Consider the following 57,671-nt stretch of genomic DNA (forward strand, 5'->3'; position numbering starts at 1 on the left):
CCACTGCCACTGCCACTGCCACTGCCACTGCTACTGCTACTGCTACCACCACCAACTTGCGTTACTGCGGCCCCTCACACCTGTTGCGCGCGCTCCAGCATGGCGTGCAGCAAGACATTGCAACCGGCCTCCAGATGCTCGGCCTTGGCATCTTCGATTTCGTTATGACTGATGCCGTCCTTGCAGGGCACGAAGATCATGCCGGCCGGTGCCAGCCGCGCGGCGTAGATGGCGTCGTGACCGGCACCGGACACCACATCCATGTTGCTGTAGCCAAGCGATGCGGTAGCGCGCCGCACCGCATCGACGCAATCCGGATGAAACGGACACGGCGCATAATGCGAAACCCGTTCGATACTGATCGGCAAACCGCTGGACTTGCGCACCGTTTCGATGAATTGGTACAACTCGTCGTGCATGGTGTTGAGCAGCTCCGCACTGACATTGCGCAAATCGATGCTGAACTTGACCGAACCCGGAATCACATTGCGGCTGTTCGGAAAATTCTGGACGAAGCCAACCGTGCCGCGTCCGTATGGCTGGTAGCGGTTGGCAATGTTTTCGGTTTCTTGCATGATCTTGATGGCGGTCTGCAAGGCATCCTTGCGCAGCGGCATCGGCGTCGGGCCGGCATGCGCTTCCATGCCGGTCACTTCGCAGTCGTACCAGGACAAGCCGAGTACCGCCGGCACCACGCCGATGACTTTGTCGGCATCCTCCAGTACCGGTCCCTGCTCGATGTGCGCTTCGAAGTAAGCGCCGATCGGATGATCGCCCGGCGTTTGTTCGCCCAGATAACCGATGCGCTGCAATTCATCGCGCACGCTTTTTCCCTCGATATCCTTGGCGGCGTAGGCATGTTCCAGCGTGAAGGCGCCGCAAAATACACCCGAACCCATCATCACCGGCACGAAGCGCGAGCCTTCTTCATTGGTCCAGATCGCCACTTCCAGCGCCGCCTTGGTGCGGATGTTGCGGTCATTCAGCGTGCGCACCACTTCCAGCGCCGCCAGCACGCCGTAGTTGCCGTCGAACTTGCCGCCGGTCGGCTGCGTATCGATATGGCTGCCGGACATCACCGGCGCGGCCGAGGCATCGGTGCCGGGGCGTCGCATGAAAATATTGCCGATCTGATCGACCGTGATGTGCATGCCGGCATCGCGTCCCCATGACACCACCAGGTCGCGCCCCTGTTTATCCAGATCGGTCAGCGCCAGACGCTTGACTCCGCCTTTTTGCGTGGCGCCGATCTGCGCCAGCGTCATCAGCGATTGCCACAGGCGGTCGCCGTTCACTGTCAGTGTTTCCATAGCTGCTTCCTCGTTGATTGACATTCAGCATTGCAGTCCCGGCCGCAGCCGGGACGTATTCCAGAACTGCCGCCGGTTTAGCGGAAGGCCGGAATCACTTTCTCACCGTAGGTTTCGATGATTTCGCCTTCATTGCCGTTATCCAGATAAATGTTGTACTGGGTAACGCCGGCCGCCTTCAGTTGCTTGATCTTCTCGATGTGCTGTTCCGGTGTGCCGAGCACGCAGAAGCTCTCAACCACATCCGGGGTAATGAAGTCGAGGAACGGGTTATCGCTCTGACCGTGCTTGGAATAGTCATAGCCGCGTCGTTTTTCGATGTACGACGTCAGGCTCTTGGGCACCAGACCGGAATCCTTGCCGTACTTGTCGACGATGTCGGCCACGTGATTGCCGACCATGGCCGGGAACCACTTGGTGGCTTCAATGCATTCATCCATCGGCCCGAAGAATGCCGGCGCTGCTGCCTGCACCTTGAATTTGGACATATCGCGACCGGCGGCCTTGCCGGCGACCTGGGTCTGATCAGCAAACCACTTGCACAAGCCCGGCTCGGCAATCTGCAAGATCACGCCATCGCCGACTTCGCCGGCCACCTTCAATGCCTGCGGACCGTAAGCGGCAATCCAGACCGGCAACTCATAGCCGTCAGCCCAGGGAAACTTGACCGGATTCGGGCAATTGTCATAGGTCACTTCTTCGCCGCGCACCATGGCTTTGACCTTGGTGGTGAACTCGGCCAGCCGTTCCATCGAGGCCGGCTTGTTGCCCATCACCCGGCGCGAGCTGTCGCCGCGACCGAGGCCGATATCGATGCGGCCATTCGATTGCGCTGCCAGGCTGCCGTACAGCGATGCTGCCAGCGACCAGTCGCGCACATCCGGATTGGTCACGCACGGTGCGAAGCGCATCCTGGTGGTGTGTTCCATGCACATCGCCATGGCCACGAACGATTCGCGCCACAGAATGTGCGAGTCGTAGAACCAGCAATATTCAAAACCGTGGCTTTCCGCCAGGCGCACCAGGGCGCGGGCACGGTCGGGGGATACAACGCCTTTGAAGCAGATACCGAATTGCATGATGTGTCTCCTGTTGTTTAAGGTGGTGCAGGTGATGCGTAAATGATTGATGAAACTTGCGTCAGTGGATAAAAATGGCGCCGGCCGGTTCAGGTGCCGGGGGCCCAGATGCGAATGCCGGCATGGGTAAACGGCACCTTCTTGCTGATGTTGAGACGGATCAGGATCGGCGTGATCGCTTCAATGCAGCGCGCCGCACTGGCCGGGCCGCAGTAATAGGCGGCGACGCCGAGCCGGGTGATCAGTTCGGCCACCTTGTCGGCTGCCTCTTGCTGGTTGCCGCACACCAGGATGTCGCAATTGATGCGCTGTTCCAGATGATTGAGCGTGGCCGCCGAGACGTTGTGCAAGGCGCCGACTACCGCGATGTCTTCCCCGAGCAAGTCTTGCGCTGCTTCGGTGGCCGAACCCTGCGGCGGCATGGCCACCGCTTTCGGATTGTTTGGCGCCAGCGGCACCACCAGATCGACCAGAATCTTGCCGCCCAGATGCGGCTTGAGCGCCTGCAATGCGGCATCGTGGCCGGAATACGGGACGGCCAGCATCACGATTTCATCGGCCGCCTGCACCGCCTCGATGTTTTCGCAGCCATCGATATGCGCTGCACCGACATGGCCGGCCAGCTTCCGGTTCAGCTCCGCTGCAATGTCAACGCCGCGTGCGCGGTCCCGTGAACCCAATGCGACCGGCACTCCTGCCTGCGCAAAACGCAGTGCCAGTCCTTGCCCTTGCGGGCCGGTTCCGCCCAAAATTGCGATCTTCATAAAAACAAATCCTCCTTGACAGGTCGAACAAACTGTTTGGCATTGGCGAGGGCATCTGCTTCCCACGCCAGGCCGCGTACTACAACTACCGGGGTGCCGCTGTCCTTGCCCATGAGCAGGCCGGTGGCGGCGGAAATTTCATCGGCAAAGGCCGGTTCGGAAATGCGCAGGCTGCGGCCATAGGCATCGGCCTGTCCGACCCAACTGACCACGGTCGGTACATTGGCGACGCCGATGGCGATATTCACCAGTCCGCGCCGCCACGGGCGGCCGAAGGTATCGGTGATGATCACGCCAAGCGTGAAACCGGCATCGCGCCGCAGCACTTCGGCGATGCGACGGGCGCTGGCGTCGGCGTTTTCCGGCAGCAACAGCAGGACGCCGTCGGCGCCGACATTGGATTCATCGATGGCGGCATTGGCACACACCCAGCCATCGCGGTGGCGGGTGATCACCAGGCCGTCGGGAGCAAACGCGGCGACCCGGATCACGTCGCTCGACTCATCCAGAATCGCCTGCACCTTGCGCGCATCCTTGCCGCTGGCAGCCGCAATTTCGCGTGCCTTGGGGCCGGCTTCGATATCGCGCAGATGCCGGGTGCGGCCTTCGGCCTTGGAGACGACTTTTTGTGCGATGACCACAATATCGCCCGCTTGCCAGCGCTCGCCGCCGGCCTGCATGGCGTCGACAATCAGCGCCGCCAGATCGTCACCGGCATGCACCTCGGGAATGCCGGGCAACGCGAACATGCGCATTGCGGTTGGGGTGGCCTGTTTCATGGCAATGCTCCGCTGGCATGCCGCTGGCCGGTGGACTGGCCGGCCGCGAGTGCCGCATTGGCAGCCAGCGTCTGCGACAACACCAGCAAATCGGCCGGGGTATCGAGATCATGGCCGATGAACGGCAAATAACAGCGCTGCACCGTCATGCCATGCGCCATCGCGTATTGTTCGTGCTTGCGCGCCGAGTCGATGCCGTACTGAAAGACAATCGCTTGCGGCGGCGACAGCAGCAGCATGTTGGTGCCGCCATCGCGGGCTTCGGCAATCACCATCTGGCAGCGCTGCGCCAGGTGCAGCAAACTGTCGACTTCGGCCCGCAACAACACCGGGATATCGGCCGGCACCACAATCAGCCGCTGATAGTCATGCGCCATGGCCCAGTCGGCAGCCACCGTGGCGGCGGCATTCAGGCCGGCATCGGCCAGCTCGTGCAAGACCCGGGCACCGGCGGCGCGGGCACGCACCGCAATCGCTGCAGACGACGTGACTACCGCGACGTCACACGCCGGGAAATGGCTGTTGAAAAATTGCAGCGTGCGCTGAAACAGATCAAACACGATGCGTTGCCGTTGCGCCGCATCGAGCACCGGCGACAGCCGTGATTTGGCATGCGGCAAATCCTTCATGGGAATCGCGATCAGGGTTTTCATGCGCACTCCTTGTTCAGCAGCGGCGCCGACGTCGGTGCCGCATTGCGCCAGGTCGGCAGCCATTGCAGGAGGCGCTCGGTCAGCGCCAGCGAACGGGCCTGATCTGGAATCATGGTGTCGCAGGCCAGCACTGCCAGCCCTTGCGCGCGCAAGGCATCGGCATCGGCGGCATCGCTGGCGTCGATCACCAGCGCATCAATCACGCCCTGATAGCGTTTGGCGATTCCGGCATTGCCGCCGCTCATCTTGAGATCGCTCAACATGCGCGCCAGCGGACCCTTGATCGCCTTGCCATTGATCAGCGGCGACACTGCCACGCAAGGCGCGCGGGAGGCGGCCAGCGCGCTACGCAACGACGACAGGGCCAGCATCGGTTCAATCGATAACAGCGGATTGGACGGTGCAATCACGATCAGATCGGCAGCGGCTATCGCGCGTTGCACTTCCGGCGTGATCACTGCCGCGGTCGCACCGCGATAGCGCAAACCGCAGACCTGCGGTTCAGCGCGCTGACGCACGAACCATTGCTGAAACGACAGCCAGCCCTGCGCCGTGGCAACCTCGGTCGGCACCGGCGTATCCGTTACCGGCAACAATTGCGCGCCCAGTCCCATGCGCTGCGCGGCCTCGGCCATGATCGCCGTCAGCCGCCGGCCCTGCCCCAGTTGCCATGAACGATAGATGTGCAAAGCGAAATCGGCATCGCCCAGCATCATCCAGTCCGGCGCGCCGAGACCGGCCAGTGTCTGCAATACCTGCGTGGTGTCGCCTTCCACGCCCCAGCCCTGACTGCGGCTGACGCGACCGGACAAGGTGTACAGCAAGGTATCCAGATCCGGACATACCTGCAACCCGTAAAACCGTTCGTCGTCGCCGACATTGGCCACGACTGTCAACGCCCCGGCCGGCAATGCTGCCTGCAGTCCCAGCGCCATGCGCGCACCGCCGACGCCGCCCGCCAGCAGTACCACCCGTTGCGGCATGGCCGTCATGCAAGTTGATGTGGTATCAGCCATGTGCCAGCTCCCCGATTGCAGTGGTGCGGCCATGCGCCATGCTGCGCTGGCTGATGAACCGAATCGGATCATAGGGGCGCGGCTTGAGCGGCGCTTGCGCTTGCGGGTCGTGATCGGCGTAGGTTTCGAGTGGTACGTACAAGGTGCTGCGGCGTACCGGCAGGCGATTGGCATCGCGGATGATCTTGACCATTTCCGCTGCCGTGATTTCTTCGCCATAGCTGGCCCCGGAAGAACGCGAAATCGATTCATCCATCAGGGTGCCGCCCATGTCGTTGACGCCGGACGACAACAGAATCTGTGCCACTTCCGGCCCCAGCTTGACCCACGACACTTGAATGTTGTCGATCCAGCCGGCCAGCATCAGGCGCGCCACGGCATGCATTTTCAGATGTTCGTCGAGCGTGGCACCGGCACGTACCCCGGGAATTTCGCGTTCAACAAACAACGGCGCTTCGCTGTGTACAAAGCCGAGCGGCACGAATTCGGTAATGCCGCCGGTGTCTTTTTGAATCGTGCGCAGCAAGTCGATATGCGCGGCCCAATGGCGCGGGCCGTCGATATGGCCGTACATGATGGTCGAGGTACTGCGCAGGCCGACACCGTGCGCGGCGCGAATGATATCGACCCAGGCCTGGGCCGACAATTTGTCGCGCGTCAGTTGCTGGCGAATCTCGGTATCCAGAATCTCTGCCGCGGTACCGGGAATCGACCCCAAACCAGCCTGCTTCAGTTCGCTGAGAAAATCGGCCGGTGACAGGCGACGCTTCTTCGATCCGTACCAGATTTCAAACGGCGAAAAGGCATGGATGTGCATTTCCGGCACCCGTGCCTTGATGGCCTCGATCAGGTCGCGATAATGGGTGCCCTTGATATCGGGATGCAGTCCGCCCTGCATGCAGATTTCGGTCGCGCCGCGCTGGCTGGCGACTTCAGCGCGATGCGCCACTTCATTCAGACTGATGAGCTGGGCATCGTCGTCTTCACGCTTGCGCGAGAAGCCGCAGAAGCGGCATCCCATATAACAAACGTTGGTGAAATTGATATTGCGCGTGACGACAAAGCTGACCTTGTCGCCGACACGCTGATGGCGCACGAAATCGGCGGTCGCCAGCAAGGCCATCAAATCCGGTCCGGCAGCACTGAACAATATTTCGCCGTCGGCGCGGCTGATTTCCTGTCCGGCCAGATGGCCTTCGAGAATCCGCCGGATCACCGGCGAGGCTTGCAGCAAGGCTTGCGGCAAACCGTGGCGTCCCGGGGCATCCTTGAGACGGACGATCAATTCGCGATCAGAGGTATTCATGCTGTGCACTCCTCATTAATGACAGTAGCAGCCAGGTATTGCTGCGCGGCCAGACCGTCGGCCCGTGCCTGCGCTTGCAATGCGGCATGGGGCGCCGGGTCCAGAAATTCGGGCGCGTTCAGATAGCGCGGATAGGTGGTCAGGCGCTCTTGCAGTTGCAAGCCCTGCCTGGCGGTGCGGCGCGCCACTTCGTTGATCGCCGGCCACGCGCGCTCCGGGTTGATGTGGTCGGCCGTCAGCGGCGAGATGCCGCCCCAGTCATTGATGCCGGCATCGAGATAACGCTCGAAGGCATCGGCCAGATTGGGAGGTGCTTGCAGTGAAATATCGGCCGGCAGCAGAAGTCGCGCCAGGGTCAGCGTGCGCAGCATGTCGTCCATACCCGGCTCTTGCCAGCTCGCCATCAGCGTGCCCGGCTTGGCGCGGAAGTTCTGCACGATCACTTCCTGGATATGGCCGTATTCGCGATGGGTCTCGGCAATCGCCAGCAGACTGTCGACACGCTCGGCCCAGGTTTCGCCGATACCGATCAGGATGCCGGTAGTGGTGGCGATCTTTTCGACACCCGCCATGTGCAAGGTGCGCAGCCGCTGCACCGGCACTTTATCGGGGCAGGCATAGTGCGGCATGCCGCGCCCCACCAGCCGGCGACTGATGTTTTCCAGCATCAGGCCGACACTGCCGGACACCGCCTTGAGCTGGCGTACTTCATTCAGGTTCAGGGTGCCGGCATTGACGTGCGGGATCAGTGTGGTTTCGCGCAATACCCGCTCGCTCATGGCGATCACGTAATCCATGGTGCTGGCGTAACCGAGCCGGTCCAGCATGGCGCGCGCTTCGGGATAGCGCAGCTCCGGCTTCTCGCCGAGCGAAAACAAGGCTTCCTTGCAGCCCAGCCGCTGGCCTTCATGGGCAATCGCCATCACCTGCTCCGGCGTCAGATAACCGGCGCCGGGCGTACCGGGCTGTTTGGCAAAGGTGCAGTAACCACACTGGTCACGGCACAGATTGGTCAACGGGATGAATACCTTGCGCGAATAGGTGACGATATCGCCCCAGGCGCGGCTCCGGATATCGCGGGCTACCGCCATCAGACGCGCCATGCCGGCGGCGTCGGCGTGCTCCATGTCGAGAAAATCGGATCTGAGCAACATACTGGTATCTCCTGTTTTAAGGTAAAAGCTTCCCCGGCCCCTCTGGCGGGGGCTGTCTGCAATCAACTGGGATCAAGCGCCGGCGCTGTGTGTGAACGGCCCGGGCGGGGGCGGGTTCAGCGTGCTGTCATCGCGTCACCTTGACCGGGGCTGCGTTCTCGCGCAGGGTGTTGAGCGCGTCGAACATCGGCGAAAAAGCCGGACGCTCGATATGGCGGCCGGCGCCGCGCACCGCGCGCAAGTCGCCGCGACAAAACACCAGCTTGCCGCCGCTCACGGTATGGCTGGGGATGCCTTTGACGGTGCGGCCTTCGAGTACATTGAAACCACCTTTGGCGAATTGCGTCTTGGCTGAAACGGTGCGGGTGCCCTGCGGGTCCCACACCACCAGATCGGCATCGGCGCCCACCGCCACCGCGCCCTTGCGCGGATACATATTGAAGATCTGCGCGGCGTTGGTTGAGGTAATACGCACGAATTCGGAAGGCGTCAGCTTGCCGCTGTTGACGCCGCCATCCCAGATTGCCGCCATGCGGTCTTCGACGCCGCCGCAACCATTGGGAATTTTGGTGAAGTCATTGCGACCGCCGGCTTTCTGCTCGGCGCAAAAAGTGCAGTGATCGGTCGCGGTGGTATGCAGGTTGCCGCTTTGCAGACCTTGCCACAGTGCCTGCTGATGTTCTTTGGCGCGGAATGGCGGACTCATGACGTGGCCGGCGGCAACGTCGAAATCGGGATGGCGGTAGACGCTTTCATCCACCACCAGATGCCCGGCCAGCACTTCGCCGAACACCCGCTGACCGCGGGCGCGGGCACGCGTGATGATTTCCAGCGATTCGGCACAGGACACGTGCACGATATACAGCGGCGTGTTGAGCACATTGGCAATCGCAATCGCCCGGTTGGCGGCTTCCGCCTCTACCATCGGCGGCCGCGACAACGGATGTGCTTCGGGTCCGGTCATGCCCTGTTGCAGCAAGGCTTGCTGCAATTGGAATACCAGTTCGCCGTTTTCGGCATGCACAGTGGGAATCGCGCCCAGTTCCAGCGCGCGCCGGAAACTCTTCACCAGAATTTCATCATCGGCCATGATGGCGTTCTTGTAGGCCATGAAGTGCTTGAAGCTGTTGACGCCATGTTTTTTCACCAGCGTTTCCATATCGTCATGCACCGACTGATCCCACCAGGTCACCGCAACGTGAAAGGTGTAATCGCCGGCTGACTTTTCTGCCCAGCCGCGCCAGGTCTGATACGCCTCCATCAGCGACTGTTGCGGATTGGGAATCACGAAATCCATGATCGTGGTGGTGCCGCCGGCCAGACCGGCTGCGGTGCCGGTAAAGAAATCATCGGCCGTGACCGTGCCCATGAACGGCAATTGCATATGGGTGTGCGGGTCAATCCCGCCCGGCATCACATACTGGCCGCCGGCATCAATCACTTCTGTCTGGGCCGGCACTTCCAGCCGCTCGCCGACGGCGACGATCTTGCCGCCTTCGCACAAGACATCGGCGCGAAACTCCCGGTCGGCATTGACGACGGTCCCGCCACGAATCACGATACGCATTCTGTTCTCCTCACTGACAAAATCTGTGCGCGACTGCAATGGCAATTGCAGCCGCCCTGCTTGGGCCAAACACGACTCAACGCTGCGGCGTCGACAAACCCGGCAACGCCACTTCCTTTTTGCTGTTCATCATGACGCCATAGACCAGCCCCGAGATCACCACGCCGACAAACCAGGCGTAGGTATAAATGGTCTTGAAACCTTCCCCGACTTCAGGGAATGAAGCAGGAAATGCCGCATTCAAAAAACCTGGAATATTCGGCAGCACGCCGATCACGAAGGCCAGGATCGCGGCCATGTTCCAGCCATTGCCGTAGGAATACTTGCCGTCTTCCTTGTACAGTTGGTCGACATCGAGCCGGGTCTTGCGGATGAAGTAGTAATCAACGATCAGGATGCCGGCGATGGGGCCGAGCAAGGCCGAATAGCCGATCAGCCAGGTAAAGATGTAGCCTTGGGTCGATTCCAGGATTTTCCACGGCATCATCACGATCGCCAGGAAGGCCGTGAAGTAACCACCGGTCTTGTAGGAAATATGCTTGGGACTGAGCGCCGAAAAGTCATAGGCCGGTCCGACCAGATTGGCAGCCAGATTGACGCTGGCGGTATCGATCAGCAAGATGATCAGCGCAATCAGCACGGCGGCGCCGGTCATGCGGCTGGCCAGATCGACCGGATCCCAGATCGCTTGTCCGTACAACACCACCGATGCCGACGTCACGATCACGGCCAGCATCGCCAGCAAACCCATCGGCACCGGCAAACCCACGGTCTGGCCAATGACTTGATCGCGTTGCGATTTGGCGAAGCGGGTGAAGTCGGGAATATTCAGCGCCAGCGTGGCCCAGAACCCGACCATGGCAGTCAGCGATGGCCAGAAATTGTTCCAGAACTGCCCCGCCTTTTTGCCGCCTTCAACGAATTGCGATGGCTGATCCAGCAGCGGGCCAAAACCGCCGGCGGTCTTGTAGACCCACCACAGCAACACGAAACAGATGACGATCTTGAGTGGCGCGGTATAGGTTTCCAGTTTGCGGATCGATTCCATGCCATGCACGATGTACCAGAACTGGATCGCCCAGAAAATCAGAAAGCAAATGAATTGCGCGCCATTGATGCCGAGTCCGGCAATCTTGTCGCCGCCGAGCGGATGGCCGATCAGCACGCCGGTCAGGGTATAGATCATCTGACCGCCGAACCAGGTCTGGATGCCGTACCAGCCACAGGCCACAATCGCCCGCATCAATGCCGGCAAACGGGCGCCGGCGGTGCCGAACGAGGCCCGCGCCAGTACCGCATAGGGAATGCCGTACTTGGTGCCGGCATGACCGATCAGCAGCATCGGCAACAACACGATGGCATTGGCGAGGAACACGGTCATGACCGCCTGGTTGCCCGACATGCCGGCTTCGATCAGGCTGGCGGCCAGGGTATAGGCCGGGATGCACATGACCATGCCAACCCACAGCGATGCGAAGTGATACCAGCGCCAGGTGCGCTGGCTCGCGGTAGTCGGCGCCAGGTCTTCATTCCACAGACCATTGCTGCCGGATAGATTCTGTTTCACGGTTTGTCTCCATTTAATGTTGTCGATAGCAACTTGTTTTTTTATTCGGCACTACGGCTCGCCTGGATCAACTACCCGTCTCAGACACACTGCGCAAATGCCCTGCTCGGTCTTGCCATTCATGGCTTGCGGACGAACCTTGTATCTGTCGGACTGCAAAAATGTCCTCCCTCGTTTTTTTCATCGTGGCAAGTCATGTCGTGATGACTTGCCACGTCGCCGCTCACTTCATTTGCGGGAAAGCGAACTCGACGCCGGCGCTGGCGGTATTCGGCCAGCGTTGCATGACCGCCTTGTGGCGCGTATAGAAGCGCACGCCTTCCGGACCGTAGACATGATGGTCGCCAAACATGCTGCGTTTCCAGCCGCCGAAACTGTTGAACGCCATCGGCACCGGCAACGGCACGTTGACCCCGACCATGCCGACTTGAATCTGGCGCACGAACTCCCGCGCCACGCCGCCGTCACGCGTGAATACCGCGACGCCGTTGCCGTATTCGTGGCGATTGATCAGATCGACCGCGCTGGCAATATCCGGTGCCCGCAATACGCACAGCACCGGACCGAAAATTTCTTCCTTGTAGATCGACATTTCCGGCGTCACGTGATCGAACAAGGTGCCGCCGACGAAGAAACCGTTTTCGCGTCCCTTCACTTTGCAATCGCGGCCATCCACCACCAGCGTTGCGCCTTCCTTGACGCCCTGCCCGATCAGGCTTTCGATGCGTTGCTTGGCGGCAGCGGTGACCACCGGCCCCATCTCGGCATCCTTGTCCATGCCATCCTTGACCTTCAGGGCGCGGGTGCGCTCGGCCAGCGCGGCAATCAGTTTGTCGCCGGCATCGCCGACCGCCACCGCCACCGAAATCGCCATGCAGCGCTCACCGGCGGAACCGTAGGCGGCGCCGATCAAGGCATCCACCGCCTGCTGCATATCGGCATCCGGCATCACCACCATGTGATTCTTGGCGCCGCCCAGTGCCTGCACGCGCTTGCCATTGGCACAGCCACGGGCATAGATGTATTCGGCAATCGGCGTAGAACCGACAAAGCTGATGGCTTGCACCGATGGATTGTCGAGCAAGGCTTCGACGGTTTCCTTGTCGCCTTGCACCACGTTGAATACGCCGTTCGGCAAGCCGGCCTGCTTGAGCAATTCCGCGTGCAACAACGATGGCGACGGATCGCGCTCGGATGGTTTCAAGACAAAGGTATTACCGCACGCCAGCGCAATCGGGAACATCCACATCGGCACCATCACCGGGAAATTGAACGGCGTAATGCCGGCCACCACGCCGAGCGGCTGGCGCATCGACCAGGCATCGATGCCACGGGCGATCTGGTCGGTGAATTCACCCTTGAGCAATTGCGGAATGCCGACCGCATATTCGATCACTTCAATACCGCGCGCCACCTCGCCTTGGGCATCGGAAAATGTCTTGCCGTGCTCGCGGGTGAGCATGGTGGCGAATTCGTCGGCATGTTGCTGCACCAGTTGCAGATAACGGAACAAGACCCGGGCGCGGGTCAGCGGCGGCGTATTCGACCAGGCCGGAAAGGCGGCGGCGGCCGCCGCCACGGCGGCGTTGACTTCCGCCGTGGTGCCCAGCGCCACGCGCGCCACCGGCACACCCAGCGCCGGATTGAACACGTCGGCGTAACGGCCGCTTTGGGTATCGCTGCGTTCGCCATTGATGAAATGGGTAATGATGTCCAGTTTGCTCATTTTTTATCCTGTTGCTGTCATTGACCAGGTCAGTGACGATGTCGTGAAGTCCGCTTGCGGACCAGAGTGGCGCTGCTCTTCAAAGCTGCGCCGGGAAAGGTAATGCCGATTCAATCCAGCGCTTTCAGGATGGTCGCCAGTTTGCCGATCAACTCATCGATGTGTTTCTTTTCCAGCGTCAGCGGTGGCGACAAGGCAATGATGTCGCCGGTGATGCGAATCAGGATGCCGTCGGCAAACGCTTGCTTGAATGCCTTGTAGGCACGGGCGCCGGGCTTGCCGGGAATCGATGCCAGTTCGATGCCGGCGATGATGCCGATGCTGCGGATGTCGAGCACGTGCGGCAAGCCTTTGAGCGAATGCACCGCGTCGGCCCAGTAAGACGCCATGCTGCGCGCATGCTCCAGTACCCCGTCCTGTTCGAAAATATCCAGTGAAGCAAGACCGGCAGCGCACGCCAGCGGATGGCCTGAATAGGTATAGCCGTGGAACAGTTCAATGCCGTCCGGCCCTTGCATGAAGGCATCGTGGATCGCTTGCTTGACGAACACCGCGCCCATCGGCACCACGCCGTTGGTGAGCCCCTTGGCAGTCGTGACCATGTCCGGCTCGACATCAAAATAATCAAATGCAAAGGGCGTAGTGAGGCGACCGAAGCCGGTAATCACTTCATCGAAAATCAACAGAATGCCGTGCTTGGTGCACAGTTCGCGCAAGCGTTTCAGATACCCCTTGGGCGGTACCAGCACACCGGTGGAACCGGCTACCGGTTCGACGATCACGGCGGCAATGGTGGAGGCATCATGCAGCGCGACGATGCGTTCCAGCTCATCGGCCAGATGGGCGCCCCACTCAGGTTGATCGCGAGTGAAGGCGTTGTGCTCCGGATGATGGGTGTGCGGCAAATGATCCACGCCGTTGAGCAGCAAACCGAAATGTTTGCGATTGCCGGCGATGCCGCCCACCGAAATGCCGCCGAAACCGACGCCGTGATAACCGCGTTCCCGGCCGATCAGACGTACCCGCGAGGCATCGCCACGGGCCCGGTGATACGCCAGCGCCATCTTCAATGCGGTGTCCACCGCTTCCGAACCGGAGTTGGTATAGAACACCTGGCTGAAGCGATTGCCGGTGAATTTTTTCAGTCGCTCGGCCAATTCGAATGCCGCCGGATGGCCGATCTGGAACGATGGTGCGTAGTCGAGTTTGGCGACCATTTTCTGTACCGCATCGACAATCTTCGGCTGCGCATGTCCCAGCGGCACACACCACAAACCGGCGGTACCGTCGAGCACGGCATGGCCGGCGTCATCGCGGTAATACATGCCTTCGGCCGATACCAGCATGCGCGGCTGCGCCTTGAAATCGCGGTTGGCGGTGAACGGCATCCAGTAAGAAGCCATGTTGTTCGATTGCATAGAAAGTCTCCGTAAGGTGTGCTGTGGATCACTGCTGCGGGCATTGCATTTTTATTTACCATCAGGGAAAAATATTTACCCTTTGGTAAAAATATGGTGCAATGGTATGCGGCACTGTACCTGCCGAGACATACACAGACACATAAAAAAAATCCAACCGTAGTGGTAGCTGAAACAGAACAGTTCTGTTCGATGCAGCAAAAAGGAGACACGTAATGGGCGAGACAGCCAAGGCAGCAACGATATTGCACTGCACAGATTTACCCCGACCGTGGCCCGATCTGAAGATTGATCGCAGCAAACGAGGTGGGCTGGTGGAACAAATTGTAGCGGCGGTCACCGACATGGTGAGCGAGAAAAAGCTGCGGGTCGGCACCAAAATGCCGTCCGTCAGACAGTTTGCCAAGTGGTATTGCGTCAGCACCTTCACTGTGGTCGAAGCCTATGATCGCCTGATCACGCACGGAGTCTTGTCGTCGCGCCGCAGCTCCGGCTATTTCGTGGCGCGCACCGAATCGCCCAAACCGTTGCCAGCACAGATCGGCAGCCATGCCCTGCCGCTGACGGAAATCGATACCCTCACCCCCGACCTGTACAGTGGCATGTCGGAATCCTTGCCGGTGGGCACCGGCTGGCTGCCGCCCGAATGGTATGGCGAAGCCACCATTCTCGACGCGGTCCGCCAAGCCATGCGCATGCCGTCCAGTCGCTTGCGCGGCTATGGCCATGCACGCGGCTTCCCCGCACTGTGCCAGCATCTTGCCAGTACCCTGAGTGAAGATCTGTTTGCGGTAGAACCGAATCAGATTCTGTTGACGCATGGTGCCACTCACGCGTTCGATCTGATCTTGCGCACGCTGACCAAACCCGGTGATTGCGTGTTCGTCGAAGATCCCGGCTATGGCAATCTGGTGGCGCTGATCCGGCACCACGCCTGTATCCCGGTCGGCATTCCGCGCGGCGAACAGGGTCTCGACTTCGAGGTCTTGCAAGCACATGCGGCGACCGACAAACCCAAGCTGATGTTCGTCAACACGGTGCTGCAAAATCCGCTCGGCACTTCCCTCACGCATGCACAGACGCATCGCTTGCTGGCGATTGCCGAGCAATTCGATTTCTGGATTGTGGAAGATGACATCTATCGCGAACTGGCGGCCGGTTCCGATCCGTCGCTGGCGGCGATGGATGGTTTGCGGCGCGTGATCCGGGTCGGCAGTTTTTCCAAGACACTGTCGCCGGCGCTGCGCGTCGGCTCCATTTCGGCCTCGACGTCACTGATGCCGGAAATTGCCAGAGTCAAGATGCTGGCCGGACTCACCACCTCTGAAATCAACGAACGCGCGGCTTACCATGCGCTCACCTGCGGCAGTTACCGGCGCATGCTGGAACGCCTGAAAATCCGGCTCGATGCCGCCCGCGAAAGAACCCTGAGCAATCTCGGTGATCTGGGCCTGACCCCGTTGGCCAAACCGCGCGGCGGCATGTTTGTGAGTGCCGGCTGGCAGCAGACTCCGAATGCCGAATGTTGTGGCAAGAGCATCGCTGATCTGGCGCTGCAATCCGACATCCTGCTCGCGCCCGATGAATTTTTCACCATCACCAATACCGATTCCATCTGGTTTCGTTTCAACGTCGCCTATTCCGATTCACCACTGTTATCCGATTTTTTACGCAACATCAGCGAAAGACTGATCACTGCGGGTACATTACAACAATAGCCACATCATCAGCACTTTGCCTTCAAGAGAAAAACCATGCCTGCTACGCAAAAAAACAATTTGAGCTTGACCCACGTTTCCAGCCGTCGCGAAATCAATCGCGACAATCTGGAAGCGGATATCGTTGCCCAGGCAGAACGTGTATTTGCAGAATGCGGATACGAAGGGACGTCGATTGCCGCGATTGCCGAAAACGTCGGCCTGTCGAAACAGAATCTGCTGTACTACTTTCCCTCCAAGCAGATCTTGTACAAACGGGTACTCGATGACGTGCTCGACTCCTGGCTGGAACGCATGACGGTATTGGCCGATCCGGCGCTGCAACCGGAAGACGCGTTGCGCTCCTATATCGAAGCCAAGCTGCGCTTTTCACGCGAGCGGCCGTGGGGTTCACGGGTCTATGGCATGGAAGTGATTTCCGGTGCCCACATGTACAGCGCAGAAATTCGCGCCAAGGTGGTGCCGGTATTGCGCAAGGATATCGAAATCTTCGAACAATGGATGGCGGAGGGGAAAATCGCGACGATCAATGCCACCCATCTGCTGTTTGCGATCTGGGCGATGACCCAGGCGTATGCGGATTCAGCGTCGCAAATGGTGCTGGTATTGAACCAGCGCGCACTGACGCGCAAGGATTTTGAAGCGGCTGAAAAATTGATTTGCGATATGGTGCTGGCGGGAATTCGCATCTTGCCCTGATGTTGGTCCGGGCAGATACCGGATCTGACCGGCCTCGCACGAGCGCCCGGTCAGTATCCGCATCAAGCCGTCAATATGGCATTGACGGCGGCAGACAGCATGCTGATCAGACTGCTTCAGCGCCGGTTTCGCCGGTACGGATACGAATCACCTGCTCCACTTCGCGCACGAAAATCTTGCCATCGCCGATCTTGCCGGTGCGCGCTGCCTTGATGATGGCATCGACTACCGAATCCACCACCTTGTCGTCGACCACGACTTCGATTTTTACCTTGGGCAGAAAGTCGACCACATATTCAGCGCCGCGATACAGTTCGGTATGGCCCTTTTGACGACCGAAACCCTTCACCTCAGTGACGGTCAGACCGGTGACGCCAACTTCGGCCAGCGATTCACGTACTTCGTCCAGTTTGAACGGTTTGATAACGGCTGTGACTTGTTTCATCATTTTCTCCTTAAAATATGGCAAAAAATCGCATCCTCGTCCGAGTCCGGCGAGCGCCGCAGCGCCCGCCGTTCATTCGCGGAATTTTGATGTAATCGGGTAACGCCAGTCCCGTCCGAACGCGCGATGGGTAATGCGAATGCCCACCGGTGCCTGACGTCGCTTGTATTCATTTATTTTAATCAAGCGCGTAATACGTTCAATATCTTCTTTGCGATAACCGGTCGCCTCGATCTCGGCAATGCCGGCATTTTCTTCCATGTACAACTGCATGATGCCATCCAGCACCTCATACGGCGGCAATGAATCCTGATCGGTCTGATCCGGCCGCAATTCGGCTGATGGCGCACGCGTCAGAATGCGTTCCGGAATTACCGGCGAGACACTGTTGCGATAGTCGCACAAGCGGTACACCAGTGTCTTGGCAATATCCTTGATGACCGCGAAACCGCCGGCCATGTCACCGTACAGCGTACAGTAACCGACCGCCATTTCGCTCTTGTTGCCGGTGGTCAGGACAATGGAACCGTATTTATTGGACATGGCCATCAACAAGGTACCGCGAATCCGGGCCTGAATGTTTTCTTCGGTAGTGTCTTCCGCCAGTCCCTTGAACTCCGCCGCCAAGGTATCGCGAAAGGCCGAGAAACATTGATTGATGGAAATTTCATCGTAGCGCACGCCAATCCGCTGCACCATATCACGCGAATCGACCAGCGAAATGTCGGCGGTATACGGGGACGGCATCATGATCGCGCGCACCTTGTCGGCACCCAGCGCATCAACGGCAATCGCCAGCGTGATCGCGGAATCGACACCGCCCGACAAGCCCAGCAATACGCTCGGGAAACCGTTCTTGCCGACATAGTCGCGCACACCGAGCACCAGCGCCTGATAAATCTGCGCTTCAATCGTGAGCGCCGGCGCCAGTTGCCCGTCGCTGATATTGGCGCCATCGAAGGCGACCAGTTGCAAATCTTCCTGCGCATGCAGCAGGCTGGCGCGAACCTGCCCGGCCGCATCCATGACGAACGAGTTGCCGTCAAAAATCAATTCATCCTGACCGCCCACCAGATTGGCAAACACCAGCGGCAACCCCTGTGCGGTGACATTGGCGCGCATCACGTCTTGCCGCAGCGCCTGCTTGTGCATGTGGTACGGCGAACCATTGAGAATCAGCAAGACTTCGGCGCCAGCCGCACGCGCACGTGCCGGCGCACTGGAAAACCAGGTATCTTCGCAAATATTGATGCCGAAGCGCGTGCCTTTGACGTCGAACACGAAGGCCTGCGCCGATGGCGTGAAATAGCGTTTCTCGTCGAATACGCTGTCGTTGGGCAACTCTTCCTTGCAATAGGTGCCGAGTACTGCACCATTGAGCAAGACCGACGCTGCATTGAAGCGCGCCCCCTCTTTGAGCAGCGGATAACCGACTACCACGTGCACATCCTTCAGCGCCGCCAGTTCCAGCGCCAGCGACTGCAACGCCTCGGCCGTTTTTGCGTAGAATGCCTGACGCAGCAACAGATCTTCCGGCGGATAACCGACCAGCGATAATTCGGGTGTGAGGACAATATCCGCACCGAGGCTGGCGGCGCGACGTGAAAATTCGGCGATTTTGTTGCGATTGCCCGCGATATCTCCAACGGTGCTGTTGATCTGGGCGATGGCGACTTTGACTGACATGATGGCGACAGATAAAAAAGAGTGCAATGACGAAAAGAATGAGCGCAGCGAGGATGCCAAGCATATGCTCGCAGTGAATTATCGCACGCGAATCATTTCTTCTCTGGCAGAAATTGGCGCAGCGGACTGGGATGGCTTGCTGGCAGAAGAAAGCAACGCCACCACCGGTACGCCGGCGGCGGCAGAATCGGACCACAATCCATTTCTTTCCTACGCTTTTTTGCACGCCCTGCACGAAAGCGGCTCGGCCACGCCCGAAACCGGCTGGGAACCGCATTACCTGACGCTGTGGCAGGATGAGCGCCTGGTCGCCGCCATGCCGCTCTATCGCAAACACCACTCCTATGGCGAATACGTGTTCGACTGGGCCTGGGCGGAAGCCTATCAGCGCCACGGCCTGCCCTACTATCCGAAATTGTTGTCGGCGATTCCGTTCACGCCGGTGCGCGGCAGCCGCCTGCTGGCGCGCGACGACCCGGCGCGGACGGCACTGATTTCCGCTCTGCAAGCGCTGCAAAGCGAAGCCGAGGTGTCATCCACCCATATTCTGTATCCGCCGCCGGCGCAGGCGCAGTTACTGGAACAAGCCGGCTTCCTGCTGCGCAGCGGCGTGCAATTCCATTGGCATAATCAAGGCTATCGCCATTTCGATGAGTTTCTGTCAACACTGGAACGCAAGAAGCGCAAGAACATTCTGGCCGAACGGCGCAAGGTAGCTGATGCCGGCGTCAGTTTCCGGCATGTGCGCGGCGCCGATGCCAGCGAGCAAGACTGGCGCTTCTTCCACCGCTGCTACCGGCACACCTATGCTGCGCACCATTCGACGCCGTATCTGAATCTGGACTTTTTTTTGCGGATTGCCGCCGGCATGCCGCAACATTTGCTGCTGACGGTAGCCAGCCGCGACGGCAAGGATATCGGCTCGTCGCTGGTGGTGTACGACCAAAGCTCGCTGTATGGCCGCTATTGGGGCGCACTGGAAGACGTCCCCTGCATGCATTTTGAAACCGCGTATTACCAGCCGCTGGAATTCTGCATCGAGCAAAAGATCGCCTGGTTCGAAGGTGGTGCTCAGGGCGAACACAAAATGGCGCGCGGCTTCCTGCCACAACAGACCTGGTCGGCACACTGGCTGGCGCATCCCGGCTTTGCCAATGCCGTCGAAGAATTTTTACAGCGTGAAGGCGGCGGGATTGCCAATTATCTCGACGAACTCAATGAGCACACGCCGTTCCGGCGCCCCAAGGCCTCAGACCTCTGAAACAGCCGGCACGAGCGATTGTGCGTCAACCCCCAATTCCTGCAGCAATCCGGTGCGGCCTGCGGGCGTAATCTGCACCGCGCGTGAATCCTTGACCCGGCGCAGCCAGCCTTTGTCGCACCACAGGCGCAGCAGTTGCACGGCCAGTGGTCCGCCGAGATGGTGCTCGCGCTCGGTCCAATCCAGACATTGGCGCGCCACCCCGCGCCGGCTGGTTTTCAACTGCGCCACCGGCAATCCCATACTGGCCAGCCACGCATTGCCGGCCGGCGTGACAGCGAATTGTTTATCCGGCGCGTCGACGATGAAGTGGCGCGCCTGCAAACCGCGCGTGACGGCAACCCCCAGTTGCCCGGCCAGATGGTCATAGCAGCAGCGCGCCCAGCGTAACTCCTGCGCCTGCCGGCTGCGTGGCCGCTCCCGAATCACCGGCGCCGGATCAATTGCCGCCAGACTTTCCAGTGCCGCCGCGACCTGTGCATTGGCCAGCCGGTAATAGCGATGCCGGCCCTGCACTTCGACGCTCAACAATCCTCCCGTCAGCAACTTGCCCAGATGGGCGCTGGCAGTCTGCGCCGTAATGCCGGCGGCATACGCCAGCTCACCGGCCGGCAAGGCGCGGCCATCGAGCAAGGTCATCAGCATTGCGGCCCGGGCCGGATCGGCCATCAGGAACGCGGTTGATGCGAGTTTGGGGTGTTGCTGTGAAGCTTGCTGCATAGTTTGATCTCCAGTGAGTCGATTGTAGCCCCAAGGATGATGCGATGTTTCGTCACGCATCGAAGCATTGCGCTGCGCATCGGATGCACACTGGGAACCTGCTCAACTCATCCCCCGTACCCATGACCACCGACACCCCTGTCAATACCAACGCTGACATCCTGCACATCTATGAAGGCTGGCACTAGGCCGTAGTGAATCGCGATCTCGAGAGCCTGATGCGGCTGTATGCAACAGATGCCCTGTTCGAAACGCCGTTGATTCTGGCCGTCATGCCTGATCGCAGTGAGGGAATCCTGCGCGGCAGCAGCGCTATCCGCAGCTTTTTCGAGGCGGGTTTTCGTACGCCCGGCAATGGCCTCGGGCGCTGGTACCGGAACGGCACCTTTTTCTCCGACGGCCAGCAACTGACCTGGGAATATCCGCGCCAGACCCCGCATGGCGATCAGGTTGATCTGGTCGAATTCATGGATGTCGCCGATGGTCGTATCACGCATCATCGCGTCTACTGGGGCTGGGTCGGTTTTCAATCACTGGCGGCACTGAAAGCGGCCAACACCTGACTGACCCGGGCATAAAAAAAGCGCACCAGCGGTGCGCTTTCTGAACAATCGCCACGACGATTATTTCTGTGCATCTTTCTTGAAGGCTTCGACGCCGGCCAGAATTTCTGCCTTGGCCGATTCAGGACCTTCCCAACCGTCGATCTTGACCCATTTGCCTTTTTCCAGATCCTTGTAGTGTTCAAAGAAATGCTGGATTTGCTTGAGGCGCAATTCGTTCATGTCTTCCGGCTTTTGCCAGTGAGTGTAGATCGACAACACCTTGTCTACCGGTACTGCCAGCACCTTGGCGTCGATGCCCGATTCGTCGGTCATCTTGAGCACGCCGATAGGACGGCAACGCACCACAACACCAGGGAACAGCGGGAATGGCGTAATCACCAGCACATCGACCGGGTCACCATCTTCCGACAAGGTTTGCGGGATATAACCGTAGTTGCATGGGTAATGCATTGCGGTACCCATGAAGCGATCCACGAAAATCGCGCCGCTATCCTTATCCACTTCATACTTGATCGGATCGGCGTTCATCGGAATCTCGACGATCACATTGAAATCGTTCGGCAAGTCGCGGCCGGATGGGACGTTATTCAGACTCATGGTGCTTTCTCGTAAAGGAATGAAAATGAGGGAACTGGAAAACCTGAAATTATAACGGCTTTCAGGCCGGTTTCAGGAATATGCTGCGCCGTAGCAAAGCATCCGGGAGCAGATTGCCGTACGGAAAATCGATTCGCAGCAGCGTCTGCGCACCGCGTGTTGCTGATGGCACAAACAAAAACGGCCTGCCGGGGCAGACCGTTGGAACAGTTTCAAGACACTACAAGCCGGCTTGTTCCGGCGTCATTTCGGCAATCCGGCCTTCGCTGTAGGCGCGCCGAATCTCCTCTTCGGTTCTCGGTTTCGAGAGTGTGAGGTTTTCCAGCTTGACGATTTTTACGGGAAGTATGCGGGCACGCTTACCCAACATTTTTCTCTTGGCAAACATCTTGCCGCCCAACAGTGCTTTTTTGATAACTGCACGTAAACGCATGATTTCAATCCCTTTTCAGAGAGGGAACGGTATAAAGTCTGCCACGATTTGCTGCCCGGTTTCAAATCGAACGTCATTTCCCAGCCATCGCCATTTACTTTCCACCAGTCAAGATCCCTGGCAATGATCTCGGAAACATACTGCAGGTCTGCAAGATGCGGCTGTTTTTCCAGTATCGGTCGGAGCGCCTAAATGTACTCCATCAGCTATCTGGCTCTGCAGTGAGTTTGTTTTCGATTTGGCAACACACACCAGTCTTTGAGCTGCAGACAAGAAGCAAATGCGCAACTAAAAAACAAAAGCGGCCCACGCAGGGCCGCTTTGCAAACAAACTGCTCTTGCCGCTATCGGATCGCTGTCGCCAAAGCGCATTGCTTGTAATGCGCCGCCGCCTTTTCCGTTTGGTCCAGTGCATCGTGCAACTGCGCCAGACTCAAATGTGACTCGCGCACGGTGCGCGGCTCCAATGCATCGGACAGTGCCTGCTCCAGATGACGCTGTGCCTTGCCCCAGAGTTTCTGCCGCAGACAGAACATGCCCAGCGTCAACGCCAGTTCAGCATCCGTCGGGCGTTTCGCCAGCCAGCTTTCGCAACGTTCGATTTGCGCCAGCAGCGCCGGCGAACCGGCTTCCGCAGTCGATTCGCGGTAAGCGCGGATCAGACGGTCATCCCACTCTGCCGCCAGCGCCCGTTCCAGCAAGGTGCGTGCATCGTCATGCAGGCCACGCGAACTGAATGCGTGCGCGGCACGCGCGGCGATGAATGGCTTCAGACGATCAACGTTGGGAATGCTGGCCCACAAGCGGCGAATCGATTCTGCATCGTGCGAACGATCCGACAGCAAGGCGTCATAAGCCATTTCGCGCAGACGATTGGACAGTGCCGGATGCAAGGCATTGCGCTTGTCCAGAGTCTGCACCAGACGCAACACTTCCGGCCAGTTCTTGGCTTGCTGATTGGCCTTGAGTGCCCATTGCAATGCCTGAATATGACGCGTGCCATTGGCGTTCAATTCTTCTACGGTTTCCAGTGCGTCCTTGAACTGGTGATCATCCACCAGCAATTCGAGACTGGTCATCAGGCGTGCCGCCTTCAGACCCTGATCACCTTCGGTGCTGGCCAGCCAGGCATCGCGGCGATCGGTCTGACGCATGCGATGTGCCGCACGGGCACCGACCAATGCCGCCACGCCGGCGTTGTCATCCAGTTCGGCAGCCCGGGTGGCAGCCTTTTCCGCATGACCGAAGCGACCTTCGAAAAATGCCTTGAGCGAATCGCGCAATGCCTTGTTGCTGTCGTTTTCACGCTTTTGACGGCGATAAGAAATCACCTTGCCCGGCAATTTCTGGGTCACGCGCACGGCGCGGATGAAGACATACAGCACCACGAACAGCGCGACCAGCAGCAATACGAAAAAATTCAGCGACATGTCGATCCGGAACGGCGGATAAAACAGGACGACGTTGCCGGGGTTGAAACGAGCCAGTACTGCCAGACCGATAGCGGAGGCAAACAGGGTGAGAAGCCAGAGGAGTATGCGCATATGAAGTCCGGTCCGGCTTAACGCCGCGCTTTGTAATTGCGCACGGCGTTGATGCTTTCGCTCAGGGTCGGCATCTGGATCGACAGATTGCTGCCTTGCACTTGTTTCAAGAGTGCCTGAGTGGTTTGTACCTGCCGGGTACGGGTATCGAAGTACTTGGCAATCGTATCCTGTGCTGCATTCAGATCATTGCGGAACGCAAACTCATTGCGCGACAACAATGCCAGACGTGCATTGAGCAAACGCAGCTTGAGGTTTTCACGCGCGTAATACGCTTGCGTAGGTGACAGCAGCAAGGCATCCGGCGTATCCACGCTGCGAATTCTGACCAGTTGCTTGAGGTCGCCCCAGATTTCGGTGCTCAGGCTTTGCCATTTATCTTGCGCTACTGCCAGCCAGTCGGGGCTTGCGGCAGTCGCGGCAGCAGCATCTCTGGCTTTGCCGGCCTTGGGCGCGGCGGCGGCACGTACTGATTTTTTCGGTTCGGAGACGGAGACGACCGGCTTTTCATCCGACAGCAGCGGCATCGAGTCGATCTGACCGATCACGCTGTCGAGACGCACGGCAATGCCCGGCACGTCCACGGTCGGCAACGCCTTGAGGCGGTCCTGATCGCGCGCAATGGCGCGGCGGATGGCGATGAATTGCGGCTTGTCGGAACGCGACAGACTCTTGTCGGCGTTCTGCAAGGCGATCAACGCGCCTTGCACATTGCCGGCCAGTTCCAGTTGCTGACTGGCGGTCGACAATACTTCTTCGATTTCGGACAACGCCCAGTCATCGCGATTCTTCGACAAGTCCTGATACAACTGTTCCAGCGCCAGTTGCTGACTCTGCGACTCAGCCTGCTTGCTGTCCAGCGCACCTACCTTGGATTGCAGTTCGCGGGTGCTTTCAACCACGGTCTTGAGCACGCCCTTGACTTCGTTATTGACGGAATCGCCGCTTTGCAGGCGCCGCGCCACTTCTTCGCGCAAGTTGCGGATTTCCGTATGCGACACCCACCACTGTGCGCCCAGCGCCACCACCAGCACGGCGACGACTGCCGATACCAGGCGCAGGCGCTGCTTCAAACCGGAGTTGTCGGGCAACATGAATGGCGTCGGTGCAACGCTCACTTGCGGCACCGGGCTGACACTGGATTCCGGCTTGCCGGATTCTGGAGGAGATTGCGATTCGTTCATGGGCAAGATTGTAACGCGGCAATCAGCCGTTCGTCGCCTGATCCTGTCAGGGTGACATCAGAGAATCCAAGAGATCGCGCTGTGTCTGCGATCCGATGGTGCGGAACAAGAATTTTGCTGCGTTGCAGTTTTACCACAAATCCCTCGCCGCTGAGTGGGTTCCTCAACAAGTTCGTCATCCCGACCAGATTGCGCAATGCCTCCGAGCTGGTAATCACCCACACACTGTCGGCTTCCAGCAACGTCTGCAACCGCTGACGAGCAACTTCATCGAGTTGCGGCACGGTGCGCAAATAAGCGGTGGCATGCACCACCTCAATCTGATGCGCACGCAAGGTATCGGTCAAGAAGTCGCGCCCGGCCTGACCGCGCACGATCAATGCGCGCTTGCCGCGCAGATTTTCCAGATCCAGCGCCAGCAATAATTCTTCCGAATCCATCTTGGCCGGGTTGCGCGGCCCGACAATCACGGCATTGGCCGCCGTCACGCCATGCGCCTGCAATGCCAGGCGGCTGCCCTCGCCGACGATCCCGATGGTGACTGCCGGCGGCCAGGCGGCAAGACAGGAAAATGCGGCATCGATGGCGTTCGGGCTGACAAACACAACCAGCGCATACGAAGACAAGTCGTCGAAATACGCTTGCAGCAGTTGCCGGTCAGGCACCGGCGCAATCGCCAGCAACGGAAAGATTTCCGGCTGCCGCCCGACTTGCGCCACCCGCGTCGCAAAGGCTTGCGCCTGCGCCAGTGGCCGCGTCACCACCACCGGTCTGGTGCCACCCGGCGTGGCCGGCGCCGGCGAAGAAATGTCAGTGGTCGTCAAATCAGCTGGTCTCAGCTTTACAGGCCACAAGAATGTCGGCAGCGCCCTGTTCCTGCAAGGCAGCAGCCACGCGTTGCCCCAATTCCTGCGGCGCATCTGCCGGCCCCGAGGCTTCGGCCGCCGCGATACGACTGCCGTCCGGCATGGCTACCATGGCCCGCAAGCGCATCGTTGCACCATCAACCGTGGCGAAAGCGGCCAGCGGAATCTGGCAACTGCCGCCAAAAATGCGCGACAACGTACGCTCAGCCGTGACGGCCGTGGCCGTCGCCGTGTGATTGAGCGGGGCCAGCAAACGTTGCAGGTCTTCGCGGCCGGCGGGAATTTCAATCGCCATGGCGCCCTGCCCCGGTGCCGGCAGACTTTGTTCCGGCTCGATGAAAGAGCGGATGCGGGACGCCAGCGCCAATCGCTTCAGGCCCGCCGCCGCGAGGATGATGGCGGCGTATTCGCCGCGATCCAGCTTGCCCAGCCGGGTATCGAGGTTGCCGCGCAGCGGCTTGATCACCAGTTTCGGAAAGCGCGCCGCGATCAGGGCCTGGCGCCGCAGGCTGCTGGTGCCGACGACCGCGCCATCCGGCAACGCATCGAGGGTGGCGTAATCATTGGAGACAAACGCATCGCGCGGGTCTTCGCGTTCGAGGATGGTCGGCAACTCAAACCCGGGCGGCAACTCCATCGGCATGTCTTTGAGCGAATGCACCGCGAGATCGGCACGACCTTCCGCCATCGCCACCTCCAGCTCCTTGACGAACAGGCCCTTGCCGCCGACCTTGGACAGCGTGCGATCAAGAATTTGATCGCCGCGCGTCGTCATTCCGAGAATGGTGATGCTGCACTGCGGATATAATGCTGCCAACCGGTCGCGTACATGTTCGGCCTGCCACATGGCGAGACGGCTTTCGCGTGAGGCGATGACCAGCCTGGAGGGTGAAAAATCTTTCAAAACGGTTCTTCCGGTAGTCGTAGCATCGTGATGCCTGCAGTGACAGTGATTGAAAAATTCCGGCTTCCATGGGTACCTGATGCATGGGTACATGAATGGGTACATGAGGCGGAAAGCAAAACTGACGACTGACGGCGCAACGATGAAGCAGTGAGTTTGAATAAAAAAACAAGTGAGGTGACGCAAATTCTAGCATGCAGCACAATCGCAATTCGACCATCGAGCCCGACTTTCTCCTCTGAAATGCACGGGAACATCAAACCGTAGCAATACCTGATCATGGCAAGCAAACCACAAACTTCACCCCGCCCGGCAACCGCCCGGCCAGTTGCAAGATCCGCCGCCGATAAAGATGCACCGCTGAAAGAAGATATTCGCTTGCTGGGCCGCCTGCTCGGCGAAGTCCTGCGCGACCAGGAAGGCGATGCCGTATTCGAGGTGGTCGAAACCATTCGTCAGACCGCGGTGCGCTTTCGCCGCGAATCCGATGCCAAGGCCGGTGCCGAACTCGACAAGCTGCTCAAGAAACTGACGCGCGACCAGACCAATTCGGTAGTGCGCGCATTTTCCTATTTTTCGCATCTGGCCAACATTGCCGAAGATCAGCACCACAACCGCCGCCGCCGCACGCATGCGCTGGCCGGTTCGGCGCCGCAACCGAGCACCGTGGCGTATGCCTTGTCGCGTCTCGACAATGCCGGCGTGTCCGGCAATCAGGTACGCAATTTCCTGAGCGAGTCGCTGATTTCACCGGTGCTGACGGCACACCCGACCGAAGTCCAGCGCAAGAGCATTCTCGATGCAGAACGCGAAATCGCCCGTCTGCTGGCCGCGCGCGACATTCCGCTGACGCCCAAGGAATTGCGCGACAACACTGAACTGTTGCGGGCCCGCATTGCGACGCTGTGGCAAACCCGCATGCTGCGCTATACCAAGCTGACCGTGGCTGATGAAATCGACAACGCGTTGTCTTACTACCGCATCACTTTCCTGCGTGAACTGCCGGCGCTGTACGACGACATCGAAGCCGAAATCGCGACCCAGTTCCCGTCCCGTTCACGCGCCCGTAACGCGCCGGCAGAATTGCCGCCATTCGTGCAAATGGGCAGCTGGATCGGCGGCGACCGCGACGGCAACCCCAACGTCAATGCCGGCACCATGCAACACGCACTGCGCCGGCAATCGACCACCGTGTTCGATTTCTATCTGGATGAAGTCCATGCCTTGGGCGCGGAGTTGTCGATCTCGACGCTGATGGTCGATGTCAGCCCGGAACTCAAGGCGCTGGCCGACAGCTCGCCCGACAATTCAGATCATCGCGCTGACGAACCCTACCGGCGCGCCCTGATCGGCGTCTATGCGCGACTGGCCGCCACGGCACGCGCGCTCGGCGCCATGAATATCCTGCGCCAGGAAGTCGGCGCCGCCGCCCATTACGCTGCGCCCGAAGAGTGCATTCAGGAATTGCAGATCCTGATCGACTCGCTGCAAGCCAACCACGGTGCGGCACTGGTCAAACCGCGACTGGCGGTACTCAAGCGCGCGATCGAGATTTTCGGCTTCCATCTGGCTACGCTGGACATGCGTCAAAGTTCCGATGTGCACGAGCGCGTCCTGAGCGAATTGTTTGCCAGCGCCCAAGTCGAAGCGGACTACGCGGCGCTGACCGAAGACAAGAAAATCGCCTTGCTGCTGACCGAACTGAGCAAACCGCGCCTGCTGTGCTCGCCGTTCCTGCAATACTCGGCCGAAACCGAATCCGAGCTGAACATTTTGCGCACCGCCCGTGAAATTCGTCAGCGTTACGGTGCGCGCGCAATCCGCAATTACATCATCTCGCATACCGAAACCGCCTCCGATTTGCTGGAAGTGTTGTTGCTGCAAAAGGAAACCGGTTTGTTGCGCACCAAGGGCAATCAGCTGGAAGAACTGGATCTGATGGTGATCCCGCTGTTCGAAACGATTCCCGACTTGCGCTGTGCTGCCGAGATCATGGAAAAATGGCTGACGCTGCCGCAAGTGGCGCCGCTCATCAAGCGTCAGGGCATGTTGCAGGAAGTCATGCTGGGTTACTCCGATTCCAACAAGGATGGCGGTTTCCTGACCTCCAACTGGGAACTCTACAAAGCGGAAAACAGCCTGGTCGAATTGTTCAACCGCGCCGGCGTCAAGCTGCGCCTGTTCCACGGCCGCGGCGGTACTGTCGGTCGCGGCGGCGGCCCCAGCTACCAGGCCATCCTGGCGCAACCGCCCGGTACGGTGAACGGTCAGATCCGTCTGACTGAACAAGGTGAAATCATTGCCTCCAAGTTTTCCAATCCGGAAATCGGCCGCCGCAATCTGGAGTTGCTGGTCGCCGCAACGCTGGAAGCCAGCCTGATGCCGCAGGTTACCGACGCCAAGGAAACCCGCAAGCTCAAGGAATTCGAGCGCGTCATGGAAGACTTGTCGGAGCGTGCTTATCAGGCCTATCGCAATCTGGTCTATGAAACCCCGGGCTTCACCGACTATTTCTTTGCTTCGACGCCGATTGCCGAAATCGCCGAACTGAACATCGGTTCGCGTCCGGCTTCGCGCAAATCGACCCGTCGCATCGAAGACTTGCGCGCCATTCCGTGGGGCTTTTCGTGGGGGCAGTGCCGCCTGCTGTTCCCGGGCTGGTATGGCTTCGGCAGCGCCGTCGCCGGCTGGCTGCAAGAAGGCGGCAGCAAGGAAAGCGCCAAGAAACTGACGACCCTGCGCGCCATGTGCAAGGAATGGCCATTCTTCGCCGCGCTGCTGTCGAACATGGACATGGTCTTGTCCAAGACCGATCTGGCGGTGGCTTCGCGTTACGCCGGACTGGTAGCGGACCGCAAACTGCGCAACGCCATCTTCAATCGCATCGTCAGCGAGCATGAACGCACCAGTCAGTATCTCGGCGCCATCACCGGCAGCAAGGAACGCCTGTCCGGCAACCCGCTGCTGGCGCGTTCGATCAAGAACCGTTTCGCCTATCTCGATCCGCTCAATCACTTGCAGGTTGAACTGATCAAGCGTCACCGCAGTACCACCGCGGCCGGACGCACCATTGAGGAACGGGTGCAACGCGGCATTCACCTGACCATCAACGGTATCGCCGCCGGGTTGCGCAACACCGGCTAGCAAGACCGGCAATGCCGGCACCGTCATGGTACCGGCATTGCCATCCACCGCGCGCCAGCGATGGCACATCAATTGCTTCATGGAAATGCAGATGAGCAACATCAAATGTTGGTCATTGGTAACGTCGTTGCCATTTTTTGTCAGTAAAATAGCCACTTATATCTATGTCCGCGGCAATAACGACGGACGGCTCGCACAAGGGGAAGTCATGGCATTCCGGGGAAATACTCTACCTATCGCGCTGCGTGCGCTCGCCCTGAGCGGGCTGCTGAGCTGCGTCACGATCGTGCAGGCGGCACCATCGCCACCGCCGATGCGCAGTGAGCGGGTGACGCTGACCAGCATCAGCGACAGCGGCGGCAAAGCCACGGCCCTGTTCGGCTTCTGGATCAAAAGCACCGCCAGGGGACCGGAAAAGAAACCCACCGTGATTGCCCTGCATGGCTGCGGCGGCCTGTATAGCGTGATTCGCGACAACCGCAGTGAATTCACGCCGCGCCACATCGCCATGGCACGCGCCCTCACCGATGCCGGTTACAACGTGTTGTTCCCGGACAGCTTTACCCCGCGCGGCAAGCGCGCGATCTGCCAGGCCAGCATGGAACAGCGCAACATCAGCAGCAGCAACCGTCGCCATGATGTGCAGGCCGCACTGCGCTGGCTGGCCACACAGCCGGAAGTCGACCCCAGCCGGGTAGCCCTGCTCGGCTGGTCGCACGGCGCCAGCACCTTGTTGTCGGCGCTCAATCTGGCGCAAACCGATGTCGCCGTGCGCAAGATACAGCCGAAAGCAGCCATTGCCTTTTATCCCAACTGCGTTACTTACGCCAAAAAGACTTCGCCCTACAAACCAGCGGCGCCATTGTTGATCCTGATGGGAGAAAACGACGACTGGACGCCGCCGGAAGCATGCGAAGCATTGGAAAAGCGCCTCGAAGGCAGCGATACGCCGATCACCTTGCGCCTCTATCCCGACACCTATCATGACTTCGATGCGCCCGGCACGCCGGTGCATGTCCGTTTCGATATCAGCGGTGCCGGCCGCGACGGCGTCACCAGCGGCGCCAATCCAACGGCACGTGCCGATGCCTACAAGGAAATGCTGAAATTTCTCAAGGACAAGTTCGATTGATTTGATTGCTCCCGCCGACAGGGAGAGCACATATTGACGGGCGTACCTGAACCTGCCTGAACGGTAGTAACCGCTCAGGCAGGACTGCAACGCATTCAGCTGACCAACGCTTCCATTCCCGCCCCCAATTCTTCCAGCGGCGGCATGTCGTCCAGCAACAGTGTGGGCGCGACACCCAGCGCTGCCGCCACCTCGGCAGGGAAAGTCGATTCCATTTCCTCGCGCGAATACTTGTTTTCTTCCGCCCGCGCCCGCCATGCGGCGAGGTGAATCACGGCTGCGGCCTTGTTCAGCGGCGCTTCGCCCAACGGATTGGAAAACGCCTTGATGATACAAGGAAAGTCATCCGGGAATCGCCAGCGTGCCGCCAACTCAGCGCTGACATCGGCAAAATCATATCCAAAGGTAGTGCGCTCGACATCCAGCCGACGCGCATCGAGCGCCCCGGCAGTTTTATCGACTTGCAACATTTGTTCCGGCATCGCCGCATGCATCACCAATTGGCCGATGGCGTGCATCAGCCCGACCGTGAATACCAGATCGGAATTCACCTTCACCTTTTTCGCCAGCCAGCGCGCAATCGTGGCGGTATGCAGGCTGTAACGCCAGAACTGCTTGAGATCGACACCGGGCATGGCCTTGAAACTGCCGGTCAGGCCGGTACTCACTACCAGTGTACGCACCGTCATGAAACCCAGCATCAGCACCGCATCATCCACCGTACCGATACTGCGCGAGACGTGGTAATAGGAAGAGTTGGCAAGTCGCAGCAATTTGGCGCTGAGCACCTGATCTGCACTTAACTTCCGGGAAATTTCCTCGATTGCAACGTTGTCGTCGTTAAAACTGTCAATTACCTCCTGCACTACTTTAGGAATGCTGGGCAAGGCGGCCGGCTGCTGAAACAATGCATCGAAATTCATAAATTCCCCCGAACGGATTACTTCAACAAAGTGAATACCCCCGATAACAACGCTTCGAGTATAGCCACAAGATTTGGCCGCCGGTGCAGGGATTGCGCGAATCCGCCTAAGGAACAACAAGAGGCCGGCAAAAAACACTGGCAATCCCTGCCGGATCCGGCATCGGCATGGCTCAAACGGCGTCGGCTTGCTATAATCGCCCATTCTCCGCACGGTACCAACTATGACTGCTCAATTATCGAAAAAAGGCGAAGCCTGGTCGGCTCGCTTTTCCGAACCTGTTTCCGATCTGGTCAAGCGCTATACCGCTTCCGTATTTTTTGACAAGCGGCTGGCCCGGTTCGATATCGAAGGCTCGCTTGCCCATGCGGAAATGCTGGCGCATCAGAACATCATCAACGCCCAGGATCTGGCTGACATTCGTCGCGGCATGGAGCAGATCAGCGCGGAAATCGACGCCGGCAGCTTTGAATGGCTGCTGGATCTGGAAGACGTCCACCTGAATATCGAAAAACGCCTGACCGAACTGGTCGGCGATGCCGGCAAGCGTTTGCATACCGGCCGCTCGCGCAACGATCAGGTCGCCACCGACATCCGCCTGTACATCCGTGCCGCCATCGATGACATCAACGGCTTGCTGCGCGACCTGCGCAGCGCCCTGCTGGATCTGGCCGAACAACACGCCGACACCATCCTGCCCGGTTTCACCCACATGCAGGTGGCGCAACCGATCACCTTCGGTCATCACATTCTGGCTTACGTCGAAATGTTCGGCCGCGACGCCGAACGCATGACCGACGCCCGCAAGCGCGTCAACCGCCTGCCGCTCGGCGCGGCCGCACTGGCCGGCACCACGTTCCCGATTGATCGCCTGCGCGTGGCGCAGACACTCGGTTTCGACGATGTCTGCCGCAATTCGCTGGACGCCGTTTCCGACCGCGACTTCGCCATCGAATTCTGTGCCGCCGCAGCGCTGGTGATGACCCACATCTCGCGCATGTCGGAAGAACTGGTGATCTGGATGAGCCCGCGCATCGGCTTCATCGATATCGCCGACCGCTTCTGCACCGGTTCCTCGATCATGCCGCAAAAGAAAAACCCGGACGTGCCGGAACTGGCGCGGGGCAAGACCGGCCGCGTCAACGGTCATCTGATCGCCCTGCTGACCCTGATGAAAGGCCAGCCGCTGGCCTACAACAAGGACAATCAGGAAGACAAGGAACCGCTGTTCGATACCGTCGATACGCTGACCGACACCCTGCGCATTTTCGCCGACATGGCGCGCGGCATCACCGTCAAGCCGGAAGCCATGCGCGCTGCCGCGCTGCAAGGTTATGCCACGGCCACCGATCTGGCTGATTATCTGGTCAAGAAAGGTCTGCCGTTCCGCGACGCCCACGAAGCCGTGGCACGCGCCGTGCGCAGCTGTGTCGATCTGAACTGCGACCTGTCCGATCTCACACTGGAACAACTGAAAGTATTCTCGCCGCTGATCGAAGCCGATATTTTTGCCGTGCTGACGCTCGAAGGTTCGGTCGCCGCCCGCGATCACATCGGCGGCACGGCACCGAATCAGGTGCGGCAGGCGATTGCCGCGATCCGCAAGGAACTGGCATAAGCAGCAACGCAACGAAAAAGCAGTACCGGCAGCAAGCAACACAGCACTACCCATTGTCATAAGCACCACCTTCGCCTCGCGGAGACCACAAACTGTCGCGCCGCACCTTATCAGGGTGCAGCGCAACAGGATGTTCCAGCCGGTTTACGGTATTCTTGGCCGGTTGTACCCATGGACTGCACAACAGTCTGACGAGGAAGAGATAAATGAATCCGCTACACCGGATGCATCAATAAGAATATCTAACCAAGGAGAGAACGCAATGCAATTGAACACCATGTTAAAAACCCTCCCGGCGCTGCTGCTGGGCGTGACATTGTCTAATGCCGTACTGGCAGCCGATGTCAAATTGGGACTGGCTGCTGCACTGACCGGTCCGGCCGCAAAATACGGCATCGCCATCAAAAATGGCTTCACACTGGCTGCTGATGAAGTCAACGCCAAGGGTGGCGTCAATGGCAACAAACTGGTTCTGATTCCAGAAGACGAACAAGGCAAGAAAGAAGAAGCCATCAACGTCGTCAAAAAACTGATTTTCCAAGACAAGGTACTGGCCGTGTTCGGTCCTACCCTGTCCAACTCGGCCTTTGCTGCTGACCCGATCGCCAACGCCTCCAAGGTGGTAGTGTTCGGTACCAGCAACACCGCCGACGGCATCACTGCCATGGGCCCGTTCACTTTCCGCAACTCCGTCATGGAAGCCGACGTTCTGCCGGTTACCGTGAAGGCAGCAGTGAAGCATTTCGGCATCAAGAAGGTCGCCGTGATCTATGGCAACGACGATGCCTTCACCAAGAGCGGTTACGACGTCTTCAAGTCGACGCTGGAACAACAAAAGATTCCGGTCACGACAACTGAAGCGTATGCCAAGGGCGACGTCGACTTCAAGGCACAACTGACCAAGATCAAGGCCGGCAATCCGGATGCGATCGTGTGCTCCTGCCTGGCAGAAGAAGCAGCCAACATCATTCTGCAAACGCGCGCGCTGGGCATGAAGCAACCGTTCATCGGCGGCAACGGCCTGAACTCGCCGAAGCTGTTTGAAATCGCCAAGGACGCCGGTGACAACACTGTCATGGGCAGCCCATGGTCGGCTGAAAACCTGACGCCAGCCAACAAGGCATTCATCACTGCCTACAAGGCCAAGTTCGGTTCCGATCCTGACCAGTTCGCGGCACAAGCCTATGATGCCCTGCACATCGTTGCGGCAGCACTCAAGAACGTCAAGCTCAGCGGTGATCTGACCAAGGACCGTGATGCGCTGCGCGTAGCACTGCCAACCGTCACTACTGATGGCGCCACTGGCAAGTTTGCCTTCCGTCCGGCTCCGGCCGTGGCCGGCAAGCAAGTTGGTTTCGATGCGCAGCAGGAAGCCATCGTCAACATCGCCAAAGGCGGCAAGTTCGTCCTGCTGAAGTAACCGGCAAGACAGCCAACGGCGCCAGTGACTCCGGTTTGGATGGGAGTTGCTGGCGCCGATGCGGTTTTTTCGTTGTAACCGATCGAGAAAAAGAACAGACCGTTACAAGCGTCGCTTTTCTGATGTAACGAGGGATACATCGCCAGCCAGGGTGAGACAACGGCGCGGCTACCTCATCACCATTCGCAGGCTCTAATGTTAGAACAACAACTTATCAATGCCCTTTCGCTGGGCAGTGTGTATGCCCTGTTTGCGCTCGGCTTCACACTGGTCTTCGGCGTGCTCGGGGTCATCAATCTGTCGCACGGCGCGATTTTCATGCTCGGCAGCTATGCCGCACTGCTGCTGGTCGAAAAAATGGCGCTGCCGTTATGGCTGGCGATGCTGGCGGCGATGGTCGCGACCGGTCTGATCGGCTTGCTGGTGGATGTGCTGGTACTGAAACCACTACGCAAACGCAACGCCCCCCACTTGATTCCGATGATTGCCACCATCGGTGTCGCCATCATGCTGACCAATTTGGCGCAAGGCTTGTTCGGTGCGGAAAACAAACGTTTCCCGGTCGGCACCATTCCGGAAGAAAGCGTCACCATCGGCAACATGCATGTGACCGCAGTGCAGGTCGGCATCGTGGTCATCGCCTTTGTGCTGATGCTGGTATTGCTGGCCGTGATGCGCCGTACGCAACTGGGCCGCGCGCTGCGCGCCATTGCCGAGTCGCCGAAGGCGGCCTATTTGCTGGGCATCAACGTCGAAGGCCTGTTTTTCCTGACTTCGTTTGCCGCTGCCGCACTCGGCGGCGCGGCCGGCGTACTGGTCGGCCTGTCCTTCAACGCCATTTCGCCGTTCATGGGTCAGCCGATGCTGCACAAAGGCATCGCCGTGATCATTCTGGGCGGCATGGGCGATATTCGCGGCGCCATGATCGGCGGCCTGTTCCTGGGCTTCGCCGAAGTGCTGACCGTGGCCTACATTTCGAGTGACTTCCGCGACGCGGTGGCATTCGGTTTACTGTTTTTGATTTTGTTGGTCAGGCCTTCCGGCATGTTCGGCAAAGTGCTGGAAAGGAAGGCTTAGCAACATGAGCTTCATGGAATGGTGGGATGGTTTCTGGGCCACATATAACACCGTCATTTTCAGCATTGGCGTCAACGCCATGCTGGCCCTGTCAATTTACGTCACGCTGTCGTGCGGCCTGTTGTCGCTGGCCAATGCGGCATTCATGGGGATCGGCGCCTATACCGCGTCGCTGATCACGATGCAGACCGGTCTGCCGTTTCCGGTGGCGCTGGCAGCCGGTGGCGTACTGCCGGCACTGGTGGCGCTGGTGATCGGGATTCCGACCTTGCGCCTGTCCGGGGTTTACCTGGCGATGGCGACACTGGGCTTTGGTGAAGTAGTGCGCGTGATCGTGCTCAACATGGACATCACCGGCGGCCCAATGGGCCTCAACGGCGTGCCGCCGATTACCGAATGGTGGCATATCGTGCTGCTGCTCGGCGCCACCGTATATTTTCTGGCGCGGGTACGTCGCTCCAAGGTCGGCCGCGCCTTCGAGGCGATCAAGGAAGATGAAGTGGCAGCGCGCCTGATGGGTGTCAACGTGGCCGGCTACAAACTGCTGGCGTTCGTCATCGGCGCCGCGATTGCCGGTGTCGCCGGCGGTCTCAATGCGCACTACACGTTCACCATCGGCCCCAACAACTACGCCTTTGAAAATGCGGTCGACATTCTGACCATGGCCGTATTCGGCGGCACCAGCAACCTGATCGGCCCGGTCATCGGCTCGACCATCCTGACCCTGCTGCCGGAAGTGCTGCGTCACTTCAAGGACTTCCGTCTGGCGGCCAATGGTCTGATTCTGGTGCTGGTGGTGCTGTATCTGCCCAAGGGCATCTGGGATCCGCGCCGCATCCGCGCCTGGCGCCAAGGCCGCAACCCTGCAAGCAAGAAGGTGAAGTAATGCTGCAATTCAATCAAATCAGTAAAAACTTCGGCGGCCTGCAAGTCTTGCAAGGCGTGCAATTCGAAGTCCCGCAAGGCGGCATCTTCGGTCTGATCGGTCCCAACGGCGCCGGCAAGACCACGGTGTTCAACCTGATCACCGGTCTGCTGCGTGCATCGTCCGGCAACATCGTGTTCGATGGCGAAGACATCGGCAACGTCGCGCCGCACAAGATCACCGAACGCGGCATCGCCCGTACCTTCCAGAACATTCGCGTGTTCAAGGAAATGACGCTGCTGGAAAACGTCGTGGTCGGCATGCATGACCATCTCAACTATGGCTTCGGCGGCCTGCTGCTCAATCTCGGCTCGTTCCGCAAGATCGAGAAGGAAGCCCGCGAGCGCGCACTGGAATTGTTGTCCTGGGTACGCCTCGACCACAAGGCCGAGATGCTGGCCGACAGCCTGTCCTACGGCGAACAGCGCAAGCTGGAATTCGCCCGCGCACTGGCGACCAAGCCCAAATTGCTGTTGCTCGATGAGCCGGTGGCCGGCATGAATCCTTCGGAAAAGACCGAACTCATGACCGAAATCCTGAACATCAAGCAGCGCGGCTTCTCGATTTTCATGATCGAACATGACATGCGGTTCGTGATGGGCCTGTGTGACCGCGTAGCGGTGCTCAACTTCGGCAAGATCATCGCCGAAGGCACGCCGGACCAGATCAAGAACAATCAGGAAGTGATCGAAGCCTATCTCGGCAAGGAAGAAGCATGAGCAGCAAGATTCTCGACATCCGCGATCTGGCGGTTTCCTATGGTCATATCGAAGCCGTCAAAGGCATCGATCTGTCGCTCAACAAGGGTGAAATCACGGCGCTGGTCGGTGCCAACGGCGCCGGCAAAAGTACTGCCCTGCTGGCCATTTCAGGTCTGGTCAAGGCCGGTCGCGGCCAGGTGTTGCTGGACGGTGAAGACATCGTCTCGCTGTCGCCGCATCGCATCGTGCAGAGCGGTATCGTGCAGGTGGCCGAAGGCCGCGCCATTCTGACCACGCTGACCATCAGTGAAAATCTGGCGCTCGGCGCCTATACCCGCAAGGACAAGGCACAGGTTGCTGTCGATCTGGACTGGGTGTATTCGCTGTTCCCGGTGCTCAAGCAGCGTGCTGCGGGTCTGGCCGGCAATCTGTCCGGCGGTGAGCAACAAATGCTGGCCATCGGCCGCGCATTGATGGCGAAACCCCGCGTCCTGTTGCTGGATGAGCCATCGATGGGTCTGGCGCCGCTGATGGTGCAGGAAATCTTCCGCATCGTCAGGGAAATCAACAAGACCGGCCTCACCGTCTTGCTGGTCGAACAAAACGTGCGGCAGGCGCTGCGGATCGCGCAACACGGCTATGTGCTGGAAACCGGCAAGATCGTACTGCAGGATACCGGCGCCAACTTGCTGAACAATCCGAAAGTGGTGGAAGCCTACCTCGGCGGCTGAGACGACGATCCGCTGCCGCCGGCGGCCGCGGAAAAACCGGTAACAGCCACAACGGCGGTCATCCAGACCGCCGTTTTTCATTGGTGCCGCCATATCACCCGACATCCCTCGCCCGGCTTTCCCGTTCACGACAATAGAAATCCTTGCAAAATATTTCCCTGTTGCAACTATTTATCATTCGCTGTACATTCTGACCTGCTTTTATCAAATGCATAACAACCTCGCGCCACGCCCCTGACCCGCAGCCGCTTTTGCCAACATCGGTCAGCCGGTCTGCGCCTCACCTGCCAACGGATGACATGATCAAAACCAGTATTGCGGGAGTTCTCGTCGCAGCCATCACACTGCTTTCCCATTCTGCCCGCGGGCAAGACAACATGCCTGAATGCCGCACCCGGAAAGACGCCGAGTCCAGCGCGTCGATCTGCATCACGCGCGGCTCGGCGTTTCGCCATGACTATTACGCACTGGTGGTCGACCGCGACCTGATCTTTACGCTGGCCGATGACTTTGCCGAAGATATCCGTCTGCGCCATACCATCCCGCCCGGTCCGGCCATCGAATTCCCGCTGTCGCGCGCCGATGGCGGCAAGGTGGTGGAGATTCGCGGCGGCTGCGTGCCGGTCAGCAAAGACAATACCGAAGTCGCGCGCCTGTGCAATATCTACTGGGGCAAGAAGCAAATCATCAAGGACGAATTGTTCGAATTCAACTGAGTCCGGCCATCCCGATCAGGCCGTTCCCATGTATTTGCAGTTTTTTCCGGTTGCCGTGCATCCATGTTGATGTCTGCTGCGTATATGACATTAAGCGCTGAATCAACAGCCATGAAAAATACCGGAAAAAATCATGAGGAACACTGCAGGTAAAATCGCCGTTATCGGGTCCGGCATTGCCGGACTGTCCTGTGCTTATCGCCTGTCGCAGGCCGGCCGGAACGTGACGCTGTACGAGGCCAACGATTACTTCGGCGGCCACACCCATACCGTCGACGTCACGCTGGACGGCCGCACTTGCGGCGTCGATACCGGCTTTCTGGTCTTCAATCACCGTACCTATCCGCATCTGGTCAGCCTGTTCAAGGAACTGAACATCACTACGGTGGCGACCGATATGTCCTTTTCGGTCAAGTTGCCGGTGCCATCGCGGTTTGGCGAACGCACCCTGGAATGGGCCGGCGCCAGTCTCAATACCGTCTTCGCGCAACGCCGCAATCTGCTGCGGCCCCGCTTTCTGGGCATGCTGCGGGATATCCTGCGCTTCAACCGCCAGGCCACCGCCATCGCGCAAACCAATGATCCGCAAGCGTGGCAACTGTCTCTGGCCGATTTCCTCACCCGACACGGCTACGGTACCGCCTTCCGCGACTGGTATCTGCTGCCGATGGCAGGTTGCATCTGGTCCTGCCCGACAGCGCAGATGCTGGCCTTCCCGGCCGCCACCTTCATCCGTTTTTGCCATAACCACGGATTGCTGCAAGTGCAGAACCGGCCACAGTGGTACACCGTCAAAGGCGGCGCCCGCCACTACGTCGACAAAATGCTGGCCGGCATCGCCGACAAGCGTCTGCAAACCCCGGTGCAAGCCGTGCTGCGCCGCGAAGGCCGCAGCGGTCCTTATGTCGCAGTCACCACCGCTTACGACACCACGGCCTTCGATCACGTGGTGCTGGCTTGCCACAGCGATCAGGCATTGGCATTGCTGGGCGACGCCGATCAGCGTGAGCGCGACGTGCTGGCCGCCATTCCCTATCAGCCGAACCGCGCCATCTTGCACACCGACGCCAGTGTGCTGCCGGCCAATACCAGCGCCTGGTCGGCCTGGAATTATCAGAGCCGCAACAGCGCCGAACCGGACGTGTGTGTGCACTACCTGCTCAATCAATTGCAACCGCTGCCATTCAGCACGCCGCTGATCGTGTCGCTCAATCCGATTGACGCACCCGCGCCGGAGCATGTGATTGCCAGTTTCGACTACGCTCATCCTGCATTCGATGCCGCCGCCGTCCAGGCGCAAGGACAACTGGCGGCGCTGCAAGGCAAACGCAACACCTGGTTTGCCGGTGCCTGGACCGGTTACGGCTTTCATGAGGATGGCCTCAAATCCGGCCTGGCGGTCGCCGCCGCCATTGCGCAACGGGCGTCCGGCGCGGCGCCGCTGGCAACCCGCGATATGGTCGCGGCCTGACGGGGAGAGGCACATGATGACCACCACCATCTCCGCAACTGCGCCAGCCAGTCCGGCTCCGGTGCAATTGTGTTTCGGCAGCGTCCATCACAGCCGTCTGCGGCCGGCCGTGCACAGCTTCGACTATGGCGTGTACTTCCTGCGCATCCCGCTGCGCACGCTCGGTGCCGGCAATTTCAACAGCCGCCTGCTATCGCGCAATCGTTTCAACTTGCTGTCGTTTCATGACCGCGATCACGGCGACGGCAAGCAAACGCCGCTGCACTGGATCGACGGCTTGCTGCACGCCAACGACATCCACGACGCCGACGGCGAAATCTGGCTGCAGTGCTTCCCGCGCGTACTCGGCTATGTCTTCAATCCGGTCTCGTTCTGGTTTTGCCATCGCACGGACGGCGCATTGCGCGCCATCGTCTGCGAAGTCTGCAATACCTTTGGCGAGCGGCATTGCTATCTGCTCGATACCGGCGATGTGATGGCCTGGGGTCAGGAACTGAGCGCCCGCAAACTGTTTCATGTCTCGCCCTTCTGCGCTGTCGCCGGCCACTATCGGTTTCGCTTTGTCCAGCACGGCGGCGCTCACCCCTGGGCGATACGCACGCTGGCCGCCATCAACCATGATGATGAGCAGGGGCCGCTGTTGCGCACCAGCCTCTCGGGACGGGCGCAAGAACTCAGCGATCGCGCCGTGCTGCGCGCGTTCTTCACGTACCCGCTGATGACCGTTGGGGTCATCGTCAGAATTCACTGGCAAGCCTTGCGCCTGTGGTGCAAGCGTGTACCTTTTTTCAGCAAACCCACGCCTCCCGCCGACCAGGTATCCCGATAAGGTATCCCGATGAACCATCCTACTCTGCCCACTACTCCCCTGCATCCGGCACCGCTGACAGGTCTGCCGCACAGCGGCGATCTGCGTACCGAACAATTGCCGTCGCAGGCGCGTTTGCTGTTCCAGATGCTGCGCAAGATGGAATACGGCAATCTGCGCATGCATCTGCCCGATGGCCAGACGGCATTCTTCGGCAGCCATGCCGATCAGCAGATGGCCGCCGTCACCATCACGCTGAAAAACTGGAATGTCTGCTATGCCGCCTTGCGTTCGGGTGATATCGGTTTCGCCGAAAGTTATATCGACGGCGACTGGCATACCGATAATCTGCCGGGACTGATCGAACTGTTCGTGCACAACCGCGAAGCCATCGAGTCGGCCATTTATGGGACCTGGTGGGGCAATCTGTTTTACCGCATCAAACATCTGCTGAACCGCAACTCGAAACACGGCAGCCGCAAAAATATCCACGCCCACTACGATATCGGCAATGCCTTTTATGACTTGTGGCTGGACCCGTCGATGACCTATTCCAGCGCGCTGTTTTCGGGCGCGCCCGGGCAGACGCTGGAACAGGCACAACAAGCCAAATACAGTCGCATCTTGCAGCAATTGCAAGTGCCGGATGGCGCGCGCATCCTGGAAATCGGCTGCGGCTGGGGCGGCTTCGCCGAACTTGCGATCCGTCAGCAACAAGCGCAGGTCACCGGCCTGACCCTGTCTTCCGAGCAATTGCAGTTTGCCCGCGACCGGCTCAGCGCTGCCGGTCTGGCGGCCAATGCCGACCTGCAACTGACAGATTATCGCGACGTCCATCAACAGTTCGACGGCATCGCCTCGATTGAAATGTTTGAAGCCGTCGGCGAACAATTCTGGCCCGGCTACTTCCAGTGCCTCAAGCGCAACCTGAAACCGGGCGGCCGTGCCTGCATCCAGACCATCGTCATCGCCGACGCCCTGTTTGCCCGCTATCGCAAAAGCAGCGACTTCATCCAGCAATATATTTTCCCCGGCGGCATGCTGCCGTCACCCTCGGAATTCTGCGAGCAGGCGCGCCGTCAGGGTCTGTCGGTGGTCAACAGTTATGCCTTCGGTCAGGATTATGCGCACACCCTGGCCTTGTGGCGCGAGCAATTCAAGGCATGCCAGCGTGAGGTCAAGGCACAAGGCTTCGATGACCGCTTCCTGCGCACCTGGGATTTCTATCTGGCCTATTGCGAGGCGGGCTTCCGCGCCGGTAGCATCAACGTCATGCAGTTCACGCTGCAAAAGGACTGAGATGCGCCGCGCCTTGTCGCCATCGCTGTGGTTGCGGATCGCTCTGCATGCCGGCCTGTATGCGCTGTTGCTCGGATGGTTGTGGGCCGGTACCGCCGCCGCAGCCGGCAGCATGGTCCCGGCCGGCATCGCCGCTGCCGTACCTGATGCGCGTCTGGCCGGACAAGGCAGCTATCGCTGGTTCGGCTTGCTGATCTACGACGCCGAACTGTGGGTCGGTCGTGACGGTGTTCGCAACGATGCCGCGACTTCAGCAATGCCAGCGCCGTTCGCACTGAGCTTGCGTTACGGCCGGGCGCTGGCAGGACGGCGCATTGCCGATGCCAGCGCTGATGAAATGGCGCGTCAGGGATCCGGCACGCCGGCCCAGCGCGATCAGTGGCGCGAAAAAATGCGTGCCATGTTTCCCGATGTGCAAGACGGCACCCGTCTGACCGGGATTTACCGGCCGGATCGCGGCGTGCAGTTTTACAAAGATGCGCAGTTGCTGGGCAGCATTGATGACGATGCCTTCGGGCGCGCCTTCTTTGCCATCTGGCTCAGTCCGTCGACCAGTGCGCCGGCGCTGCGCAGCGCCTTGCTCAAGGGTGCCGCGCCGGGTTCTGCCGCCACTGCGGGGGAGCAATGACCCTGACCCGGCCCGCCTTGTTCAGTTACGGCGCCTTCGGCTTGCCGCTGGCGATGGTGGCGTTGCCGCTGTATGTGTACATTCCACAGTTCTACGCCGAGAAATTCGGCCTGTCGCTGAGCGTCATCGGCGCCGCGCTGTTGTTGATGCGGCTGCTGGATGCCAGCTTCGACCCGCTGATCGGCCTGGCGCTGGACCGCATCCGCACGCGCCACCGTTATCGCAAGGCGATCTTGCTGGCAACGCTGCCGCTGACATTCGGCTTTATTGCGCTGTTCCGGCCGCCGGCACTGGACAGCGCGCAGGTATTGCCTTGGTTTGCTGCCGCCTCGGTAACGGTCTACGCTGGTTTCAGTCTGGCGACCATCAGCTATCAAAGCTGGGGCGCGGCACTGACGCAAGCACTGACACAACGCGCGCGCCTCAGTGCGGCACGCGAAGGATGCGGCCTGATCGGCGTCATCCTGGCGGCCATCCTGCCGCCGCTGTATGGCATGGATACGTTGTGCTGGCTGTTTGTCGCCAGCCTGCTGCTGAGCTTGTTGCCCTTGCTGCTGTGGTCGCCCCGCCCGCAACGGCGACCTGAAAATTTGCCGGCCCCGGGTCTGCGCAGCTGGCTGTCACCGTTCCACAATCAGCGCTTCCGCTGGCTGCTGGCGGCCTTCATGCTCAACGGCATCGCCGCCGCGATTCCGGCCACCCTGTTTCTGTTCTTTGCCAAAGACCGCCTGCAACTCGGGGATCAGGCCGGCCTGTTTCTGGTGTTGTATTTTGCCGCCGCCGCGCTGTCGATGCCGTTATGGGTCGCGCTGGCCAAGCGTCATGGCGAAGCGCGCGTGTGGATGGCAGCCATGCTGCTGACCTTGCTGGCGTTCGTCTGGATTGTGCAATTACCGGCGGCGGCGCTATGGTCATTCGGCCTCATCTGCATGCTGACCGGCGCCGCGCTCGGGGCCGATCTGGTGCTGCCGGCGGCATTGCTGGCAGCAGTGATTGCCAACGCCGGGCACAGCGGCCAGCGCGAAGGCAGTTACTTCGGCTTGTGGAATTGCGGCAGCAAACTCAATCTGGCGCTGGCCGCCGGCGTCGCGCTGCCGCTGCTGGACTGGCTCGGCTATCGGCCCGGCACCACCAGTGTGGATGGCATCGCGGCACTGGTCCTGATTTACGCCGCGTTGCCCTGTCTGTTGAAACTGCTGGCGCTGCTGGTGCTGTGGCGCGCACCGCTGACCGACATTTGAACACGTGCTTCTCAATCTGCAATCTGACCAAGGACGCATCATGCACCAACACCGCTCCCCGCTCCTGCTCGCCATCGCTGCCGTCGTCATGGCATTGTTGCTCAGTGCCTGTAGTTCCGGCATTGATCCGGCGTACTACGCCAACCAACAACCCGTGCTCGATCTGAAGCAATATTTCAATGGCCGGCTGCAAGCGCATGGCATGTTCCAGGATCGTTCCGGAAAGGTCGTCAAACGCTTTGACGTCGTCATCGATTGCCAGTGGCAAGGCGATACCGGCACGCTCGATGAACACTTTACCTATGCCGACGGCACTACCCAGCGGCGCGTCTGGACATTGACCAGGACCGGTCCGGATCGCTACATCGGCCGCGCTGACGACGTCGTCGGCGACGCCATCGGCATCACCAGCGGCAATACCCTGCACTGGAATTACGTGCTGGCGTTGCCGGTCGGCGACAAGGTCTACAACGTCAACTTCGACGACCTGATGGTGTTGATGAATGACCGCGTCATGCTCAACCGCGCCGTGATGAGCAAATTCGGCATTCATCTCGGTGATGTCACCCTGTCCTTTTACAAACCCTGAGAGCATCCTGCCATGCGCGCCTTGAACCCTCCCATCACGGACTGGCGGCAACGCCGGGTCTGGATCATCGGCGCTTCCAGCGGCATTGGCGCCGCCACCGCCAGCTTGTTGCTGCAACAAGGTGCGCGGGTAGCCTTGTCGGCGCGCAGCCAGCACCGACTGGAACTGGTCGCCGCCGGCCATGCGCACAGTCTGGTGTTGCCGCTCGACATCACCGACGGCGCTGCGGTGCAACAGGCCCACGCCACGCTGATGGCGCAATGGCAAGGCATCGATCTGGTCCTGATCGTGGCCGGCGTCTATACCGAAATGCGGGCCGACGATTTCAATCTGGCCGCAGCCGAACAGTTGCTGGACCTCAACCTCAACGGCGTCTTGCGCTGCCTCGATGTGGTGTTGCCGACCTTGTTGCAGCAGCAACACGGCGCGCTCGGCATCGTGGCCTCGGTGGCCGGCTATCGCGGTTTGCCGAAAGCCCTGATCTACGGCGCCAGCAAGGCCGCGCTGATCAACCTCAGCGAAACCCTGTTTCTCGATCTGCGGCCACACGGCATCGGTGTCCATCTGATCACGCCCGGTTTTGTCGCCACCCCGCTGACGGCCAATAATGACTTCCCGATGCCGGCACTGATTACGCCCGAACAAGCTGCCGCCGATATCGTGCACGGCCTCAGGCGCGGCGATTTCCTGATTCATTTTCCGCGCCGCTTTACCAATGTCTTGCGCCTCATGCGCATGCTGCCGTATCGTCTGTACTTTGCACTCGTCCACAAGGCTACCGGCTTATGAACCATCAAGAGCACATGCGTGAACTGGTCGTTTTCTTCGAGACCCTGACGGCCGGCAATACCGAGCGGGTGGCGCAGATCTACGCCGCCGATGCCTTCTTCAAAGACCCGTTCAATGAGGTGCGCGGTTTGCCGGCGATTCAACAATTGTTCAACCACATGTTCGTGCAAGTCAAAGACCCGCGCTTCGTCGTCACCACCCAGGTATTGCAGAATGATCAGGTATTTCTGACCTGGGATTTTCTGTTCTACATGCCGCGCTTTGCAAACGCCGAGCAATGTATCCGCGGTGCCACCCATTTTCGCTTCACCGCCGATGGCCGCGTCAGTTACCATCGCGACTACTGGGATGCCGCCGAAGAGCTGTATGAGAAACTGCCGCTGCTTGGCAGCCTGATGCGCATCCTGAAACGTATCGCCCGTAAATAATTATTCCTCATGGCAACATTTGAAAAATCCCTGGTCTGGTTCCGACGCGATTTGCGCGTGACCGACCACGCCGCGCTGTATCACGCCCTCAAACAAAGCCGTCAGGTGTATTGCGTATTCGTGTATGACCGCGACATCCTCGATCCGCTGCTGAGCGCAGGGGTGCATACCGACCGCCGCATCGACTTCATCATGGCCGCCGTCGATGAACTCGACAGCGCACTGCGCGACGCCGGTGGCGCGCTGATCGTGCGCCACGCGTCGGCGCCGCAAGAGATTGCAGCGCTGGCGGCAACACTGGGCGTCGATGCCGTGTTCGCCAACCACGACTATGAACCGGCGGCGCTGCTGCGTGACACCGGCGTCGAACGCCAACTGCAACAGGATGGCCGCAGCTGGTTCAGTTTCAAGGATCAGGTGATCTTTGAAAAAGAAGAAGTGCTGACTCAGGCCGGCAAACCGTTTTCTGTTTTCACGCCCTACAAAAATGCCTGGATGGCCAGACTGGCTGCCGCCGACGGCGAATTCTATTTGCAGCCGTATCCGGTCGAGCGCTATCTGGACCGGCTGGCGCCGCCATGGCAGCGCGCCGATGGCCGCCCCACCCCGAAACCGACACTCGACAACCTCGGCTTCAAACCGTCCAATCTGCGCGCCTTGCGCATTCCGACCGCCGTCTCCGGCGCGCAGGAGTTGCTCAACGATTTCCTGCCGCGTCTCGGCCTGTATGGCGATACACGTGATTTTCCGGCGATCAAGGGGCCATCCTATCTGTCGGTGCATTTGCGTTTCGGCACCATCTCCATCCGCACGCTGGCACGGCTGGCACTGGAAACCATGCGCGCCGGACAAGGCAGTCGCGGTGCCGCAGTGTGGCTGTCGGAACTGGTCTGGCGCGATTTCTATTTCATGATCCTGCATCACCATCCACGCGTCACCGGCTATGCCTTCAAGCCGGAATACGACGCCATCGTGTGGGAAAGCGGTGCTCAGGCCGAGGCAGATTTTGCGGCATGGTGCGAGGGCCGTACCGGCTATCCGCTGGTCGATGCGGCGATGCTGCAACTGAACCAGACCGGTTACATGCATAACCGCTTGCGCATGGTTACGGCCAGTTTTCTGACCAAGGATCTGGGCATCGACTGGCGCTGGGGCGAGCGCTACTTTGCCGAAAAACTGAATGACTTCGATCTGTCGGCCAACAATGGCGGCTGGCAATGGGCGTCGTCATCCGGCTGCGACGCACAACCGTATTTCCGGATTTTCAATCCGGTCACGCAATCTGAAAAATTCGATGCCGAAGGCAAGTTCATCCGGCGTTACCTGCCGCAACTGAGTGCGTTGCCGGACAAGCGGATTCATGCGCCGTGGTTGTGCGCGCCGATTGAACTGGCTGCGGCCGGGGTCAACCTCGGCCTCGATTATCCGCGGCCGCTGGTGGATCATGCCGTGGCGCGGCAACGGACCTTGTTGCGCTATGCCGTGGTCAAGAAAAGCATCAGCGCGGAAACCGATACCGACGATTGATGCCCGGTGTCAGGAGCTTGCTGCCAGCGCCGGCAATGCGGTGTCGCCGGCATCCGCCAGGACCCGATTGCGGCCGCCGTGCTTGGCAGCATACAAAGCGCGGTCGGCCCGCACCGCCAACTGTTCGAATGAATCCTCGCCGCCCAGTGTCGCCACCCCGCCGCTGATGCTGTAACGGCACTCGCCGAATTCACCGCGCACCACCTGCGCCCCGGCCTGTTCGCGCAGACGGTCGGCAATGTGCAATGCGGCATCCGCATCGGCATTCGGCAGCAACACGCCGAACTCTTCACCGCCCAGACGTCCTACCACATCGCCGCCGCGCAGAAAGCTGCGCGCCATGCGCACGAATTCCTGCAACACCGCATCGCCGCCGGCATGGCCATAGGTGTCATTGATGCGTTTGAAATGGTCGAGATCGATCAGCAACAAGGACAACGGCCGGCCATGCAGGCGCGCATTCCTGATCTGCTCCGCCGCCACCGTTTCCAGCCGCTTGCGCGACAAGGCGCCGGTCATGTGATCGTGATTGGCGGCATGCTCCACCTCACCAAGCATGACATCATGGATCATCATTACCGCCGACATGGTCATCACCGGCATCACCACGCCGCCCACCGTCAGCAACGCGGTATTCCAGATATTGCCGAACAACAGGTCGCCCGGTTGCGGATCGAGCACCAGAAAGCAGACCCCGCGGGCAATCTGCGACGCCGCAAAAATCAGCGCCAGCAGCGCCGCGAACCAATAGTTGTAGCGGCTGCGGTTACGCGGCCGGTAACGGATCAGCAAGGTCGCGATACCAAGGCAGATGACGGCACTGAACGTGGTGGAGACCAGCACCCGGATGGCGACGCTGTCGACCACGTAACGCCAGTTGATGATGGCCAGCGTGAGCAGCAGCGTGGCCCCGAGCAACCAGCGCCAGCGCGGTGGCCGCGCCAGGAAGCGGGCGCAGCCGGCGTAATAGCTGGCGCCCGACAATGCCAGCATGGTATTGCTCAGCACGATTGATAAGGAATCCGGTATCTGCCCGCGTCCGGCCACCAGCAGCAAGGTTGCGATCATCGCCAGATTGGCGCCAAACCACTCGCGCACGCCCGGAATGCCGGTACGCAGCAGAGAACCAAGCACCATCATCATGGCAAGACACAGCAATGCAGTAGCGACAATAATCAGGGTCAGGGGAAACATGCAATCCGGCGGGGATAAGTTGATGTACGGCAGCTATTGTAATACCAGCCGGATTGCCCGCCTGCAATTACCCGATCATAATCACAAGGTGCTTATTCTGTTTCCAAGGCGGTTCAATGCATGCTCTTGGCTGCCGGTGTACCGCCGGCGGCATTGAGCGGCCGGCCAACGGCCTTGACGTCGACCGTCTGCCGCTGTTTGTTCTGATCTTCGAAGACCAGACTGACCGGCACCGCATCGCCTTCCCGCACTTGCTGCTTCAGTTCCAGCAACATGATGTGATAACTGCCCGGCTTGAGTTCCACCATTTTGCCGGCAGCCAGATCGAGGCCGGTGATCTGGCGCATCTTCATGACATTGTTATCCATCTTCATTTCATGAATTTCCACCACATTGGCTACCGGCGATTGTGCCGCCACCAGTTTCACGTTGGTGGTTGAGGTCATCTGCATGAAGGCGCCCGTGGCCTTTTGCGCCGGCACCGTGGCCCGCACCCACGGATCGGCAATCGTGACTTCGGCACAGGCCAGCGAAGAACCCAGCAGACAGACGGCAGCCAACATTGTATTTTTCATGAACATGTTTTTCTCAGGAAGATTGCAACAGGGTGCGAACGTCTTGTGTCACATCGGCGACGCTCGCTTCGGGGCGCACGGCAAGACGCAGCTTGCCGGCGGGATCGTACAGATAGCTGATGGCGGTATGGTCCATCGTATAGGAACTGCCGGTCGGCACCTTGGCGTAATACACGCGGAAGGCATCGGCGGTCTTGCGGGTGTTTTCCAGATCGGTCGACAAGCCGAGGAAGCCCGGATCGAAGGCAGCGGTATAGCTTTTCAACACTTGCGGGGTATCGCGTTCAGGATCAACGGTCACAAAAATCACTTGCAGGCGGTCGCCGTCCTTGCCAAGACTTTTACGTACCTCGGCGGCACGTGACAGTGCGGTCGGACAGACATCCGGGCATTGCGTGAAACCAAAAAATACCAAGACCGCCTTGCCGTGAAAATCGCTCAACGCGACCGGCTTGCCATCGGGATCATTGAGTTTGAAATTCTTGCCGTATTCAGCGCCGGTGATATCGATGGCCGATGGTGAAAAACTCTGATTTTGCTGACAACCGGCAAGCAGCAACGACAGCCCGAGAAACGCGGCGAGGAAAAATGGATGACGCAAACGACGCAACATGGAGACTCCGGTAGACGTGTGCGATATCGCCCACGCAGGCATGGATGACAGGAATTCAGCGATTCGCCGGGATGACCGGCGCCGCCACTGCGCGACCGGGGGTATCCCGGCCTGCTGCCGCGGTATTGGCCGGCGCGATGACCGTGGTACAGATATCCCACATGGCAGCCGGAATGCGGCCGGCCACGCTGGTATATTTCAGCACGGCCGCAATCAGCACGGTGCCGGCCAGCAGCAATAGCAAAATCACTTGAAGATTCGACAAACGCAACGGAACAATTCCTTCGGATTGGTTCGGACCACGCGCACTGCGCGGCATGGAAAGATGACGCCCGGTTTTGCGGTACGACATTGAGGCCGTGACAAAAGCAGGCAGCGTTGTGCAGTATAAGAAAAATGGGTTGCCGGCAACATGTGGCAAATTGTCGCATCCGGGCGAATGCCCGCTGCGGGGAGAATAAACGAGGCGGTCACATTGACCAGCTACAGGTATAGACGAACCGGCAGCGGCAAGACCGCACTGTTTTTACAAAACCTTACAATCTGCCGCCGGCCAATTATTCGTTTGCCGCGCGTGATGGCGCTTGTCGCGGCACCTCCACCGGCACGAACATGCGCGCCGAGCCGCGCTGCACCAGCAAGGCGGCAGCGCCGTCGGCGGTGCGGATTTCATCGGCCAGTGCTTCGACGCTGGCCAGCGGCTGACCATTGAGCGCCAGAATCAGGTCGCCGGCCTTGAGTCCGGCGCGGGTCGCGGCGGCATTGGCCTGTTCCACCAGCAAGCCACCTTCCAGCCGCAAGATGCGCAGTTCCTGCGGCAACAAGGGGCGCACCACAATCCCCAGCGGCGTCGTATGTTCGGCGCGGGCCGCCAACGGCCGCGTTTCAAAGCGCCCCACTTCCACACTCAGTTGCAACGGCGCACGCTCGCGCCAGACTGTCAGTTCCGCCTTTTCCCCGGGAGCAATATCGGCAATCAGAATCAGTGCATCCGCCGATTGCACCACTTCCTTGCCGCGCACTTTCAAGATCACGTCACCGGGACGCAAACCGGCGCTGTCAGCGGTGCTGCCGACCGCCACATAACTGACCAGCGCCCCGGCCGGACGTGGCAGGCGGAACGAATCGGCCAGTGCTTGCGTGATTTCCTGCACCGCCATGCCGATGCGGCCGCGCGTCACGGTACCCTTGTTTTGCAACTGGGTCTTGATGCGCATCGCGACATCAATCGGGATCGCAAAGGACAAGCCCTGATAGCCGCCGTTGCGGCTGTAGATGCGGGAATTGATGCCGATCACTTCGCCCTTCAGATTGAACAGCGGGCCACCGGAATTGCCCGGATTGACCGGCACATCGGTTTGCAGGAAGGGAATGTAATCGGCGCCCGGCAACACCCGGCCCTTGGCGCTGATGATGCCGACCGTGACCGAGTTGCTGAAACCATAGGGCGAACCGATGGCCAGCGCCCAACTGCCGACCTCAGCCTGTGCCGGATTGCCGATGCGCACGGTCGGCAAGCGGCTGGCGTCGATTTTGAGCAAGGCGACATCGGCCACCGTATCGAGACCGATCAACCGGGCCCGGAATTCGCGGCGGTCGGTCAGCTTGACGCTGATCTGGCTACCACGTTCGACCACATGGGCATTGGTCAGGATGTAGCCGTCGCTGCTGACGATAAAACCGGAACCGAGACTGCTGTCATCGGCATTGTCTTGCGGCGGCGCGCCATACAAGCGCCGTTGCCGCTCATCCAGAGCGGGATAGGATGCCACCGGCTCGCGTGCCACGCCAATGTTGACCACCGCCGGGCCATAGGCTTTGACCAGTGGCGCAAAATCGGTCGGCATTTTGGGCGGCGTGATCTGCGCCCGCGCCGGCGCCGCCAGAACCAATGGCATCAATGCCACCAGCAACAGTAATCCTGTGCGCCAACTCACCGCAGCCATCTCAGGCGCCGCTGGCGAAACTCAAGGCCAGTTCCATCACCATCGGTTGTTTCATGTCCGGCGGCGGCGGTTCCGACAAGGCCTGCGCCGTCAGCAAGGAACGCAGATCGGCATCGGCCTGGGCCTGCCCCAGCGACGGAAATTCCAACCGTTCCACCTGACCATTGGCCGCTACCCAAACGCGCACCACCACGGTCGGCACGGCGGCAATGATCGGCCCGCCGCTCAACATGCGTTCTTGCCACCAGCCATGCAGCCGCACCACTGTGTCGTTGCCGGGATCGCTGAGCCAGGCTTGAAACTGATTGCCGGCCAGTTGCGCATAACTGATCCAGTGTTGCGGCGGCGCGCTGGCTTTGGCCGCACTCTGCGCCGCCACCGGCGACGGTGCCGCTGATACGGCCAGCCCCAGTCCCACCAGTTGCAGCACATAACGCATGCGGCGCCAGCTGCTGCGCCATGCCAGACGGATGGCATGCTGAGGTGACGGACTTGTGTTCTCGCGGACTGCCTTGTTCATGTTGTTCCCGTGTACTGTTATTCGAATTGCCTGCTCATTGCTTGCTCATTACCTGCCCAGCGTCTGCTCAGCCGCAAATGATGCCGGCCGACAGCGTCATCGCTCTGGCTGCGGCCGATTGCGTGGCCGCCAGTTGTGCCGCGTCGCTGGCGCTGAACACGATATCGCTGGCGCGCAAGAAATCCGCAATCTGCGCCGCCGTCACCGCCCGCACCTGGGTGCCGCTGCCGGCATGCGCCACCGCGCCCGGCATCTTGCCAGCGCCCGCGCTGCCGGTCCCGGCGCTGATCCGTTCCACCACCATCCCCAGCAGCAAGCCGCTGCCATTCAATACCGCACTGCCGCTGGCCCCCGGCTTGGCGCCGGACAACAACAGCATGCCGTCGTTGCTCGGCACCGTGATCGCATTGCTCAAGATGCGCGCCCGATCCGGCATTTTTTGCAACGGGCCATAAGCTTCGGCAAATACGCCGATGCTGTTCATCGTCGACGGCGGCGTCTGCACCAGCGTCGCACTCAGATACGGTATCAGGCCGGTACTGATGACCGCCAGGTCATGTTCCGCACTGACCGCCCGCACCCGCGCCTGCACTACCCGCCCATCCTTGAGCGCAAACAGTTTCTCGCAGCCGGTTACCGCATGCCGCGCGGTCAATACTTCACCGGCAGCATTCAGAAATACCCCGCTGGCCTGGGTTTCCAGTCCCATGCCATTGACCGCATTGCCATCGGCAGCCGCGCATGGCAATGCCAGCCACATGAAACCGCACCACACTCCACAGCGCCATCGATCTCTGACTTTCTTTACTGCGTTCAACCGTCCCCCGCCATGAATTGATTCCCCCATCGCGCATCATGGCATGGCTTTTATATAGACGGTTGAACTAAACCAAGACCGCAATTTGTCATGAAAATGTCATCAAGTTGGTATGCGCTCCATGTTACTTCGACAAATTCCGTTGCTCGGTTGCGGTCAGCCGTGCGCGCTGCGCCGGTGTCAGGCTGCCCTGCCCCAGCACCTGAAAAGCGCTGGCCGTGTCGTAACGTGTTCCCTGTTGCGACACACTGCCATTGCCGGGCCGGTTGTCACTGCCAGCGCCCGATCCGGGTGCCGTCTCGTTGCCGAATCCCAACACCTTGACGGTCACTACCGACGGCAACGACTGACGCGCTTCATTACGTGTACGCTGCACCGCTTCCTGCGCCGCTGCCGAGGCCGAACTGGCGGCAGCACTGGCATTGCTGAGGGCGCCGACATTGACTGCGGCCACCGCCGGCAAGCCGCTGGACTCACCCTTGACCTGAATGTTCGCAGCATTCACCACTTGCAGCGCCGCCAGATTGACGTTACCCGAGACCCGGATCCCGGCCTCACCGGCATCGATGGTGCCGAGCGGCGCAATCAGATCAATATCGCCGGCCGGCACTTCCGGAATCGGCGCCAGTGTGGCAATACCGGCGCCGGTACTTGGCACATCCGACGACAGCGTGACATTGCCCCACTGGTCATAGACCCGCTTCGGCGGCGTGAATACCACGCTGGTCTTGGAACCGCGGCCGGCATTGATATCGCCGGTCGCCGACCAGCCCAGAATCGCGCCGCCGAAGGTGGTCATGACCCGGCTCTGGCCGAGCAGGATGCTGCCCTTGGCAAACAGTTGAATATTGCCGGAACCCTGCGTGATGACACCGGAAGTGGTGGCCGGTGCTTCGCCTTCGATACCCAGAATGATCTGTCCGCCCGGTGTCAGCATCTGGATGTCGCCACCAAACAAGGTACGGACATAGCCGCTGCGCGGAACATAGACGTTCTTGACTGCCGACTGATCCCAGTAGATGTAATTGCCTTTGTACATGATGATGTCACCGGCATACGACACCGGCTTGCCATTGGCATCGACACCCGGTGCCAGCGCCGCAATCGCGCTGCGGCCACGCAGATAATTGCCGTAACGCGGGCTGTTGGCGTCGTTGTATTCACGGCCGCCGGCTTGCAGTTCGGCGAAATACACGGTGCGCGCAAACACCCGTTGCTGCTCGGCCGGCAAGGCCATGTAGTAAGCCCGTGCCGCCGCGCCATTGCCACTGAAGCCATAACGCGCGGCCAGCCATGCAATCAGTTCGGCTTCATAGGTCTTGGCCACCTTGCCGCTCTGATCCGCCAGTGGCACACCATTGGCGGCCAGATTGGCCGGGTCCAGATACGGCGTCACGAAGCGCAGGTAATCGAGGCCAGCGCTGCCGACCCCGGCCTGCATCACGATGCTGGCACCGGGCCGGGCATCGCCCGGCACAACCGCACCGAGACTGGAAACGGCGGCCCGATCCTGCATCAGGATGTTGCGCCCGGCGGTGATTTCCAGGGTGCCGGGACCAGCCACATTGAACGAGCTGTACAAAATGTCGCGCCCGGCCGAGACCACCGATATATCGGTGTCGCGGCTATGTACAAACAGATTGCCGTTGCTCACATAATTGTTGTTGATGCCATTGGTTTCGGACTCCGCCACAAAGGTACCGCTGCTGACGATATCGCGTCCGGCCATCATCCACACCGGCTGCGCGCCTTCATACCAGGTCATGCCATAGCGCGGCCCCGGCAGGCCACGGGAGTTGCGATCAAGGTAATTCATGACACGCCCGCTGCTGACACCCACCAGATCGCCATTGACGGCGTAGAAACGGGCCGGGTCGGTACTGGCGGCAAGCTGGCCGGCAGCGCTGTTGGCGCCGAACGCGAACAGCGGGAAATTGACGGTACTGGACGGATTGGCCATGACTGACAGATTCGAGGCCATCTGCACGTACTGCCCGTGGAGGAAAATCCAGCTGGTAAAGGCCGGATTTTGCGGGGTTGCCATTGCGCTGGCTGGCGCCCCCGACTGGCTCACGGTAAAGCCCCCGGCATAGATCGAGTCTGCCGCCAGGAATTGCAGTTGCCCATGGGCCGACGGTGCCAGCAGGATCGGCGCCATGAAAAGCGTGTCACTGAAACGGTCGCTGGCGGCCTTGCCATAGAACAGGCTGCCGCTGGCCGCCACTGCCCTGACACTGGCCGGATAAAGGACGGCATCATCGGTGGCAGTACCCAGCGCCACTTTGTGCGGTGTCAGATTACCGCCGGCGGAAAACATATCGAGCGCGGTACGGTCGGTCCACAGCGTAAACCAGCTGTAACCACTGCCGTTGGTTCCGGCGCTGTCGACGAACGGCAAAATGTTCAGGTTGGTCACGCGACCCGGATCAACCACGTTTTGCACTACCTGATCGCCCAGCGTGTTGACGCTGAAAGTGGCGTCGCCCGGCACCAGTGTGATGCCGCCATTGGCATCGGCGCGAGTCGGATGGAACGGATCATAGGCGCGGGTTTCCTTTGGCACCTGCTGGTCTTTGGTACTGCCATACATCAGATTGATCGTGCCCAGTTGCGCACTGCTCAGTTGTGCATTGCCGCGCAGATTGATCAGCGCGCCATTGAGTCCCGTGCTGCGCGTGCTGGCCGGATTGAGCGTGCCGCCGATGCGCACGTCGAGATCGCCGCCGCCGGTCAACTGCATGCTGCCATCGGCCGCCACCCGCCCGGTAGATCCCACCGCCAGCACTACCCCCTGGCTGCGCGGGTTGATACTGGCGTCAAAGCTGGCACCCGCCATCGGGCTCAGTGCACCCGCATCGCCAGCCACTTGCACGGTAAGGTTGCCGCCGCCGAGCGTACCGAAACCGGTAAACCCGACCATCTTGTCGGCCTGGCCAGCGTCAACGGCGTACGTGCCGAAATTGATCCACCACGCCGTCGGCTGCGCTGCGCCACCGGTCGCCACGGCACCACTGCCCTGACGCCACAGCCAGTTGCCCACTGCCGACGTGTCGTAACCGGAATCGGTCGACAACGGACGTCCGGTATACGTACCCGGGAGATTCATCAGGTCGCCGCTCAGGTTGCCGCCCACCTTGAGCAGCAGATTGCCGCCCTGATCCGGGTACCAGGCACGGTAGAGGCTGGTAGGGCTGCCATCGACCAGCGACTCGCGCGATGGATCGAAGTCACCGAGAATCCGGCCGCCCGGCTTGCCTCTGCCCTGATTGAACGGATCGTTGGCAAACGTCGCCACCGATGACTGGCCGGCGGTATACACGCCAAACAGCGAGTCCATGCGCAGGTTGCCTGCGCTCAGCAATTCCAGGTCACCGGTACCGGTGCGCAATACGCTGAAGCGAATGCTGCTGATGCGAGGGTCATAGGTCGAATTCGGCCCCATCTGGCACGCATCCGGATAATCAACGCACATAGCGGCAATCGTGTCGTACCCGAACTCGGATTGCACCACCGCCAGATCAATCGGCATGCCTTCCAGTTCCGGCATGCCGATATAGTCGCCAACCATGCTGGTCCAGCGCACATCGTTCATCGTTGGTTCGCCATACATGCCGTAATGACTGTCGGCCAGACGCAATTCACCACGCGCCGGCTGCGGTTGCACGATGCGGCTGTCGGCAGCGCCCAGATCGGCACCCGCCACCAGCCGCATCGACCACGACTGCGAACCCTCGGCCAGCATCGGCGCGATGGCCCACAGACGGCCCGCCACTTCCGGCCGCAACGCCACCGAGGCAGCGCCGCCGGGTAACTTGACATCGGTACCGGACGGAATCAGCGCGCCGGTTGCCAACGCCTTGTCGCCGTTCAGTTGTAT

The 57,671-nt window shown here is 60.0% G+C and carries 52 protein-coding genes (1 of these 52 running past the window's edge); 22 read left to right on the top strand and 30 right to left on the bottom strand.

The features are described 5' to 3' along the window. Nucleotides 1-74: 74 nt before the first annotated feature. The 12 genes from AKL27_RS23115 to AKL27_RS23170 all read right to left on the bottom strand — a co-directional run bounded on the left by AKL27_RS23115 (nucleotide 75) and on the right by AKL27_RS23170 (nucleotide 14,339). Nucleotides 75-1,310: a Zn-dependent hydrolase gene (locus AKL27_RS23115; protein ID WP_050465235.1), complete on the bottom strand. Its 1,236-nt coding sequence runs from the start codon at nucleotides 1,308-1,310 to the stop codon at nucleotides 75-77. Between the two features lie 77 nt (nucleotides 1,311-1,387). Further along, nucleotides 1,388-2,389 carry a TIGR03842 family LLM class F420-dependent oxidoreductase gene (locus tag AKL27_RS23120; protein WP_050465236.1) on the bottom strand — a complete coding sequence of 334 codons (1,002 nt, stop codon included), beginning with the start codon at nucleotides 2,387-2,389 and terminating at the stop codon, nucleotides 1,388-1,390. Nucleotides 2,390-2,478: 89 nt separating this feature from the next. Beyond that, nucleotides 2,479-3,153, bottom strand: coding sequence for an NADPH-dependent F420 reductase (gene npdG / locus AKL27_RS23125; protein WP_050465237.1), 675 nt, complete (start codon nucleotides 3,151-3,153; stop codon nucleotides 2,479-2,481). Continuing rightward, nucleotides 3,150-3,932, bottom strand: coding sequence for a coenzyme F420-0:L-glutamate ligase (gene cofE / locus AKL27_RS23130; protein ID WP_050465238.1), 783 nt, complete (start codon nucleotides 3,930-3,932; stop codon nucleotides 3,150-3,152). Before cofE ends, npdG begins: the two co-directional genes overlap by 4 nt. Beyond that, complete coding sequence (cofC, locus tag AKL27_RS23135) at nucleotides 3,929-4,585, bottom strand: 2-phospho-L-lactate guanylyltransferase (RefSeq protein ID WP_198156063.1); 657 nt, start codon at nucleotides 4,583-4,585, stop codon at nucleotides 3,929-3,931. The genes cofE and cofC overlap by 4 nt, the downstream gene beginning before the upstream one ends. Further along, complete coding sequence (gene cofD, locus AKL27_RS23140; protein WP_198156064.1) at nucleotides 4,582-5,601, bottom strand: 2-phospho-L-lactate transferase; 1,020 nt, start codon at nucleotides 5,599-5,601, stop codon at nucleotides 4,582-4,584. The genes cofC and cofD overlap by 4 nt, the downstream gene beginning before the upstream one ends. Then, nucleotides 5,594-6,907: a 5-amino-6-(D-ribitylamino)uracil--L-tyrosine 4-hydroxyphenyl transferase CofH gene (gene cofH, locus AKL27_RS23145; RefSeq protein ID WP_050465241.1), complete on the bottom strand. Its 1,314-nt coding sequence runs from the start codon at nucleotides 6,905-6,907 to the stop codon at nucleotides 5,594-5,596. Before cofH ends, cofD begins: the two co-directional genes overlap by 8 nt. Further along, the gene (gene cofG, locus AKL27_RS23150) at nucleotides 6,904-8,061 is read right to left on the bottom strand and encodes a 7,8-didemethyl-8-hydroxy-5-deazariboflavin synthase CofG (RefSeq protein ID WP_050465242.1); all 1,158 of its coding nucleotides are present in this window, start codon (nucleotides 8,059-8,061) and stop codon (nucleotides 6,904-6,906) included. The genes cofH and cofG overlap by 4 nt, the downstream gene beginning before the upstream one ends. A gap of 127 nt (nucleotides 8,062-8,188) precedes the next feature. Continuing rightward, nucleotides 8,189-9,628: a dihydropyrimidinase gene (hydA, locus tag AKL27_RS23155; protein ID WP_050465243.1), complete on the bottom strand. Its 1,440-nt coding sequence runs from the start codon at nucleotides 9,626-9,628 to the stop codon at nucleotides 8,189-8,191. A 76-nt stretch (nucleotides 9,629-9,704) separates the two neighbouring features. Continuing rightward, nucleotides 9,705-11,195: an NCS1 family nucleobase:cation symporter-1 gene (locus AKL27_RS23160; protein WP_050465244.1), complete on the bottom strand. Its 1,491-nt coding sequence runs from the start codon at nucleotides 11,193-11,195 to the stop codon at nucleotides 9,705-9,707. A gap of 223 nt (nucleotides 11,196-11,418) precedes the next feature. Next, nucleotides 11,419-12,921, bottom strand: coding sequence for a CoA-acylating methylmalonate-semialdehyde dehydrogenase (locus AKL27_RS23165; protein WP_050465245.1), 1,503 nt, complete (start codon nucleotides 12,919-12,921; stop codon nucleotides 11,419-11,421). A gap of 110 nt (nucleotides 12,922-13,031) precedes the next feature. Beyond that, nucleotides 13,032-14,339: an aspartate aminotransferase family protein gene (locus tag AKL27_RS23170; RefSeq protein ID WP_050465246.1), complete on the bottom strand. Its 1,308-nt coding sequence runs from the start codon at nucleotides 14,337-14,339 to the stop codon at nucleotides 13,032-13,034. A gap of 314 nt (nucleotides 14,340-14,653) precedes the next feature. Between AKL27_RS23170 and AKL27_RS23175 the strand changes: the two genes are divergently transcribed. After that, nucleotides 14,654-16,057 (top strand): aminotransferase-like domain-containing protein, encoded by a 1,404-nt coding sequence (locus AKL27_RS23175; protein WP_332308362.1) that lies wholly within the window; start codon nucleotides 14,654-14,656, stop codon nucleotides 16,055-16,057. A 36-nt stretch (nucleotides 16,058-16,093) separates the two neighbouring features. Then, nucleotides 16,094-16,756, top strand: a complete 663-nt coding sequence (locus tag AKL27_RS23180; RefSeq protein ID WP_050465248.1) for a TetR/AcrR family transcriptional regulator — start codon at nucleotides 16,094-16,096, stop codon at nucleotides 16,754-16,756. A gap of 106 nt (nucleotides 16,757-16,862) precedes the next feature. On the opposite strand, the gene AKL27_RS23185 is transcribed toward AKL27_RS23180, so the two are convergent. Beyond that, the gene (locus AKL27_RS23185) at nucleotides 16,863-17,201 is read right to left on the bottom strand and encodes a P-II family nitrogen regulator (RefSeq protein WP_050465249.1); all 339 of its coding nucleotides are present in this window, start codon (nucleotides 17,199-17,201) and stop codon (nucleotides 16,863-16,865) included. Between the two features lie 72 nt (nucleotides 17,202-17,273). Beyond that, on the bottom strand, nucleotides 17,274-18,887 hold the full coding sequence (locus tag AKL27_RS23190; RefSeq protein ID WP_050465250.1) for an NAD+ synthase: 1,614 nt from the start codon (nucleotides 18,885-18,887) through the stop codon (nucleotides 17,274-17,276). Between the two features lie 64 nt (nucleotides 18,888-18,951). Between AKL27_RS23190 and AKL27_RS23195 the strand changes: the two genes are divergently transcribed. Beyond that, a complete protein-coding gene (locus AKL27_RS23195; RefSeq protein ID WP_050465280.1) occupies nucleotides 18,952-20,148 on the top strand; it encodes a GNAT family N-acetyltransferase in 1,197 nt (398 codons plus the stop codon). Here AKL27_RS23195 and AKL27_RS23200 read toward each other — a convergent pair. Further along, a complete protein-coding gene (locus AKL27_RS23200) occupies nucleotides 20,137-20,868 on the bottom strand; it encodes an ArsR/SmtB family transcription factor (protein ID WP_050465251.1) in 732 nt (243 codons plus the stop codon). The two genes, AKL27_RS23195 and AKL27_RS23200, sit on opposite strands and share 12 nt — an antisense overlap. Before the next feature lie 194 nt (nucleotides 20,869-21,062). On the opposite strand from AKL27_RS23200, the gene AKL27_RS23205 reads away from it, so the two are divergent. Continuing rightward, a complete protein-coding gene (locus tag AKL27_RS23205) occupies nucleotides 21,063-21,431 on the top strand; it encodes a nuclear transport factor 2 family protein (RefSeq protein ID WP_232311078.1) in 369 nt (122 codons plus the stop codon). Nucleotides 21,432-21,491: 60 nt separating this feature from the next. On the opposite strand, the gene ppa is transcribed toward AKL27_RS23205, so the two are convergent. The 6 genes from ppa to hemC all read right to left on the bottom strand — a co-directional run bounded on the left by ppa (nucleotide 21,492) and on the right by hemC (nucleotide 26,962). Continuing rightward, nucleotides 21,492-22,031, bottom strand: a complete 540-nt coding sequence (gene ppa / locus AKL27_RS23210) for an inorganic diphosphatase (protein WP_050465252.1) — start codon at nucleotides 22,029-22,031, stop codon at nucleotides 21,492-21,494. 220 nt (nucleotides 22,032-22,251) lie between these two features. After that, entirely contained in the window at nucleotides 22,252-22,464 is a 213-nt protein-coding gene (locus AKL27_RS23215) for a hypothetical protein (protein ID WP_050465253.1), read from the bottom strand. Nucleotides 22,465-22,808: 344 nt separating this feature from the next. Then, nucleotides 22,809-24,008 (bottom strand): heme biosynthesis protein HemY, encoded by a 1,200-nt coding sequence (locus tag AKL27_RS23220; protein ID WP_050465254.1) that lies wholly within the window; start codon nucleotides 24,006-24,008, stop codon nucleotides 22,809-22,811. 17 nt (nucleotides 24,009-24,025) lie between these two features. After that, complete coding sequence (locus tag AKL27_RS23225) at nucleotides 24,026-25,192, bottom strand: uroporphyrinogen-III C-methyltransferase (RefSeq protein WP_050465255.1); 1,167 nt, start codon at nucleotides 25,190-25,192, stop codon at nucleotides 24,026-24,028. Further along, nucleotides 25,189-26,016 (bottom strand): uroporphyrinogen-III synthase, encoded by an 828-nt coding sequence (locus AKL27_RS23230; RefSeq protein WP_232311079.1) that lies wholly within the window; start codon nucleotides 26,014-26,016, stop codon nucleotides 25,189-25,191. Before AKL27_RS23230 ends, AKL27_RS23225 begins: the two co-directional genes overlap by 4 nt. A 1-nt stretch (nucleotide 26,017) precedes the next feature. Next, entirely contained in the window at nucleotides 26,018-26,962 is a 945-nt protein-coding gene (gene hemC, locus AKL27_RS23235) for a hydroxymethylbilane synthase (protein WP_050465256.1), read from the bottom strand. Nucleotides 26,963-27,241: 279 nt separating this feature from the next. On the opposite strand from hemC, the gene ppc reads away from it, so the two are divergent. Both ppc and AKL27_RS23245 read left to right on the top strand, forming a co-directional pair. Continuing rightward, nucleotides 27,242-30,106 (top strand): phosphoenolpyruvate carboxylase, encoded by a 2,865-nt coding sequence (ppc, locus tag AKL27_RS23240; protein ID WP_050465257.1) that lies wholly within the window; start codon nucleotides 27,242-27,244, stop codon nucleotides 30,104-30,106. Between the two features lie 91 nt (nucleotides 30,107-30,197). Further along, the gene (locus AKL27_RS23245; RefSeq protein ID WP_232311080.1) at nucleotides 30,198-31,238 is read left to right on the top strand and encodes a dienelactone hydrolase family protein; all 1,041 of its coding nucleotides are present in this window, start codon (nucleotides 30,198-30,200) and stop codon (nucleotides 31,236-31,238) included. 95 nt (nucleotides 31,239-31,333) lie between these two features. On the opposite strand, the gene AKL27_RS23250 is transcribed toward AKL27_RS23245, so the two are convergent. Continuing rightward, a complete protein-coding gene (locus AKL27_RS23250; RefSeq protein WP_050465258.1) occupies nucleotides 31,334-32,161 on the bottom strand; it encodes an HDOD domain-containing protein in 828 nt (275 codons plus the stop codon). Nucleotides 32,162-32,384: 223 nt separating this feature from the next. Between AKL27_RS23250 and argH the strand changes: the two genes are divergently transcribed. The 16 genes from argH to AKL27_RS23330 all read left to right on the top strand — a co-directional run bounded on the left by argH (nucleotide 32,385) and on the right by AKL27_RS23330 (nucleotide 48,129). Beyond that, entirely contained in the window at nucleotides 32,385-33,779 is a 1,395-nt protein-coding gene (gene argH / locus AKL27_RS23255) for an argininosuccinate lyase (protein WP_050465259.1), read from the top strand. A gap of 262 nt (nucleotides 33,780-34,041) precedes the next feature. Beyond that, complete coding sequence (locus tag AKL27_RS23260) at nucleotides 34,042-35,199, top strand: ABC transporter substrate-binding protein (RefSeq protein WP_050465260.1); 1,158 nt, start codon at nucleotides 34,042-34,044, stop codon at nucleotides 35,197-35,199. 195 nt (nucleotides 35,200-35,394) lie between these two features. Further along, the gene (locus AKL27_RS23265; RefSeq protein WP_050465261.1) at nucleotides 35,395-36,276 is read left to right on the top strand and encodes a branched-chain amino acid ABC transporter permease; all 882 of its coding nucleotides are present in this window, start codon (nucleotides 35,395-35,397) and stop codon (nucleotides 36,274-36,276) included. Nucleotides 36,277-36,280: 4 nt separating this feature from the next. Then, entirely contained in the window at nucleotides 36,281-37,162 is an 882-nt protein-coding gene (locus AKL27_RS23270; protein ID WP_050465262.1) for a branched-chain amino acid ABC transporter permease, read from the top strand. Further along, complete coding sequence (locus tag AKL27_RS23275; protein ID WP_050465263.1) at nucleotides 37,162-37,920, top strand: ABC transporter ATP-binding protein; 759 nt, start codon at nucleotides 37,162-37,164, stop codon at nucleotides 37,918-37,920. The genes AKL27_RS23270 and AKL27_RS23275 overlap by 1 nt, the downstream gene beginning before the upstream one ends. Then, the gene (locus tag AKL27_RS23280; protein WP_050465264.1) at nucleotides 37,917-38,633 is read left to right on the top strand and encodes an ABC transporter ATP-binding protein; all 717 of its coding nucleotides are present in this window, start codon (nucleotides 37,917-37,919) and stop codon (nucleotides 38,631-38,633) included. The genes AKL27_RS23275 and AKL27_RS23280 overlap by 4 nt, the downstream gene beginning before the upstream one ends. Before the next feature lie 377 nt (nucleotides 38,634-39,010). Next, nucleotides 39,011-39,349 carry a hypothetical protein gene (locus AKL27_RS23285; RefSeq protein ID WP_083439246.1) on the top strand — a complete coding sequence of 113 codons (339 nt, stop codon included), beginning with the start codon at nucleotides 39,011-39,013 and terminating at the stop codon, nucleotides 39,347-39,349. A gap of 133 nt (nucleotides 39,350-39,482) precedes the next feature. Beyond that, nucleotides 39,483-40,820: an NAD(P)/FAD-dependent oxidoreductase gene (locus AKL27_RS23290; protein WP_050465266.1), complete on the top strand. Its 1,338-nt coding sequence runs from the start codon at nucleotides 39,483-39,485 to the stop codon at nucleotides 40,818-40,820. A 16-nt stretch (nucleotides 40,821-40,836) separates the two neighbouring features. Further along, nucleotides 40,837-41,649 (top strand): DUF1365 domain-containing protein, encoded by an 813-nt coding sequence (locus AKL27_RS23295; RefSeq protein WP_050465283.1) that lies wholly within the window; start codon nucleotides 40,837-40,839, stop codon nucleotides 41,647-41,649. A gap of 9 nt (nucleotides 41,650-41,658) precedes the next feature. Beyond that, nucleotides 41,659-42,927, top strand: a complete 1,269-nt coding sequence (locus AKL27_RS23300; RefSeq protein ID WP_050465267.1) for an SAM-dependent methyltransferase — start codon at nucleotides 41,659-41,661, stop codon at nucleotides 42,925-42,927. 1 nt (nucleotide 42,928) lies between these two features. After that, nucleotides 42,929-43,555 (top strand): chalcone isomerase family protein, encoded by a 627-nt coding sequence (locus AKL27_RS23305; RefSeq protein ID WP_050465268.1) that lies wholly within the window; start codon nucleotides 42,929-42,931, stop codon nucleotides 43,553-43,555. After that, nucleotides 43,552-44,796 (top strand): MFS transporter, encoded by a 1,245-nt coding sequence (locus AKL27_RS23310; protein ID WP_050465269.1) that lies wholly within the window; start codon nucleotides 43,552-43,554, stop codon nucleotides 44,794-44,796. Before AKL27_RS23305 ends, AKL27_RS23310 begins: the two co-directional genes overlap by 4 nt. A 40-nt stretch (nucleotides 44,797-44,836) precedes the next feature. Then, nucleotides 44,837-45,385: a DUF3833 domain-containing protein gene (locus AKL27_RS23315; protein WP_050465284.1), complete on the top strand. Its 549-nt coding sequence runs from the start codon at nucleotides 44,837-44,839 to the stop codon at nucleotides 45,383-45,385. Between the two features lie 12 nt (nucleotides 45,386-45,397). Continuing rightward, a complete protein-coding gene (locus tag AKL27_RS23320; protein ID WP_050465270.1) occupies nucleotides 45,398-46,174 on the top strand; it encodes an SDR family NAD(P)-dependent oxidoreductase in 777 nt (258 codons plus the stop codon). After that, nucleotides 46,171-46,602 (top strand): nuclear transport factor 2 family protein, encoded by a 432-nt coding sequence (locus AKL27_RS23325; protein WP_050465272.1) that lies wholly within the window; start codon nucleotides 46,171-46,173, stop codon nucleotides 46,600-46,602. The genes AKL27_RS23320 and AKL27_RS23325 overlap by 4 nt, the downstream gene beginning before the upstream one ends. Before the next feature lie 9 nt (nucleotides 46,603-46,611). Next, nucleotides 46,612-48,129: a cryptochrome/photolyase family protein gene (locus tag AKL27_RS23330; RefSeq protein ID WP_050465274.1), complete on the top strand. Its 1,518-nt coding sequence runs from the start codon at nucleotides 46,612-46,614 to the stop codon at nucleotides 48,127-48,129. Between the two features lie 9 nt (nucleotides 48,130-48,138). Here AKL27_RS23330 and AKL27_RS23335 read toward each other — a convergent pair whose 3' ends face one another. From AKL27_RS23335 to AKL27_RS28555, 8 genes are all read right to left on the bottom strand, one after another. Continuing rightward, entirely contained in the window at nucleotides 48,139-49,323 is a 1,185-nt protein-coding gene (locus tag AKL27_RS23335) for a GGDEF domain-containing protein (RefSeq protein ID WP_050465275.1), read from the bottom strand. 113 nt (nucleotides 49,324-49,436) lie between these two features. Beyond that, nucleotides 49,437-49,898: a copper chaperone PCu(A)C gene (locus AKL27_RS23340; protein WP_050465285.1), complete on the bottom strand. Its 462-nt coding sequence runs from the start codon at nucleotides 49,896-49,898 to the stop codon at nucleotides 49,437-49,439. Between the two features lie 13 nt (nucleotides 49,899-49,911). Beyond that, nucleotides 49,912-50,511 (bottom strand): SCO family protein, encoded by a 600-nt coding sequence (locus tag AKL27_RS23345; RefSeq protein ID WP_083439243.1) that lies wholly within the window; start codon nucleotides 50,509-50,511, stop codon nucleotides 49,912-49,914. Nucleotides 50,512-50,566: 55 nt separating this feature from the next. Then, complete coding sequence (locus AKL27_RS23350) at nucleotides 50,567-50,776, bottom strand: hypothetical protein (RefSeq protein ID WP_157057062.1); 210 nt, start codon at nucleotides 50,774-50,776, stop codon at nucleotides 50,567-50,569. A 292-nt stretch (nucleotides 50,777-51,068) separates the two neighbouring features. After that, nucleotides 51,069-52,457 carry a Do family serine endopeptidase gene (locus AKL27_RS23355; protein WP_083439244.1) on the bottom strand — a complete coding sequence of 463 codons (1,389 nt, stop codon included), beginning with the start codon at nucleotides 52,455-52,457 and terminating at the stop codon, nucleotides 51,069-51,071. Between the two features lies 1 nt (nucleotide 52,458). Further along, the gene (locus AKL27_RS23360) at nucleotides 52,459-52,977 is read right to left on the bottom strand and encodes a hypothetical protein (RefSeq protein WP_050465278.1); all 519 of its coding nucleotides are present in this window, start codon (nucleotides 52,975-52,977) and stop codon (nucleotides 52,459-52,461) included. 67 nt (nucleotides 52,978-53,044) lie between these two features. Continuing rightward, nucleotides 53,045-53,737, bottom strand: a complete 693-nt coding sequence (locus AKL27_RS23365; protein ID WP_050465279.1) for a S1 family peptidase — start codon at nucleotides 53,735-53,737, stop codon at nucleotides 53,045-53,047. A gap of 181 nt (nucleotides 53,738-53,918) precedes the next feature. Next, nucleotides 53,919-57,671: part of a filamentous haemagglutinin family protein coding region (locus AKL27_RS28555; RefSeq protein WP_232311081.1), annotated on the bottom strand (this coding region is incomplete at its 5' end). The annotated region continues 1,267 nt past the right edge of the window; the window shows 3,753 of its 5,020 annotated nt.

This window comes from Herbaspirillum autotrophicum (assembly GCF_001189915.1).
Taxonomy (GTDB): domain Bacteria; phylum Pseudomonadota; class Gammaproteobacteria; order Burkholderiales; family Burkholderiaceae_D; genus Herbaspirillum; species Herbaspirillum autotrophicum.

Coding starts and splice junctions, on each gene's coding strand:
- AKL27_RS23275 (WP_050465263.1), top strand. CDS start 37,162: ATGCTGCAATTCAATCAAATCAGTAAAAACTTCGGCGGCCTGCAAGTC.
- hydA (WP_050465243.1), bottom strand. CDS start 9,628: ATGCGTATCGTGATTCGTGGCGGGACCGTCGTCAATGCCGACCGGGAG.
- AKL27_RS23215 (WP_050465253.1), bottom strand. CDS start 22,464: ATGCGTTTACGTGCAGTTATCAAAAAAGCACTGTTGGGCGGCAAGATG.
- AKL27_RS23250 (WP_050465258.1), bottom strand. CDS start 32,161: ATGAATTTCGATGCATTGTTTCAGCAGCCGGCCGCCTTGCCCAGCATT.
- AKL27_RS23280 (WP_050465264.1), top strand. CDS start 37,917: ATGAGCAGCAAGATTCTCGACATCCGCGATCTGGCGGTTTCCTATGGT.
- AKL27_RS23355 (WP_083439244.1), bottom strand. CDS start 52,457: ATGGCTGCGGTGAGTTGGCGCACAGGATTACTGTTGCTGGTGGCATTG.
- AKL27_RS23285 (WP_083439246.1), top strand. CDS start 39,011: ATGCCTGAATGCCGCACCCGGAAAGACGCCGAGTCCAGCGCGTCGATC.
- AKL27_RS23200 (WP_050465251.1), bottom strand. CDS start 20,868: ATGCAGCAAGCTTCACAGCAACACCCCAAACTCGCATCAACCGCGTTC.
- AKL27_RS23225 (WP_050465255.1), bottom strand. CDS start 25,192: ATGAACGAATCGCAATCTCCTCCAGAATCCGGCAAGCCGGAATCCAGT.
- AKL27_RS23290 (WP_050465266.1), top strand. CDS start 39,483: ATGAGGAACACTGCAGGTAAAATCGCCGTTATCGGGTCCGGCATTGCC.
- cofC (WP_198156063.1), bottom strand. CDS start 4,585: ATGAAAACCCTGATCGCGATTCCCATGAAGGATTTGCCGCATGCCAAA.
- AKL27_RS23325 (WP_050465272.1), top strand. CDS start 46,171: ATGAACCATCAAGAGCACATGCGTGAACTGGTCGTTTTCTTCGAGACC.
- AKL27_RS23365 (WP_050465279.1), bottom strand. CDS start 53,737: ATGTGGCTGGCATTGCCATGCGCGGCTGCCGATGGCAATGCGGTCAAT.
- AKL27_RS23120 (WP_050465236.1), bottom strand. CDS start 2,389: ATGCAATTCGGTATCTGCTTCAAAGGCGTTGTATCCCCCGACCGTGCC.
- AKL27_RS23300 (WP_050465267.1), top strand. CDS start 41,659: ATGAACCATCCTACTCTGCCCACTACTCCCCTGCATCCGGCACCGCTG.
- cofH (WP_050465241.1), bottom strand. CDS start 6,907: ATGAATACCTCTGATCGCGAATTGATCGTCCGTCTCAAGGATGCCCCG.
- AKL27_RS23335 (WP_050465275.1), bottom strand. CDS start 49,323: ATGTTTCCCCTGACCCTGATTATTGTCGCTACTGCATTGCTGTGTCTT.
- AKL27_RS23115 (WP_050465235.1), bottom strand. CDS start 1,310: ATGGAAACACTGACAGTGAACGGCGACCGCCTGTGGCAATCGCTGATG.
- AKL27_RS23195 (WP_050465280.1), top strand. CDS start 18,952: ATGCTCGCAGTGAATTATCGCACGCGAATCATTTCTTCTCTGGCAGAA.
- AKL27_RS23340 (WP_050465285.1), bottom strand. CDS start 49,898: ATGAAAAATACAATGTTGGCTGCCGTCTGTCTGCTGGGTTCTTCGCTG.
- AKL27_RS23315 (WP_050465284.1), top strand. CDS start 44,837: ATGCACCAACACCGCTCCCCGCTCCTGCTCGCCATCGCTGCCGTCGTC.
- AKL27_RS23270 (WP_050465262.1), top strand. CDS start 36,281: ATGAGCTTCATGGAATGGTGGGATGGTTTCTGGGCCACATATAACACC.
- cofD (WP_198156064.1), bottom strand. CDS start 5,601: ATGGCTGATACCACATCAACTTGCATGACGGCCATGCCGCAACGGGTG.
- ppc (WP_050465257.1), top strand. CDS start 27,242: ATGGCAAGCAAACCACAAACTTCACCCCGCCCGGCAACCGCCCGGCCA.
- AKL27_RS23265 (WP_050465261.1), top strand. CDS start 35,395: ATGTTAGAACAACAACTTATCAATGCCCTTTCGCTGGGCAGTGTGTAT.
- AKL27_RS23330 (WP_050465274.1), top strand. CDS start 46,612: ATGGCAACATTTGAAAAATCCCTGGTCTGGTTCCGACGCGATTTGCGC.
- AKL27_RS23165 (WP_050465245.1), bottom strand. CDS start 12,921: ATGAGCAAACTGGACATCATTACCCATTTCATCAATGGCGAACGCAGC.
- argH (WP_050465259.1), top strand. CDS start 32,385: ATGACTGCTCAATTATCGAAAAAAGGCGAAGCCTGGTCGGCTCGCTTT.
- AKL27_RS23170 (WP_050465246.1), bottom strand. CDS start 14,339: ATGCAATCGAACAACATGGCTTCTTACTGGATGCCGTTCACCGCCAAC.
- npdG (WP_050465237.1), bottom strand. CDS start 3,153: ATGAAGATCGCAATTTTGGGCGGAACCGGCCCGCAAGGGCAAGGACTG.
- ppa (WP_050465252.1), bottom strand. CDS start 22,031: ATGAGTCTGAATAACGTCCCATCCGGCCGCGACTTGCCGAACGATTTC.
- AKL27_RS23220 (WP_050465254.1), bottom strand. CDS start 24,008: ATGCGCATACTCCTCTGGCTTCTCACCCTGTTTGCCTCCGCTATCGGT.
- AKL27_RS23180 (WP_050465248.1), top strand. CDS start 16,094: ATGCCTGCTACGCAAAAAAACAATTTGAGCTTGACCCACGTTTCCAGC.
- cofG (WP_050465242.1), bottom strand. CDS start 8,061: ATGTTGCTCAGATCCGATTTTCTCGACATGGAGCACGCCGACGCCGCC.
- AKL27_RS23190 (WP_050465250.1), bottom strand. CDS start 18,887: ATGTCAGTCAAAGTCGCCATCGCCCAGATCAACAGCACCGTTGGAGAT.
- AKL27_RS23320 (WP_050465270.1), top strand. CDS start 45,398: ATGCGCGCCTTGAACCCTCCCATCACGGACTGGCGGCAACGCCGGGTC.
- AKL27_RS23245 (WP_232311080.1), top strand. CDS start 30,198: ATGAGCAACATCAAATGTTGGTCATTGGTAACGTCGTTGCCATTTTTT.
- cofE (WP_050465238.1), bottom strand. CDS start 3,932: ATGAAACAGGCCACCCCAACCGCAATGCGCATGTTCGCGTTGCCCGGC.
- AKL27_RS23295 (WP_050465283.1), top strand. CDS start 40,837: ATGACCACCACCATCTCCGCAACTGCGCCAGCCAGTCCGGCTCCGGTG.
- AKL27_RS23260 (WP_050465260.1), top strand. CDS start 34,042: ATGCAATTGAACACCATGTTAAAAACCCTCCCGGCGCTGCTGCTGGGC.
- AKL27_RS23345 (WP_083439243.1), bottom strand. CDS start 50,511: ATGTTGCGTCGTTTGCGTCATCCATTTTTCCTCGCCGCGTTTCTCGGG.
- AKL27_RS23305 (WP_050465268.1), top strand. CDS start 42,929: ATGCGCCGCGCCTTGTCGCCATCGCTGTGGTTGCGGATCGCTCTGCAT.
- AKL27_RS23310 (WP_050465269.1), top strand. CDS start 43,552: ATGACCCTGACCCGGCCCGCCTTGTTCAGTTACGGCGCCTTCGGCTTG.
- AKL27_RS23360 (WP_050465278.1), bottom strand. CDS start 52,977: ATGAACAAGGCAGTCCGCGAGAACACAAGTCCGTCACCTCAGCATGCC.
- AKL27_RS23185 (WP_050465249.1), bottom strand. CDS start 17,201: ATGAAACAAGTCACAGCCGTTATCAAACCGTTCAAACTGGACGAAGTA.